Raw genomic sequence first — 57,671 nt, forward strand, 5'->3', positions numbered from 1 at the left:
AAATGAGTAAAGTAGTAACATTTGGTGAGATTATGTTGCGATTATCACCACAAGGATTTTTAAGATTTTCACAAGCGGACAATTTTGATGTTGTTTATGGAGGCGGAGAATCAAACGTAGCAGTTTCTTTAGCCAACTATGGTGTTTCAGTAGATTTTGTAACACGTTTACCAAAAAATGACATTGGAGAATGTGCGATGATGGAAATGCGTAAAAGAGGCGTTGGAGTAGATAAGATTGTTTGGGGAGGAGATCGTTTAGGAATTTACTTTTTAGAGACAGGCGCAGTTAGTAGAGGTTCAAAAGTTGTGTATGATAGAGCACATTCATCTATGTCTGAAATTCAATTGGGCATGATAGATTGGGAGGAAGTTTTTGCTGGAGCCGAGTGGTTTCATTGGACAGGCATTACTCCAGCAATTTCACAAAGTTCAGCGGATGTTTGTTTAGAGGCAGTAAAAGCAGCCAGCAAATTAGGATTAACCATTTCCACAGATTTAAACTATAGAGCAAAACTTTGGAAATATGGTGGAGATAGAGAAGCAATTATGACCGAGTTAACATCGTATTGTGATGTTATTTTAGGCAATGAAGAAGATGCAGAAATGCACTTTGGCATTAAGCCAGAAGGAGCAGCAGTTCAAACACACGGACATGATGTAAAGGCAGAAGCGTTTTTATCGGTTTGTCAGCAAATGATGGCGAAATTCCCAAGAGCTAAAAAAGTAATTACTACGTTAAGAGGTTCAATTTCAGCATCTCATAACACTTGGGCCGGCGTTTTATATGATGGAAAACAACTATTGCAAACACGTCAGTATCAAATTACTGATATTGTAGATAGAGTTGGAGGTGGAGATAGTTTTATGGGCGGATTGATTTACGGATTATTAACGTATCCAGATGATGATCAAAACGCATTAGACTTTGCAGTAGCAGCCTCTTGTTTAAAACACACCATAAAAGGAGATGCCAACTTAGTAACTGTAGATGAAGTAACTAAATTAATGGGTGGTGATGCCTCAGGAAGAGTAGCACGATAACAAAGAAGTATTATAATTAAGTTTGGTTAAATCGGAAAGTTGAGTCGTAGAAAACACGACTCAACAATCCATTTTAAGAAAAGCTTCATTAAAAAAAGATAAATAAAAAATGGCACAATTTACAAGAATAGAAGTTGCAACAGCAATGAAAGAAACAGGGATGATTCCTTTATTTTTCAGTAATGATTTAGAAGTAAGTAAACAAGTATTAAAGGCATGTTATGATGGCGGAGCAAGATTGATGGAATTTACGGCACGAGGTGATTTTGCACACGAAGTTTTTGGAGAGTTAACCAAATATGCGATTAAAGAATTACCAGGAATGATTATGGGAGTTGGATCCGTAACCGATGCTGGCGCAGCTTCATTATATATGGCTTTAGGGGCAAACTTTATAGTAACACCTGTTTTAAGAGAAGATATCGCAGTAGTTTGTAATAGACGCAAAGTATTATGGTCACCAGGCTGTGGAACATTAACAGAAATTGCTAGAGCAGAAGAATTGGGCTGTGAAATTGTAAAATTATTCCCTGGAGATATTTACGGACCACAATTTGTAAAAGGAATAAAAGGACCACAACCTTGGACGAGTGTAATGCCAACAGGAGGTGTTTCACCTACAGAAGAAAACCTAAAAAGCTGGTTTAGTGCAGGAGTAACTTGTGTTGGAATGGGATCACAATTAATATCAAAAGAAATATTATCAAGTAAAAATTATACAAAGCTAACAGAAGATGTAAAAAGTGCTTTGGAAATTATTGAAAAAGTAAGAAAATAATATATCCATTCTATTGAAAATAAATATAAATAAACATTTAATTATGAATGAAACAACAACAACGACAAAAGCAACAAAGTATAGATGGACAATAACTGGTTTGCTATTCATGGCTACAACTATAAATTATTTAGATAGGCAAGTCCTTTCTTTAACATGGAAAGATTTTATTGCTCCTGAATTTCATTGGACCAACAATGATTACGGAAACATAACAGCTTTGTTCTCTATTTTTTATGCTGTTTCATTATTATTTGCAGGTCGTTTTGTAGATATTATGGATACCAAAAAAGGATTTCTTTGGGCTATTGGTGTATGGTCAGTTGGAGCTTGTTTACATGCTTTTGCAGGTATTGCAACTGCAGGTTATTTAACAGGAGAATGGTTTTTAGGTTTCGAAGGTTCAAAAGAAATTATTAGTACAGTTAACGATACAGGTTTAGTAATTTCTATAAGTGTTACTTTATTTATTTTTGCTCGGTTTGTTTTAGCTTTAGGAGAAGCTGGTAATTTTCCAGCAGCAATAAAAACTACTGCAGAATATTTTCCAAAAAAAGACCGAGCTTTTTCTACAAGTATTTTTAATGCAGGAGCAACTGTTGGAGCATTAGCTGCACCAATTTCAATTCCTTTTATTGCAAAAGCCTACGGTTGGGAAATGTCTTTTATTATTATTGGAGCATTAGGTTTTATTTGGATGGGTTTTTGGGTATTTATGTATGAAAAACCTGAAAAACACTCAAAAGTAAATGCAGCAGAATTAGAATACATTCAGCAAGATATCATTGCAGATAGTAAAATAGAAGGATATGTTCCAGAAAGCACAAAAAAAATCTCTTTATTAGATTGTTTCAAGTACAAACAAACGTGGGCTTTTGTATTTGGTAAATTTATGACTGATGGGGTTTGGTGGTTTTTCTTATTCTGGACACCAGCTTATTTAAGTTCAGTTTACGGAATGGATTCTGCACAAGCAGCGTTACCATTATTTGTTTTATATGCAATAACATTGCTTTCAATTATCGGCGGATGGTTACCAACTTATTTTGTAGATAAAAAAGGAATGAATCCGTATGAAGGGAGAATGAGAGCAATGTTGATTTTTGCATTTTTTCCATTATTAGCTCTAATTGCTCAACCTTTAGGACATTATACCTATTGGATTCCTGTAATAATTATTGGAATTGCAGGAGCAGCACACCAAGCTTGGTCGGCAAATATTTTTACAACAGTGGGAGATATGTTTCCTAAAAAAGCAATTGCAACTGTTACAGGTATCGGAGGTTTGGCTGGAGGATTAGGTTCAACGGTTATTAATAAAGGTTCTGGAGTTTTATTTGATTTTAGCGAAAGTACAAATATGGCGTTTATGGGATTTAAAGGAATTGAAGCAGGGTATTTTATAATCTTTTCAATATGTGCTGTTTGTTACTTAATAGGTTGGGTGGTTATGAAAACTTTAGTCCCAAAATACAGACCAATTACAGATTTATAAAAAATAATTTATTATTTATTAAATATTGATGAAAAAATTAAATAGAAAAAATATAGGTTTAGAAAAAAAACTTCCAATTAAAATTGTACAATTTGGGGAAGGTAATTTTTTAAGAGCTTTTATAGATTATGCAATTCAGCAATTGAATAAGAAAGTTGATTTTAATGCAGGAGTAGCTGTTGTTCAGCCAATTGAAAGAGGTTTAATACACATGCTTAATGAACAGGATGGCTTATACACACTTTTTATGAAAGGTGTGAAAAAAGGTCAAGTAATTCAGGATGTAGAGCTGATTTCTAATATTGTAAAAGGTGTAGATCCGTATTCAAATTTTGCTGAATATGTAAGTTTGGCAAAAGAACCTTCGTTAGAATTTATTATTTCTAATACTACAGAGTCTGGTATTGCTTATGTTAGTTCTGATACTATAGAAATGCAACCACCAAGTTCATTTCCTGCAAAATTAACAGTTTTGTTATTTGAAAGATTTAAGCATTTTAATGGCGATTCAAAAAAAGGACTTACAATTATTCCTTGTGAACTTATCAATCATAATTCTGAAACATTAAAAGAAATAATTCTTCAATATATAGCCGATTGGAATTTAGGTGATGATTTTAAATCTTGGTTGCTTCAAAATAATTCATTTCATAGCACATTAGTTGATAGAATTGTACCTGGTTATCCAAAAGATGAAATTGAAAGTTATAATTCTCAATTAGATTATCAGGATAATTTAATTGTTGCTGCTGAAACATTTTTTTTATGGGTGATTGAAGGTGGAGAAGATTTAAAACAAAAATTACCATTTCATAAAACAGATTTAGATGTTAAAATTGTGAGCGATATGCAACCTTACAGAACTAGAAAGGTGCGTATTTTAAATGGTGCGCATACTGCAATGGTTCCTTTTTCACTTCTTTACGGAAATACCACTGTAAAAGAAACTGTAGACAATAGTTTTACAAGTAGTTTTATTAATACAGCAATTTTTAATGAAATTAATGAAACGCTAAAAATGGATAGAGATGAGTTAAATAGCTTTGCCGATGAAGTTTTAGACCGTTTCAGGAATCCATTTATCAAACATAAATTGTCGGATATTGCTTTAAATTCAATTTCAAAATTTAAAGTACGTGTATTGCCTAGTTTATTAGAATATACAGCAGTATATAACAAAATACCTACAAATTTAACGTTCTCTTTTGCTTGTTTAATCCGTTTTTACAAAGGTGTGTGGCAAGGAAAATCATTACCAATAAATGATAGTGAAGAAATTGTTGCAGCATTTAAAGAAATTTGGAGTTTAAATGATTACAATAAAATTACCCAAGCTGTTTTAGAAAATGAAAATTTTTGGGATCAAGATTTAACAAAAATAAATTCATTGTCAAAAGCAATTGAAATTGCCTTAAAGGAAATTGATGAAAACGGAATTGAAAATGGTTTCACTAATTTTAACAAACAATTTTAAAATACATAAAAGCAGTTATAATGCAAAAAAAGTTAATAAAAGTACATCCATCTGATAATGTTGCAGTTGCTTTAGTAAATTTAGCTGCAGGTGAAATAGTTTCTTTTGAAAATAATTCAATTACTATTGTATCTGATGTAAAAGCTAAGCACAAAATTTCATTAACTAAATTTAATGAAGGAGATAGAATTATTATGTACGGTGTTTTAGTTGGAAAAGCAAATTGCATTATAGAAAAAGGTGATGTGCTTACTATTAATAATGTAAAACACGAAAGCGAAAAAGTATATAAAAAAACCGGTAATATAGGTTGGAGCACTCCAAATGTTGAAAAGTGGAAAGAAAAAACTTTTTTAGGTTATCATAGAGAAGACGGACAAGTTGGTACAGAAAATGTTTGGTTATTTTTTCCATTGGTTTTTTGTGAAAATAGAAATATAGAAATATTAAAAGATATTTTCGAAAAAGAATTATTAAAACAAAAAGAAAATCCTCATCAATTATTGCTTCGATCTCTAATTAATAATGGGCAGGAAGAAGCAACAAAAAGTAATAATTCAGCCGACTTTTTCGATAATATTGATGTGAAATTTATCACACATCCAGGTGGTTGTGGAGGAATTAGACAAGATTCTGAAGCGCTTGCAAAACTTTTGGCAGGTTATGTAAATAATCCGAATGTAGCTGGAGCAACGGTTTTAAGCTTAGGATGTCAGAATTTGCAAATAGATATTTTTAAAAATGCATTAAACGCTATAAATCCAAATTCAACAAAACCCGTCCTAATTTTTGAACAACAACAAATGGGTACGGTTGACCAAATGTTAAGTGCCATTGTTAAAGATTCATTTGAAGCAATAAAAAAAGCCAATAATATTAAAAGACAACCAGCACCATTATCTAAATTAAATGTTGGTTTAGAGTGCGGTGGATCTGATGGATTTTCTGGAATTTCGGCAAATCCTACTTTGGGTTATACATCAGACTTATTGGTTGCATTAAAAGGGACAGCAATTTTATCTGAATTTCCAGAATTGTGTGGTGTAGAGCAAGAATTAGTTAATAGATGTGTAAATGAAGCATCTGCAAATAAATTTTTAGCTTTAATGAAAGCATTTGAAAAATCTGTTGTTGATGCAGGTTCAGGATTTGATATGAATCCTTCACCAGGAAATATTAAAGATGGACTAATTACTGATGCAATGAAATCTGCTGGAGCGGCTAAAAAAGGAGGAACTTCTCCAGTTGTTGATGTATTAGATTACGGAGAATATATTACAAAATCTGGATTAAATTTATTATGTACACCAGGAAATGATGTTGAAAGTACAACGGCCATGGTTGGTTCTGGAGCAACAATAGTTTTGTTTACTACAGGTTTAGGAACACCAACAGGTAACCCAATTACACCAGTTATTAAAGTTTCCTCAAACACTGAATTGGCAAATAAAATGAGCGACATTATTGATATTGATACAGGTGCTGTTATTAGAGGCGAAAAAACGATTGAAGAAATGGCTGAAGAGATGCTTAATTTTATAATAGATGTGGCTAGTGGTAAAATTCAAACAAAAGCAAAAAAATTAAATCAAAATGATTTTATTCCTTGGAAAAGAGGAGTATCATTATAATATTTATGTTTATTTTAGTTTTAAAGCCTTAAAAAATTAATTTTTTAAGGCTTTTTAATTATAGGGTTTAATTTTTTAAAGATGATTTTCTAACAAGTAATTTAGGCGGTAAAACAATTTTTTTGTGTATTTCTATGTTACTTGAATTATTTACTTGTTCTAAAAAAACACTTGCAGCAATTTTTCCCATTTCTACTGGCGATTGATCAACTGTAGTTATAGAAAGTTCCATAAATTTTGTAAATGGCTCGTTTGAAAAACCTACAATACTAATATCATTTGGAATATGTAAATTATGTTTTTTAATTTCTTGAATTGCCCCTAAAGCTACAAAGTCACTTGAAGAAAAAATGGAGTCTGGCGGATTTTTTAAGTTCAACAATTTTTTAGTACTATCTTCTCCTTGTTCAACTTTGCTAATTGTTTCAATTAAGTAATTTTCATTAAATTTAATTCCATTGTCAAGCAAAGCTTGTTTGTAACCATTGCATCTATCTTTGTAAATTTCAACCGATAAATCACCAGCAAGATGTGCAATTTTTTTGCATCCTTGATCAATTAGATGTTGTGTTGCTTGATAACCTCCATCAAAATCATTGATAGTTACACTGCTTACGCCATCAATATTTTTTTTCCTATCAAAAAAGATTAAAGGAACTTTTTTTTGAAGAATTTTATTTATGGCATCATTTTTTTCAGTTGTACCATTAATAGACATTAAAATACCATCAACCTGAGCATTTAATAACGCTTCAATATTTTGCATTTCTAAATTTTCATCATCATGTGTTTGGCAAATGATAACTTGATAACCTTCAGGGTACAAGCATTCTTCAATACCGCGAATTACAGATGAAAAGAAATTTCTATCAATTCTAGGAACAAGAACTCCAACATTATTACTTTTTCCACTTTTTAGAGCTAATGCAAGTCTATTTTGTGTGTAATTCATTTCATTAGCAGTGTCATTTACCAATTTTCTTGTTTTCTCACTAATTTTAGGATTATTATTTAACGCTCTTGATACTGTTGCTGCAGAAATGTTAAGTTTTTTAGCAATATCGTAAATAGTTGATTTCTGGTTCATTAAATAGGTGATAGTAATTTTTAAAAAGTATGTAAAAGTACTATAATTATTTTAAAAATATAGATACTGTTTTTATTTAAAACTATTCGTTTGAATTTTTAGAAGATGATTTTCTGATTAGTAATTTAGGTTTTAAAATTACCTTTTTTTCAATTTTAATAGTATCGTTATTTCTAACTTGTTCTAAAAATACTTTAGCAGTCATTTTACCCATTTCTAAAGGAGATTGGTCAACAGAAGTGATTGAAAGTTCCATAAATTTAGTAAAAGGTTCGTTTGCAAAACCCGCAACACAAATATCTTGCGGGATTTTAAGACCTTGTGCTTTAATTTCTTGAATTGCCCCCAGTGCAGTAAAATCACTTGATGAGAAAATAGCATCTGGAGGATTGTCCATATTTAGTAAAATTTTAGTAATTTTTCTACCTTCTTCAACCTTACTAATAGTTTCAATTACAATGCTTTCATCAAACTCAAGTCCGCTATCTAAAATGGCTTGTTTATAACCGAGATATCGATCTCTAAAAATTTCAATTAGTCTATTGTTTGATAAATGTGCAATACGCTTACAACCCTGATTAATTAAGTGTTTTGTTGCTTCATAAGCTCCATGAAAGTCATTTATTGTTACGGTACTTACTCCATTAATATTTGCTTTTCTATCGAAAAAAATTAGCGGTACATTTTTTTTAAGAATTCTTTTAAAACTTTCGTTTTGTTCAATAGAAACATTTGAAATAGACATTAAAATTCCATCAACTTGTGCATTTAATAAAGCATCAATATTTTCAATTTCTAAATTTTTATCATCTCTAGTTTGGCAAATGATGACATGAAAACCGTGCGGATACAATTCTTCTTCTATTCCTCTAATAACTGTTGCAAAAAAATTACTATCTAAACGAGGAACAATTACACCAATATTATTACTTTTTCCACTTTTAAGTGCTAAAGCAAGTTTGTTTTGCTTGTAATTCATTTGTGCTGCGGTTTCCATTACTAATTTCCTAGTAGCTTCACTAATTTTAGAGTTATTATTTAATGCTCTTGAAACTGTTGCAGCTGTTATGTTTAGTTTTTTAGCAATATCATAGATTGTTGTTTTACCGCTCATCCTAATTTTTTTTGTAAAAGTACAAATTAATATTATTTTTTTTACTGATGTTATCGATTACCTTAATTAAGTAAAAGTAGATTAATTTAGATATTTAAAGCAAGTTTTATTAAAAAAAATTGTTTTAATCACTTAAAAAATTAATTGAACTATCATTTTTGTCCTATATTGAGTTAATTTAACATTTATTTTAGAAATTGTTTGTTTATATGGATGTAAATATTTACTTTCGTGTAATCGATTACATTTATGAATGTATAAATTAAAATTATTGAAAATTCTTGTTTAATTAAATTGTAAAATAAGTAATAATGTCTGTTTTAAAACCTAAAATACTTTTCTCAATACTAATGTTAGCTATCATATTTTCTTGTAATAACAAAAGAGATGAAGTTAATGTTGTAAATCATTGGAGCAAAATGCAGCAAATAATTGATAGTATATCAGTTCCTGTTTTTTCAGATAAAGTGTTTTCTGTAATTGATTATGGGAGTGTTGCAGATGGAGTTTTTGATAATACAAAATCCTTTAAGGATGCTATAAAAGCTTGTTCGCAAAATGGCGGAGGCAAAGTTTTAATACCAAAAGGGAAATATTTTTCAGGGCCTATTCATTTGGAAGATAATGTAAATCTTCATTTAGAAGATGGTGCTGAAATTTTATTTAGTACCAATCCAAAAGATTATTATCCACTAGTTCATACGTCGTATGAAGGTACTGAACTTATGAACTATTCACCTTTAATATATGCTTACAAAAAAAAGAATATTGCTATAACTGGTAAAGGTATTTTAAATGGACAAGCTAGTAACGATAATTGGTGGCCTTGGTGCGGAAAAGATTTTTACGGTTGGAAAGAAGGTATGGGAAATCAAAAAGATAGTTTAAATCTGCCAGTTTTGATGGAAATGGGAGAAAACAATACACCTGTAAATGAGCGAGTTTTTGGAGAAAATCATTTTTTAAGACCAAGTTTTATTCAACCTTTTGAATGTGTTGATGTAATGATTAAGGATGTGAAAATTATAAATGCACCTTTTTGGGTAATGCACCCAATAAAATGTACCAATGTAATTATTGATGGCGTAACAGTAGAAAGTCATGGGCCAAATAATGATGGTTGTGATCCTGAATATTCTAAAAATGTTTGGATAAAGAATTGCACTTTTAATACAGGTGATGATTGTATTGCAATTAAATCAGGTAGAAATGGTGATGGTAGAAGAGTGGCTATAAAAAGCGAAAATATTGTTATTCAAAATTGTAAAATGATTGATGGTCACGGTGGAGTTGTAATTGGAAGTGAAATATCTGCAGGTGTTAGAAATGTATTTGCCGAAAATTGCACGATGGATAGCCCAAATTTAGATAGAGCTATTAGAATAAAAACAAACTCAAAAAGAGGTGGAGTAGTTGAAAATATTTATGTAAGAAATATAGAAATAGGACAGGTGAAAGAATGCGTTTTAAAAGTAAATATGTTTTACGGAATTTATGGAGTTCAATCGGGAGATTTTATTCCAGTAGTAAAAAATATTTATTTAGAAAATATTACAGTTAAAAATGGTGGTGAGTTTGGAATTTTAGCTAAAGGATATAAAGAATCTCCAATAAGTAATATCAATTTTAAAAACGTAAGTATTGAAAAAGTAGGACAACCTTACTCGTTAGAAAATGTTGAAAACATCAATTTTGAAAACACTTATATAAACGGAAATCTAATGACAAGTATAAAAAATTAATTTAAACACAATTATCAAATTAGAATATAAACCAAATTTAGTATCAAATTATGAATATCAAAGTTTTATTAAAAAGAGTCTTAAAATGGACTTGTGCTATTTTCCTTTTTTTGGGCGTGCTCATAGGGAATGATATTTTTGCACAAAATGGATCTGAAATAAGCGGGATAATTACAGATGAAGGAGGCCTGCCTTTACCAGGAGTTAATATTATAGAAAAAGGAACTAAAAATGGAGCTTCAACTGATTTTGATGGAAAATTTTCTATGAAAATCACAAGCCAAAACGCTAAGTTAGTTGTAAGCTATTTAGGTTTTCAGACTCAAGAAGTTAGCATTGATGGAAAAAAAGTGCTAAATATTGTACTTAAAACAAATTTAGAATCTTTAGATGAAGTAGTTGTTATTGGTTATGGAACAGCGCGTAAGTCAGATTTAACAGGTTCAGTTACAGCTATTTCTGGTGATGCTTTAAAAAAAGTAGCAATTTCAAATGTTGCTGAAGCATTAACAGGTAGAATGGCAGGGGTACAAGTTTTATCTACAGAAGGTTCGCCTGATGCTGAAATTAAAATTAGAATTCGTGGAGGAGGTTCTTTAACCCAAGATAGCTCTCCATTAGTAATTGTAGATGGATTCCCAGTAAATAGCATGAGTGATGTTTCACCATCTGATATTGAAAATATTACAGTTTTAAAAGACGCTTCCTCTACAGCTATTTATGGGTCTAGAGGTGCAAATGGTGTTATTATTATAACTACTAAAACAGGAAAAGACGGAAAAATAGTAGTGAGTCTTAATACATATTATGGGGCTAAAAAAATTGCAAAAACAATTGATGTTCAAAATCCTGAAGATTTTGTAAAATGGCAGTATGAATATGCATTACTTGAAGATGATTTAATTTCTTATGAAAAAATATTTGGTCAATGGCAAGATTATGACCAATACATTGGCATGAAAGGTAATAACTGGCAAAAACAGATTTACGGTGAAATGGGTGAAGTTAGAAGCCATGATTTAGGAATACGTGGTGGATCAGAAAAAGTTAATTACAACTTTAGTTATGCTAATTATGATGAAAAAACAATTATGTTAGGTTCTGACTATAAAAGAAATAACATATCATTTTCATTAAAAAATAAAGCTTCTGAAAAAGTAGATTTATCTTTAACTTTCCGTTATTCTGATACGGAAATAAATGGAGGTGGAGCGAATGAACAAAATGAAATTTCTTCAGCAGATGCGCGCCTTAGACACAGTGTTGGTTATTCACCAATTCCTTTACCTGGTTTAACAACCGATAATACAGATGAAGCGCTTTCAAGTTATTTAGTAAATCCATTTGTTGCTGTTGCTGATAATCAACGTAAACAACTTAGAAAAAACTTTAATGTACTTGGTAGTTTTTCTTGGGAAATTATAGAAAACCTTAAATTTAAAACCGATTTAGGTATAGATAATTATAATAATTTAGATTATCGTTTTTATGGACGTTCTACTTATTATGCAAACAATAGACCCGCAGCAGAAAATCAAGGACTACCTTCATTGGTATTTAGTGATAGAAAAAGAGATCGTTTTAGAAATGCTAACACGTTAAATTACGATTTTAAAAATATATTAGGTGATGATCATAGTTTAAAGCTTTTAGTGGGTGAAGAAATGCTTATTAACAAAAACAATGAAGTAACTACAGAAATTCAAGGTTTTCCAAAGTTTTTTGATTTTGCAACTGCAAGAAATTTAACAACACAAGGTATTCCTCAGGCAGTTGATAATTATTACAGTCCTGATGATAAATTATTATCGTTTTTTGGTCGTGTAAACTATGATTATAAAAACCGTTACCTTTTAACTGCAACGTATCGTGCAGATGGTTCAAGTAAATTTTTAGGAGACAACAGTTGGGGATATTTTCCGTCAGCAGCTGTGGCTTGGAAAATTACTGAAGAAGATTTTATGAAAGATATATCTTGGATAAACTCATTAAAATTAAGATTAAGTTATGGTCAGGCAGGAAACAACAATATTCCTTCTGGACAAACAGTTCAAAATTTTGAATCTAGAAACACAACATATCTTAACGGTATAACTAACTATTGGGCAGCATCAAATACTTTAGCTAACCCAGATTTAAAATGGGAAACAACAGTTACTCAAAACGTAGGGCTTGATTATGATCTTTTCAAAGGAAAAGTTACAGGTTCATTAGAAGCATATAAAAATGTTACTAAAGATTTATTAATCAATTTCCCAGTACCAGGAACAGGTTACACAAGTCAATATAGAAATATGGGGGAAACTCAAAATATGGGAGTTGAAGCTTCATTAAATTATGCAGCAATAGAAAAAGAAAATTACGGTTTAAATTTTTCTGTAAATATTGGTATAAACAAAAACAAAATCAATTCTTTAGGAGTTATGGATGATTTTGGACAAAATACCAATTGGGCTTCTTCTCAAATAGGAAATGATTATGTGATTAATGTTGGAGAACCTTTAGGATTAATGTACGGATATCAAAGTGATGGACGTTATGAAGTTTCTGATTTTAATTACGATCCAACAACTGGTAGCTACACTCTAAAAGATGGAGTTGTTGATAACACAGCAGTTGTAGGTACTGTTATGCCAGGTACCATGAAATTAAAAGATATTACTGATGATGGTAAAGTTACAGTAAGTGATAATACAATTATTGGAAATTCTAATCCAAAACATACAGGAGGTATGGTAATTAACGCTTATGCTTATGGTTTTGATCTTTCAGCAGGTTTTAACTGGAGTGTTGGAAATGATGTTTATAATGCAAATAAAATTGAGTTTACAACTTCTAATCCAAACGGACAATACAGAAATTTAAGTACAGAAATGGCGGATGGTATTAGATGGACAAATTTAGATCCAACATCTGGACAATTAGTAACAGATCCTACGCAATTAGCTGCGCTTAACGCAAATACTACAATGTGGTCTCCATATATGCAACGTTTTGTTTTTAGTGATTGGGCAGTTGAAGATGGCTCATTTTTAAGATTGAACACACTTACTTTAGGTTATACAGTTTCAGAATCATTAATATCACAAGTTGGTATTTCTAAACTAAGATTTTACCTTACAGCTAATAATGTTTTTATTCTTACAAACTATTCAGGTTTAGATCCTGAAGTTTCTACAAGAAGAAAAACACCACTAACGCCTGGAGTTGATTATTCACCATTTCCACGTAGTAGACAATTGGTTTTTGGTTTAAACCTTACTTTTTAATTAAAAAAATTTATTAGAAGATGAAACATAAAATAATAATTTTAGGAATAATAATAGCTGGAATTTTTGCTTCTTGCCAAGACTTGAGTGATGATTTTTTAGAAGCACCAGCACAATCAACCTTAGATGAATCCATAATTTTCTCAACACCAGGATTAGCAAAAGGTGCTGTTGATGGAATTAAAGAACCTTTTGGACAAACAAACTCTTATAGAGGTCGTTTTATTCCATTCTATGGATTTAATACTGATACTGAATGGAATCTTAATTCAGATAAATTAAACGATTCTCAAGCAGATTTGTGTGTGTATAATGCTATGCCAAACAATTCTCAAATGAATACAGAAAATAATGCTTGGGCAATGATGTATTTAGGTATAGAGCGCGCAAATATCTGTATTAGAGGTTTACGTACTTTTGGAAATCCAACACCTGGAACTGAACTTGGACAATTATTAGGTGAAGCATTAACATTACGTGCAATTTACTATGCAGATTTAACGAAAGCTTGGGGAGATGTTCCAGCTCGTTTTGAACCAATCAATTCTGAAACTATTTATTTAGAAAAATCTAGTAGAGATGTAATATATAAACAAATAATTCAAGATTTAGGTGAAGCTGCAACATTAGTTGCTTGGCCCAATGAAACTGCAGCTACTTCAAGTGTAGAAAGAATTAATAAAGCTTTTGTAAAAGGTTTTAGAGCGCGTTTAGCAATGGTAGCAAGTGGTTATCAACAATATCCTGATGGTGTTAGAAGAAGCAATGATCCAGAACTTACCGTTGATAAAATGTACAAATTAGCTTTAGATGAATGTCGTGATGTAATTGAAAGCGGATCAGCACGTTTAGAAACAACTTTTGAAACATTATGGAAAAAATATAATCAAGAAAATATAACAGCTGGTGGTGAATCACTTTGGGAAATTCCATTTTCTGATGGTAGAGGAAGAGTGTTATTCTCTTTTGCAGTAAGACACACTGCTGCAGATCAATTTACTGGGCAAGGTAGAGGAGGTTTAGCAGGACCACTTCCAACAGTTTTTTATGATTTTGATGAATCTGATACTCGTAGAGATATAACTTGTGTTCCTTATAGATTTGGTACTCCATCAAATGGAATAGCAAAACAAGAATTAGGAAGTTTAGATACTTGGTATTTTGGAAAATACCGTTACGAATGGATGAATCGTTATGTAACATCAACCAATGATGATGGTGTAAACAAAATTTACATGCGTTACGCTGAAGTTCTTTTTATAGCAGCGGAAGCAGCTAATGAGTTAGAGGGACCAGGAGCGGCAGCACCATATTTAAAAGAAATTCGTAGAAGAGCATTTAAATCTGCAGACCATGCTCAAAAAGTAGATGCGTATGTGAATGCTTTATCAAGTAAAGAAAGCATGTTTAATGCTTTAGTTCTAGAACATAAATATGAATTTACCGGAGAAATGGAGCGTAAACAATCGCTTATTCGTTGGAATTTGTTAAAAACAAAACTTGATGAAGCTAAAGCTAAAATGGTAAATTTAAAAAACCGTACTGGTGAATATGCAAATGTACCAACTACTTTATATTTCAAGTATGCAGAAGACAACGTAACATTAGATATTTATGGATTGAATAGAAATGAAAACCAAAACCCTGGAATTGAATATTCAGCGGTTACATGGGAAAATTTGGTTGATGATAAAATCAACTCTCTTTTCAAAACTGGAGTAAATCCTGATGACAGACAATTTTGGCCAATTTGGCAAGTATTTATTGATGGAAGTAATGGTAAATTGGTTAACGATTATAACTATTAAGTTTCAAAAGTTAATAATAAATAAAAGTTATTAAAATTATGAAAACAAAGAATATATTAAATAAATTATTAGTGATGCTATTCCTGACATTTACAGTCCTAAGTTGCGACTATGATGTTGATGTAATAGATCAACTATTAGTAGATAGAGAATTTGCTCCAGTTGATTTAACTGCTAGAGTAAGAAATCAAACAACTGTTGAATTAAACTGGATTGTAAAAAACGGAGTAGATTATTATGTAGTTGAATTTAGTGCAGATGATCCTACTTTTGCAACTATTTACAAATCTATTGAAGTTAGAGGAGATGAATTACCTGTTCAAGTAGCATTAGAAGGAGAAACAGTTTATTCTATAAGAGTAAAAGCAATTAGTGCTGTAGGATTAGAAGATTCTAAATGGGCAGTTGGAGAAGCAACTACTTTAACAGAGCAATTAATGTTGTCTCCTGAATTGGGTGATATAAAAGCACTAGAAGCTACTTTTAGATGGGTTCCAAATAGCAATGTAACTCAAATTGTTATTAATCCAGGTAATATTAAACATGATATTACAGCGCAAGAAAAAATAGACGGAATTGCTACTGTTACAGGATTAACTAGTGAAACTAATTATACAGCTTTATTATTAAACAACACAAAAACTAGAGGTACCGCATCTTTTACAACTGGAATTGACGTAGGAGATAATACGCTAGTAACTGTTGATGATGATTTATTTCAAATGATTGCGGATGCAGCTCCTGGAGATATCTTACTTTTAGAAGCTGGTGACTATACTGCACAAACAGGTACAATAAAGTTAAATAAATCAATTACAATTCAAGGATTAAGAAATTATAATAAGCCGCTTTTAAAAGTGAATTTTGAAATTAATACAGGTGCAGTTGATGTTAGTTTAGTTGACTTAGATTTATTAGGTGATGATGGCACAAGTTTATCTGATGTGATAAGATATACCGAAGTTGGAAATTATAATTCACTTTTAGTTAGTGGTTGTGTAGTTCATGATTTTGCGCGCTCATTTATTGCCGGTAATGTTACTGGAGCTATTGTTCAATCAGTAACTGTTGAAAATTGTGTTGTTACCAATGTGTTAACGAATGGAGGTGATTTTATTGATTTTAGAAATTCAGATGTTTTAAATCTTACTGTTAAAACAAGTACATTTAACAACTGTGCACCAGGACGTGACTTTTTCAGATTGGATGATGCAGGAACATCAACACAATCAGGTTTTACTTGTAACGTTCTGTTAGAAAGTTGTACGTTATTTGGTGTTTCTAATACGAATGATAGAATTTTATATGTTAGATTCCAAGCAAATAAAATAACAGTTAAAAACAATTTGTTTGCTGAAACATCAGCCTATTATTCAAACCAAAGTAGAACAGACCCAAGCCCTACATTTTTAAATAATAATTATTTTAATGCACCTGGATTTTTTGATTCTTCTCAATTAATTTATGATGGTTCAGGAACTCATACTGATTTAGATCCTGGTTTTGTAGATGCAACTATAGGTAATTTTAAAATAACAAATCAAACTTTATTAGATAATCAAGTTGGAGACCCACGTTGGCTTCAATAGAAAAATCTGATGCATAAGTTTATTAGAATTAAAGAGGTATGCATTTTAGCATACCTCTTTTTATTATCAACTTAAAATTAAATTTTTTTAAAAAAAAGTAACCATACATTAAAAATGAGATTATTATACCTATTTCTTTTAATTGGACTTATTGCGTGCTCAAAAGATGAGGACAATTCAGATACTGCTATATATGTTCAATCAATAGCTATTAGTGGTACTAATATTAATTTAGGTATTACTGGGCAAATGACAGCAATTGTTTTACCTCAAAATGCAACTGATAAATCTATTCTTTGGGAAGTTTCGGATAGTTCAATTGCTGAAATTTCAAATACTGGATTATTGACAGCTAAAAAAAATGGAACTGTAATTGTACAAGCAACAGCTAATGATAAAGGAACGGTGAAATCAACAAAAGAAATAACAATTTCAAGTTTTGCCTCTGGACCATCCTATAATTATGTGGTTTCTACTTCTTCTGAATTGTTATCAGCTTTAAATAATGTGAAGGCAGGGGAAATAATTTTTTTAAATGGTGGAAATTATATAATCAATGATAAAATAACATTAAGTAAATCAGGAACCTCGGGCAATGAAATTACTTTAATCGGTCAAACAGAAGGTACAAGAGCTAAACTTGATTTTTCAGCAATGTCAGAAAATTCAGCAAATAGAGGTGTAACCATAACTGGAAATTATTGGCATATTAAAGGAATAGACATATTTGCGGCGGGTGATAATGGAATGTTTATTAGCGGAAATAATAATTTAATTGAGTTTTGTACTTTTAGTGAGAATGCAGATACTGGGCTTCAAATTGGAAATGGTGCAGCAAATAACACTATTTTAAATTGTGATTCTTTTTTTAATGCAGATTCATCCATTGAAAATGCTGATGGATTTGCTTGTAAATTAGATGCAGGCACTGGAAATAAATTTATTGGTTGTAGAGCTTGGCAAAATTTAGATGACGGTTGGGATGGTTACTTAAGAGGGACAGATAATATTACAACTACCTATGAAAACTGTTGGGCTATAAAAAATGGTTATTTAAAAAATGGCACTAAAGGTTTAGGAGATGGAAACGGATTTAAAACTGGAGGAAGTGATGATAAGTTGTTAAGACACAATGCAATTTATAAAAACTGTTTAGCTGTTGGAAATGTGTATGATGGTTTTGATCATAATAGTAATAGAGGAAATGTTACAATGTACAACTGCTCGGCGTATGATAATGGAAAAAATTATTCATTTAGCAACACCAACCCTTTAGAAAAACTAACTATTAAAAATAGTAGTGTATTAGGAATTTTAGGAAGTGTAAGTGCTTCAAATATCGATATTACTAATAATAGTTGGCAAAATGGAATTGTTACTACTTCAGAAGATTTTATAAGCATTGATTACAGTGAATTAATAAGCGCAAGAAACGCAGACGGAAGTTTACCAAACATAACCTTTTTTCATTTAAAAGCAGGAAGTGATTTAATTGATAAAGGAATTGATGTGGGATTATCTTTTAATGGAAGTGCACCAGATTTGGGTCCTTTTGAAAGCAATTAATTATTTTAGCTACAGTTTATGAACTTTAAGAAAGTACATATTATTATATTCTTTTTAGTTTTTACACTTAACGTAAATTCTCAACAGATAAAAACTATAGATACCAGTTATACAGTTTATAGTTCTTATAAAAAATATGTGAAAAAATTCCCTCAAATTAGCATTGTAAAGCCTCAAAAATTTGAAAATATTGCTGAAAAAAGGAATATAGTTTATAAGAAAATTGGAAAGCGAAAATTACATTTAGATGCCTTTTATCATAAAAGGCAACAATTAAAACCAGCTGTTGTTTTAGTTCACGGTGGTGGTTGGAAATCTGGGAATAAATCACATATGGAGCCAATGGCTCAACATATAGCTTCAAAAGGTTATGCTTGTTTTTCTGTTGAATACAGATTATCGCCTGAAGCAATTTTTCCTGCTGGAATTTTTGATCTTAAAAATGCAATTCAGTTTATAAAGGCACAATCAAACCAATTTAATATTGATACAACAAAAGTAGCAATTATAGGTTGTTCATCAGGTGGACAAATGGCAGCTTTGGTTGGAACAACCAATAAAAATGTAAATTTTGAAGAAAAAAATAATACATTCACTCCGTCAGCTTCAGTGCAATCAATTATAGATATTGATGGTATTTTAGCATTTAAACATCCAGAATCAGAGGAAGGAGCAATGGCAAGTTTGTGGTTAGGAGGAAATTCTGAGGATAAACTTGAAACTTGGTTGGAAGCATCAGCTTTAACTCATACAGATAAAAATACACCACCAATTTTATTTATTGGAAGTCAATACCCACGTTTTTTAGCAGGTAAAGATGATATGATTGAAATTTTAAATAAATATGGTATTTATAATCAAACAGAAATAATACAAAATAGTCCACATTCTTTTTGGTTATTTCATCCTTGGTTTGAAATAACACTTAAAAAAGTAACAGACTTTTTAGATAAAACATTAAAAGAAAATTAGAATCGGTAAATAAAATTCAAACATAAAATGAAAACATTAAAATTTATAGCAATTTTATTTTTTATGAGTTTTGTAGCTTGTAAAAATCAGAATGGGGGAAAAATGGAAAATCAAGTTTTAAAACCTGACACAACATATACTATTGAAACTGCTAAAAACTACGCCGAGTTATCAATTAAAGAAGGAGGATATTGGGAAGGAAGAGAATATATAGGTGGAACTTTTAAAAATGTAACGGAGTTAAAAGTGCCTACTGAACATACAGATCATTCATGGTATATTAGATACGAAGGACCAGGATGGGAAAGTAATAAAGTTGCCTATAGATTGTATTTAGATTGGAGAAATTGTATTGATATTTTTGGAAAAGTTACAGATAGTATTATCCTACCAAAAGTAGGACAAGATGGTTTTGATTCATATCATGAAAAATCAGAATGGGGACAAGATATTTTAAAAGCTGGAAAAGGATTGGGAATTGGCGCTATTGGAAGGTATGTAAATAAAGAAGTTTTACATTTTAATGATGTGGATTCAACATTTGCAAAAGTTGAAAATAGCTTAAATAAATCAACCGTTTCAGTAAATTATTATGGATGGGAAACTTTAAATGATAAAACAGATTTTAATTCGGTTTTAACAATAACTCCAAATCAACGATATACAAAACATACTATTGAGGCTTCAAAACAAATTGAAGGTATTTGTACAGGTATTGTAAAGCATGGCGTTAACTATTTTACTAAAGAAAGCGAGAATAAAAAATGGGGATATATTGCTACTTATGGTATACAAACTTTAGCTGCTGAGCCTGATAATTTAGGAATGGCAATTTTTTATGAAATAGCAACTGTTTCAGAAGTAACTGAATGGGAACATGACCATTTAATAGTTTTTAAGCCATCAACCAAAGAAATTTCTTTTTACTTTTTAGGAGCTTGGGAACAAGAAAAAGATGGCATTAAAACAGAAGCTGATTTTCTAAGTTATTTAGATGAAAAATTGCAGGAATTAAATGATACAAACGTATTAAAATAGATAGTATGAAAACGTTTAAAATAAATTTTATTTTCTTTAGTCTATTATGCGGTTTTATGTTCCTATCATATCAATCAATTGTTGCTCAAGAAAATCAAAAACCAATTGATTCTGTAAAAGTTTATACTATCGAAAATTGTGTAAATCAATTTTCTACAAATAAAACAGTTGAAACTAAAGTTGGTTATCAATATTGGTTTGCTGACAAAGATTTTATTGATGGGCGAACTTTAAAAATGAGTGTTGTTGCACCACAACAATCTACGCACGCACCGCATAAACATATTGAAGATGAATTCTTTTTTGTTTTAGAAGGAACAGCAAAATTCTATTTAAATGGTGAAACACAAATTGTAAAGCCTTATACCAGTTTGTATTGTCCATCTATGCAAATGCACGGAATTAGTAATGTGGGTGATACTGAATTGAAATATCTAGTTATAAAAAAATATCAAAAAAAGTAAATAATAAAATTATAATAGTATGAATACGTACAAAAGTAACTCACTTATTTTATTAATGTTATTTCTTGGATTTGCAACTTTTGTAAGTTGTAAACAAGAAAAAAAAGAAGCTCAGCAAGTTGAAACAATTCAAGAAACTGGAATTTCAGATTCTTTAAAATGGTCGGAGCGAATGGCATTAACATTAATGAAACATCATCCTGAAGCTTATCAAATAGATGATAAAACAGAACCAAAATGGGATTATGTTCACGGCTTGGTATTAACTTCGTTTGAACAGTTGTACAAAAAAACAGGAAATGAACAATATTTTAATTATATCAAAGGTTATGCTGATGACTGTATTGATAGTACAGGAGCAATACCAAGTTATAAATTTAAAGATTATAATATTGATATGATTGAAGCTGGGAACATACTTTTTAATTTATACAACACTACCAAAGAGGAGAAATATTTAAAAGCTATGCAGCTGTTGCGTAAACAATTAGATGAGCATCCAAGAACTAGTGAAGGTGGATTTTGGCATAAAAAAAGATATCCAAGTCAAATGTGGTTAGATGGTTTATATATGGGAGAACCATTTTATGCAAGGTATACAGTTGAATATGAAAACGGTAAAAATTTAGATGATGTTGCCAAACAATTTGAATTAATTCAAAAGCATGCTTTAGATTCAAAAACAGGATTGTTATACCACGGTTGGGATGAAAGTAAAGCAATGGATTGGGCTGATAAACAAACGGGTTGTTCCCCTAATTTTTGGTCGCGTTCTTTAGGTTGGTATGCAATGGCTTTGGTAGATGTGTTAGACTATTTTCCACAAGAACATCCAAAACAGAAAGAATTGGTTCAGTATTTAAATCAGTTGGCAGTTGCACTTACAAAAGTGCAAGATACTTCAGGGCTTTGGTATCAGGTTACGGATAAGGGAGATAAAGGAGGAAATTATTTAGAGGCTTCTGGATCAGCAATGTTTGCCTATGCATTTGCAAAAGGTGCTAATAAAGGTTATTTACCAGCTGAATATAAAGACGTTGCAAATAAGGCTTTTGAAGGATTAACTAGAGATCTTATAAAAATTGGTGAAAACGGTGAAGTGATAATTACACAGGCTTGCGCTGTAGCTGGTTTAGGAGGAAACCCATACAGAGATGGTTCATTTGAATATTATGTAAATGAACGTAAAAAAGATAATGATCCAAAAGCAACTGGACCATTTATTTTAGCAGCTTTAGAGTTAAATAAATAATGAATTATACACCAATAAATACAGCCTTATGTTCTTTTGGAATGAGTGGATGGGTATTTCACGCACCATTTATTTCGGCAAATCCAAAATTTAATTTGTATGGTGTTTTAGAAAGAACTAAAAATCTAGCTCAAGAAAAATATCCGAATGTAAAAACATTTCGAACTTTAGAAGAAATGCTTGCCGATAAAAGCATTGAACTAATAGTTGTAAACACACCAAGTGTCACGCATTTTGAATTTGCTGAAAAGGTTATAAAAGCTGGAAAGCATATTATTGTTGAAAAACCTTTTACAGCAACTGTAAAACAGGCTGAAAAACTTATTGAATTAGCAAAAGAAAAAAATAGAATGCTATCTGTCTATCAAAACAGAAGATATGATAGTGATTTTAAAACGGTAAAAAAAGTTTTAGATGATAATTTACTTGGAGAGATTGTTGATGTTGAAATTCATTATGATCGTTATAATTCAAATTTAAGTTATAAAGCCCATAAAGAAACGCAAACGCCAGCAACAGGAAGTTTATATGATTTAGGAGCTCATTTAATTGATCAGGCGTTAGTTTTATTTGGTTTTCCAAATGCTATTTATGCTAGTTTAGATAATATTCGTCCAAATTCAAAAGTTATAGATTATTTTGATGTTAAATTGTATTACAATTCACATCGGGTAACTTTAAAGTCTAGTTATTTTGTTAGAGAAGCATTACCGGCTTTTATTTTCCATGGAAAAAAAGGTTCTTTCTTAAAATCCAGAGGAGATGTTCAAGAAGCGGATCTTCAAGCAGAAAAAAATCCCAAAACAAAACTTTGGGGAATAGAACCTGAAACAGAAAAAGGATTGTTGCATACAGATAAAGATGGTAAAATCATTAAAGAATATATAAATTCTCAAAATGGAAATTATATGGAGTATTATGATGAAATTTATGAAGCCATCAGAAATAAAAAATCTTTGCCAGTAACAGGAATAGAAGGTATGAATGTGATAAAAGTTATTGAAGAAGCTATAAAAAGTAATAAAGAAAAAAAGGTGATTTACTTATGAGAAAATGCAGTATCATATTATTTTTATTAAGTTTCATTTCAACTTTCGGACAGAAAAATACTGAAATTTCAAAAGTTTGGGTAGCCGATAATGGAGATGAAACCTATAAAAATCCAATTTTACATGCAGATTATTCGGATCCAGATGTGATAAGAGTTGGTGAAGATTATTACATGACAGCATCTTCTTTTAACTGCGTTCCTGGATTACCAATCCTACATTCAAAAGATATGGTAAACTGGGAATTGGTTAATTATGCACTTCAAAAACAACTTCCTTTAGATGTTTTTAATAAGCCACAACATGGAAATGGTGTTTGGGCACCTTGTATCAGATTTCATAACAACGAATTTTATATTTATTATCCTGATCCGGATTATGGAATTTATATGGTGAAAGCGAAAGATCCAAAAGGAGTTTGGTCAAATCCAATTTTAGTAAAAGAAGGAAATGGCTTAATTGATCCTACTCCATTATGGGACAATGATGGGAAAGTGTATTTGGCTTATGCGTTTGCTGGTAGCAGAGCAGGAATTAAAAGTTTGTTGGTTGTTTGTACTATGAATAAAGAAGGCACCGTTGCAAATAATGACGAGGTATTAATTATTGATGGTCATTTTGATGAATCAACAATTGAAGGACCAAAGTTTTATAAACACAATGGTTATTATTACATTTTTGCACCGGCAGGAGGTGTTGCTACTGGTTGGCAAACAGTATTAAGGTCTAAAAATATTTACGGTCCGTATGAAAAGAAAAAAGTAATGGAACAAGGGAAAACCGCTATAAATGGTCCTCATCAAGGAGCTTGGGTGCAAACTCAAACTGGTGAAGATTGGTTTTTTCATTTTCAGGATAAAGGTGCTTATGGTAGAATTGTCCATTTACAACCAATGAAATGGATAAATGACTGGCCAATTATTGGAAATGATGATGTTGGAAATGGAATCGGTGAACCTGTTGCAACTTATAAAAAACCCAATGTAGGTAAAGAATATTCAATTGTTACACCTTTTGAAAGTGATGAATTTAACAAGCCAAAATTAGGTTTACAATGGCAATGGCATGCAAATAAACAAGTATATTGGGGATTTCCATCAACTTTAGGGCACTATACAATGTATTGTCGTCCAATGCCTGAAGGAAGCATAAATTTATATGATGTACCAAACTTATTACTTCAAAAATTTCCAGCAGAAGAATTTAAAGCAACAGCAAAAATAACTTTCAACGCACGTTTTAATGATGAAAAAACGGGACTTTTAATAATGGGTTTGGACTATAGTTATTTAAATGTAAAAATGAATAATGGCGAATTGTATCTTTCCCAAGTTATTTGTAAAAATGCCGATAAACTGGGAGAAGAAAAAGAAGGAAAATCGATTAAATTAAAAAATAATACAATTTACCTTCAAGTAACAACAAGAAAAGGTGGAATTTGTGATTTCTTTTATAGTGAAAATGGAGAGAAATTTAAACCTATTGGTTCCAGTTTTGTTGCTAAAGAAGGAAAATGGATTGGCGCTAAAATAGGATTTTTAGCATTAAGAAACGGAATTGTAAATGATGCTGGAAGTGTTGATATTGATTGGTTTAGAATAAATAAATTAAATATATAAAAATGAATTATTTAAATAAAATTATAACCATTGTATTGGTTACTTGCATAACAAGTATAACTGTTAAAGCACAAGTTTTAGATAAATCTTGGGATAAAATTACAGACTTGGATGAAGGAGCTTGGTTTGGAACTCAAGAGGCTAAAGATATTGCTGAAAATGTATTGTTATATCAAAGAGATATTGGCGGATGGCCAAAAAATATTCAAATGCAAAACCCTTTGACTAAAGAACAAATAAAAGAGCTAAAACTTTTAAAAAGTGATGATCATAATGTTACAACAGATAATGGTGCAACGTATAATGAGATGGTTTTTCTTTCTAAAATGTTCAGACAAGTGCCAGATGAACGCTATAAAACTGCGTTTTTAAAAGGCTTAAATTATATTTTAGAAGCACAATATGAAAGTGGAGGTTGGCCTCAATTTTATCCTTTAAAAAAAGGATATTATACACATATAACATTTAATGATGATTCTATGGTAAACATTTTAAATGTGCTGAAAGAAATTAAAGATAAAACTAATTTCTTTTCAATTCAGCCATCTGAAGATGTTATAGAAAAAGTAAAAGTAGCATTTAATAAGGGAATTGATTGTATAATAAAAACACAATACAAACAAAATGGTGTTTTAACAAGTTGGTGTGCGCAACACGATGAAAAAACATTTTTACCGGCGAAAGCTAGAGCTTATGAATTACCTTCATTAAGTGGTAAAGAATCTGCAAAAATTGTATTGTTATTAATGGAAATAGAAAATCCATCAAATGAAATTATTACAGCAGTTAACAGCGCTGTGGCTTGGTTTGAAAAAGTTAAAATTACAGGACTTAGAGAGGATAGAACGTATAATGATAAAGGAAAAGTTATTGATAAAAAAATGGTTGAAGATGAAAATGCACCTGCCATTTGGGCTCGTTTTATGGAGTTAGAGGACAATACTCCATTTTTTTGTGATAGAGATGGAGTAAAAAAACGAACCTTGGCCGAAATTGGTTCAGAAAGAAGAAATGGTTACGCTTGGTATACAGATCAACCAAAGGAAGTACTTAAAAAGTATCCAAAATGGATTAAAAAAAATAAAATTCTTTCAACTGTACAAACAGTAGTAAAAAAAAAACAATAAACGAATATAATGTTGTTGTATCAAAAGATGGAAATGGCGATTATAAAACAATTCAAGAGGCTATAAATGCTTCAAAAGCTTTTCCTTACAAAAGAGTTATTATAAATATTAAAAATGGTATTTATAATGAAAAAGTTCACATATATTCTTGGAATACAAAAGTTTCATTAATTGGTGAAAGTAAAGAAAATACAATTATTTCATTTGATGATTATTTCAAGAAAATTAATTTTGGTAGAAATAGTACTTTTCATACATCAACGGTTTTGGTTGAAGGCAATGATTTTATAGCGAAAAATTTAACAATTGAAAATTCGGCTGGTGAAGTTGGACAAGCTGTAGCTTTAACTGTAAATGCTAATAGAGCTTTATTTGAAAATTGTTCATTTTTAGGTTTTCAAGACACGCTTTATTTAACTGGTGAAGGGTTTAAACAATATTTTAAGAACTGTTATATTGAAGGAAGTACCGATTTTATTTTTGGAGAAGCAACTGTTTTATTTGAAAATTGTAAAATACACAGTAAAGCCAATTCGTATATAACTGCAGCTTCAACTCCAAATAATATTGAATTTGGTTTTGTGTTTAAAAATTGTGAATTAACTGCAAATAAAGATGTTACACAAGTTTATTTGGGACGACCTTGGCGAAAATATGCTAAAACTGTATTTATTAATTGTGAAATGGGCAAACATATAAAACCTGAAGGCTGGCATAATTGGTCTAATGTTGAAGCTGAAAAAACAACATTTTATGCTGAATATTTGTCAACTGGTGAAGGAGCAAATTCTGAAAATAGAGTTGTATGGTCTTATCAATTAAAAAAATCAAAAGCTAAAAAGTATACACATAAAAATATACTAGGATCTCAATTTAACGATTTAAATAAAAACTGGTATTCAATCACAAACTAATTTAAATTAGTGTAAATTCAAAAAACAACAATAAAATAACTTGCAGTAAATTAAAAATTTAAAAAATATGAGAATTAAAAGCATTTTTGTAGTTACAATATTACTTTTAGTTATAAGTAGTTCGGCAGCTCAACAAATTACAATTTATACCATTGGAGATTCTACAATGGCAAATAAACCAAACCCCGAAGAAAACCCAGAAAGAGGGTGGGCACAAATGTTGCCAAATTTTTTTAGTAAAAATGTTAAAATTATTAATAAAGCTGTAAATGGTAGAAGTACAAAGAGTTTTATAGAAGAAAACCGTTGGGAAAATGTATATGATTCTTTAAAAAAAGGCGATTATGTATTTATTCAATTTGGGCATAATGATCAAAAAGTGAATGATCCAAAACGATATACAAATCCGCATACTGCATATAGATATAATTTAAAAAAATTTGTTGAAGAAACATTAAAAAAAGGAGCCTACCCAGTGTTGTTTTCATCAATTGCAAGAAGAAATTTTAATGAAGAAGGAACTTTGGTTGATTCACATGGTGCTTATCCCATGGAAGCCAGATTGGTTGCTGATGAAATGAATATTCCTTTTATAGATTTGCAATATTTATCTGAAAAATTAGAAGAATCGTATGGAGTTGAAGAATCAAAAAAATTACATTTACATTATCTGCCAGGAGAATTGCCTTATTATAAAGATGGTAAAAATGATGATACACATCTTTCGGTAATTGGAGCTACAGAAATAGCTAAATTGGTGGTTAATCAAATTAAATTATTAAATCTTAAAATAAAAAATGAAATCAAATTTTAAAATAGTAGAATTTTTATGGTTAATTTTTAATTTAGGGAATATAGGTTTGTTTTATGCTCAAAATCAGACAATTCCACTTTGGTCAGGTGAAATTCCAAATGCTAAAATAGTAACAAATTACAATGAAATTAAAGTATTTAAAGATTCAATATTTTATAGTACAAGTAATGTAACTTTGCCAACAATATCAGTTTTTTTACCTAAAGAAGTAAAATCAAACGGAACATCAATAGTTATTTGTCCAGGAGGAGGTTATTCTCATTTAGCTATCGATAAAGAAGGTTTTAAAGTGGCTAAATGGTTAAATAAATTAGGTATTACAGCATTTGTTTTAAAATATAGATTACCAAATGATTTAATAATGAAAAACAAGATTGTTGGTCCTTTACAAGATGCACAAGAAGCAATTCGCTATGTGAGAAGAAATGCAATAAAATGGAATTTAAACAGTGAAAAAATTGGTATCATGGGTTTTTCGGCAGGTGGTCATTTAGCTTCAACACTTTCAACTCATTATATGGATAAGGTTTATGATGTTACTGATACGGTAAGTGCAAAACCTAATTTTTCAATTTTAATTTATCCGGTAATTTCAATGAACTCTAAAATTACTCACAAAGGTTCTAGAAACAATTTATTAGGTGAAAAACCTACGAATGCACTAATTGAAAAATACTCAAATGAATTACAAGTGAATTCAAATACGCCTAAAACTTTTTTAATTCATGCAACTGATGACAAGGTAGTTCCAGTTGAAAATAGTATAAATTATTACTTAGCACTTAAAAATAATCAGGTTTCGGCAGAATTACATTTATTTGAAAATGGAGGTCATGGCTTTGGCTTGGGTGTTGAAGAAACCTCAAAAGGTTGGACAACTTTATTACAAAATTGGCTTGTATTTAATAATTTGTAATCTATATAATATTAAAAAAAATAGTTTTTTACTAATTTTTGTTTTTGGTGAATAAAATTTGAATGCAATAAGCTAAGTTCAATGGTTTTTTAAATGTAAAGATAACGCTTTAAATAGTTGAATATAGCTTAGAAATAATTTACCTTCGAAAACTGATTTAATTCTTAAAAATTATACAATGAAATTATCCAGCGCTTTACTTTTTATATTTTTAATATTTGTTCAATATTCCTTTTCACAAAATAGAATAGTTAAAGAATTAGATTCAAATTGGAAATTTCAAAAAGGAGATTTTCAAAATGCTAATGCAATTAATTTTGATGATTCAAAATGGGAAACCGTCACAGTTCCTCATGATTGGGCTATAAAAGGACCTTTTAATAAAGAAATTGATAAACAAACTGTTGCAATTGTTCAAAATGGTGAAGAGGTGGCATCAGAAAAAACTGGTAGAACAGGTTCTTTACCTCATATTGGTACAGCGTGGTATCGTAATAAATTTACAGTTCCAACTTATAAAAAAGGCAAAAAAGTAATTTTGTTGTTTGAAGGCGCTATGAGTGAGCCTCAAATTTATGTAAACGGTAAAAAAGTAGGAGAGTGGGCTTATGGGTATAGTTATTTTTATTTTGATGTTTCAGATTTTGTAACTGAAGGTGAAAATACCCTAGCTGTTCAATTAACAAATAAAGCGTTTGCTTCGCGCTGGTATCCTGGTGCTGGATTGTACAGAAAAGTAAGTGTTATTGTTAAAAATAAAGAAAGTGTCAACCAATGGGGAACGTTTATAACCACTCCATTTATTTCTGATACTGAAGCTAAAGTGAATATTAAAACCAAAACTTCAGGAGAAAATACGCATTTAGTAACAACTATTTTTGATGCTGAAGGAAATCAATTGGAAACTAATAAAACAACTGAACAATTTGGTCATGAATTTGAGCAAAATATAAAAGTTGAAAATCCTAAATTGTGGAGTCCTGAATCGCCGTATTTGTATACTGCCAAAACGGAACTTTATGTGGGTAATGAATTAAAAGATGAAGTTTCAACCCGTTTTGGAATTAGAGAAATAAAATACGAGGCTGCAACTGGTTTTAGTTTAAACGGCAAAGTAACCAAATTTAAAGGTGTTTGTTTACATCACGATCTTGGTCCATTAGGTGCAGCGGTTAACAAAGCTGCATTAAGAAGACAGTTAACTATTTTAAAGGATATGGGTTGCAATGCTGTTAGAAGCTCACACAATATGCCATCTATAGAACAATTAGAATTGTGCGATGAAATGGGCTTTTTGTTTTTAGCTGAAAGTTTTGACGAATGGAAAAAACCAAAAGTTGAAAACGGATATCATCGTTTTTTTGATGAATATGCTGAAAAAGATATTGTAAATTTAGTACAAGCAACTAGAAATCATCCATCAATTGTAATGTGGAGTTCTGGAAATGAAGTGCCTGATCAATGGGGAGCTGAAGGTGTAAAACGCGCAAAATGGTTACAAGATATTTTTCACAGAGAAGATCCAACAAGGCCAGTAACGGTTGGTATGGATCAGGTTAAAGCAGTTATGGAATCAGGTTTTGGCGCATTGTTAGATGTTCCAGGATTAAATTATAGAGTGCATTTATATGAAGAAGCTTTTGAAAAATTTCCTCAAGGATTTATTTTAGGATCTGAAACTGCTTCAACAGTGAGTTCAAGAGGAATTTATAAATTTCCTGTTGTTCAAGAAAAAATGAAACAATATGATGATTTTCAAAGCTCATCCTACGATTTGGAAGCATGCAGCTGGTCTAACGTTCCAGATGAAGATTTTGTTTTACAAGATGATAAACCTTGGGTAATTGGAGAATTTGTTTGGACTGGATTTGATTATTTGGGTGAACCAACACCTTATGATGAAATGTGGCCATCACGTAGTTCTTATTTTGGAATTTCAGATTTAGCAGGTTTGCCAAAAGATCGTTTTTATTTGTATAGAAGTAGATGGAATACAAAAGATGAAACGTTACATATTTTACCACATTGGAATTGGGAAGGTAGAGAAGGAGAAGTAACGCCAGTTTTTGTGTACACAAATTATAATAGTGCAGAGCTTTTTGTAAATGGTAAAAGTATGGGTGTTCAAAAAAAGAATAATGCCACACCACAAAACAGATACAGATTAATGTGGATGGATGTAAAATATGAGCCAGGAACTTTAAAAGTTATTGCATTTGATGAAAATGGAAATCCTGCTGCAGAAAAAGAACTAAAAACTGCGGAAAAACCTTATAAAATTGTATTAAATCCAGATAAAAAAACTTTAAAAGCGGATGGAAAAGATTTATCATACGTTGAAGTTTCTGTTGTTGATAAATTTGGAAATTTTTGTCCAAAAGCCACCAATCAATTAAAATTTAAAGTAACAGGAAACGGATCATTTAAAGTAGCCTGTAATGGAGATGCTACATCTTTGGAGTTATTTCATTTACCAACAATGAAATTATTTAGCGGGAAATTGGTAGTCACTGTGGAATCAACAACTAAAGTAGGTGAAATACAACTTGAAGTAACAGGTAAAGGATTGAAAAAAGGAAAATTAAATTTAACCTCAGTAGATTAATTTTTAAGTATGAGTGAGAAGCCTTTTCAATTTAAACAGTTTATAATTCATCAAGATAAAACTGCTATGAAAGTTGGTACCGATGGTGTTTTATTAGGTGCTTGGGCAGAAATTAAATTAGATGTTTTTAGTATTTTAGATATTGGCGCTGGAACCGGTTTAATTGCTTTAATAATGGCGCAAAGAAGCAATGCTGAAGTTATTGATGCCGTAGAGCTAAATGATGATGCGTATGAGCAAACCGTTAATAATTTTGAATTGAGTGATTGGGGAGATCGATTATTTTGTTATCATGCATCTTTACAAGAATTTACTAATGAAATTGATGATACATACGATTTAATAATTTCTAATCCTCCATTTTATACATCAACATATAAAGATTTACCGGAAGATAGAGCCATGGCACGTCATTCAGAAAGTTTATCATATTCAGATTTATTAAGTGGCACAGCTAAATTATTATCTGAAATTGGAAGTTGCGCATTTATAATTCCATATACAGAAGAGGAAAATTTTATAGAGATAGCTAAATCAAATAAATTATTTATCAATAGAATTACCAGAGTGAAAGGAACTAATGAGGCTCTAATAAAAAGAAGTTTGTTGCAATTTTCATTTGTTGAAAAACCTATTTTAACAAATGAATTAGTTATTGAGATTGAACGTCATTTATATACAAATGACTATAAAAAACTAGTGCAAGATTTTTATATTAAAATGTAAACTTACCCATTTACATTTTCAGGATTATAACCTAAATACGCAACTTTTTTTTCAGTAAAAATAATACCATTTTCTTCAAGTTCTTTTAAAATTGGCTCATAAATTTCTTTTTTAATTGGTAACTGTACCCCTGGAGTATTAATTTCACCATTTAATATTTTTAAAGTTGCAATTGCAACAGGTAAACCAACAGTTTTAGCCATTGCAGTATAAATTTGGTTATCTCCTATGCAAACCATACTACTTACAATTTGATGTTTTTCATTATTTAGTTCATATCCAAAAAGATGTTGCATAACTATCATGTCTTTATCATCTTCCTTTAGAGTCCAACTATCGCTTAATATTTTTTCTAAAATTTGAGCAGGCGTAGCATTTTTTAATCCAACTTTTTTATTTTTATTGAAGATATCAAGTTCTACTAATTTTTCCCAAATAATATCATCTTGATCAATTTTTAAATAGTGGCGTAATTTTAATTCTACAGAATCATTAGGATTGTAGGCTAAAAAAGAGTTGGTGAAATCGCGATAACTCATGTGTTCAGAATTTTCCATTGTATAGCTGTCATCGGTCATTCCTAATTGTACAAAAACATTCCAAGCTCTTGAAAATCCTACACGTCTAATAGTACCTCTGTATAAAGTTAAAATAGTGTCTAAACCATAAACTTCCTTATATTTTAGTGAATCTCGGTTTGCGTATCCTTCAAATTTTCCATAGCCATCTATTTTTAAGATTTCGGTTCTTCTAAAGAGTTTGTGATAAGGAATATACTTGTAAGAACCTTCTTGTAAAAATTGTGCAGCACCACCTTGTCCAGCCAACACAACATTTCTTGGATTCCAAGTAAATTTATAATTCCATAAGTTATTATCACTTTCTGGAGCTACTAAACCACCTGTAAAAGATTCAAAAAGAATTATTTTTCCTCCTTTGGCTCTAATTGCATCTAAAACTTTCATGGCGCTCATATGATCAATACCCGGATCTAATCCAATTTCATTCATAAAAATTAGATTTTTTGTAATGGCTTCTTCATTTAAGGCTTTCATTTCATTTGAAATATAAGAAGCAGTTACCATGTTTTTTTTAAATTTAAGGCAGTCTTTAGCTATATTTAAATGTAAATGAGCAGGAAGCATAGAAACAACAATATCTGCGTTTTCAATTGCTATTGTTCTTTCATTGTCATTAAAAATATTTAAAGCAATTGCATTTCCATTCGCATGGTTTTTAATTTTATCTTTAGCTAATTTTAATGAAACATCTGCTACGGTAATTTTTAAATTTTCAGTAAATGATTTTTCAAGTAAATAGGTAATTAATGATGATGAAGATCTGCCGGCTCCAATAACCAAAATGTTTCTCATTTTAAATTTTTTTAAATGGGGTTTGATTAAATGAAAATAGATGTAAGTAACTTATTAATGTTAAAAAAATATTAATTATTTTCTTCATTTATATCATCTAAAATTTTTTTTGCTTTATCAAAATCTGCAGCATCCACTTTTAGTTTATACCCTTCAACAAAAGCAGTTCCAATTGTTGTAGCAATATTCTCATCAATAATATATGAGTCAATATCGTAATTGGCTAACAATGTTTTTGCAATATGAACTTCGTGAATTAAACTAGCAGTTAAAAGCGTAACTAAACTATCTGAATTATTTTCCATATTTTTGATTTTTTATTAAATATACAAAATAGATAATTATTTTTTCTTAATAAATTTATAATTTATGAATATGAATAAATATTTAGCAATTTCAGCATTTCTAGGAGCCATTACAATTGTTTTAGGCGCTTTTGGCGCACATGCTTTAAAAGATATTTTATCAGCAAATCAGCTAACAAGTTTTGAAACTGCTGTGCGCTACCAAATGTACCATGTAATTGTGTTGCTATTTGTAAATATATATAATGGTTTTAGCGAAAAACAAAAACATAGAATTAGCACCTTATTTATTATAGGAATTTTATTTTTTTCAGGATCAATATATGCAATTACTTTAGGTGTGAGTGCAAAAGCAATTTGGTTTATTACTCCATTTGGTGGTTTAATATTAATTTTAGGTTGGTTATTAATGGGAATGTATTTTTTTATTAATAATAAAAATGTTATTAAATAAGAAAAAAAGGAAAACGATTTCGCAAATAAATCACATTTAGTTTTTATAGTTAATATTTTGATATTTAGCGGTTTAAACTATGAAAACGTTTTAGTAAATAGTTGTTTTTTACTGATAAATGTCATAAACGTACGAAGCTATTAATGGTAAATTTGTTAAAGAAAATTAAATAAAAGATTACTAATACATAATTAAAACAGTGAATATGAAAAACATTAAAATTATTCAGGAATTACACAATCTAGGAATTACAGGATATCACGAAGTAGTTTATAATCCTTCTTATGAAGAATTGTATCAGGCAGAAACTTCTATACACAGAAAAGGTTTTGAAAAAGGTGCCGATACAGATACAGGTGCAGTTGCTGTTAAAACAGGTGTTTTTACAGGGCGTTCTCCTAAAGATAGATACATTGTAAAAGATGATATCACCAAAGATACTATTGATTGGAATTCTGTAAATGTAGCAACTACCAACGAAATTTATCAAGATTTGAAAGGATTGGTTTTAAAACAACTTTCTACTTCAAAAAAATTATATGTAGTTGATGCATTTTGTGGATCTAATGAAGATACTCGTTTAAAAGTACGTTTTGTTATGGAAGTAGCTTGGCAAGCACACTTTGTAACTAATATGTTTATCAGACCTTCTGTTCACGAATTAGAAAATTTTGGAGAACCAGATTTTGTTGTAATGAATGGTTCAAAAACTGTGAATCCAAACTGGAAAGCTCAAGGATTAAATTCTGAAAATTTTGTTGTATTTAATTTAACTGAAAAAATTCAAATTATTGGAGGTACTTGGTATGGTGGTGAAATGAAAAAAGGTATGTTTGCTATGATGAACTACTACTTACCATTAAAAGGAATGGCTTCTATGCACTGTTCTGCAAATGTAGGTGAAAAAGGTGATGTTGCAGTATTCTTTGGTTTATCAGGAACGGGAAAAACTACACTTTCTGCCGATCCAAAACGTTATTTAATTGGTGATGATGAGCACGGTTGGGATGATAACGGAGTATTTAACTTTGAAGGTGGATGTTATGCAAAAGTAATTGACTTAAGTGAAGAAAATGAGCCAGATATTTGGAGAGCAATTAAAAGAGATGCTTTATTAGAAAATGTTGTTGTTAATGAGTATGGAGAAGTAGATTACTACGATCATTCAATTACAGAAAACTCAAGAGTATCTTACCCAATTTATAACATTAATAAAATTGTATTGCCATCAAAAGCTGGTCATGCAAGTAAAATTATTTACTTATCAGCTGATGCATTTGGAGTATTGCCTCCAGTTTCAGTTTTAGATGATGCACAAGCACAATACCATTTCTTATGTGGATTTACATCTAAATTAGCTGGTACTGAAAGAGGAATTACAGAACCTCAACCATCATTCTCACCTGCATTTGGTGAAGCATTCTTAACTTTAAAACCAACAATGTACTCTTCTACATTAGTTGCTAAAATGAAAGAACACAATGCAAAAGCTTACTTAGTGAACACAGGATGGAACGGAACAGGAAAAAGAATTTCATTAAAAGATACACGCGCAATTATTGATGCAATTTTAGATGGATCTATTGAACAAGCTGAAACTGTTAAAATTCCTTACTTAAATTTAACAGCTCCAAAAGCTTTACCTCAAGTAAACGATATTTTAGACCCAAGAAACACTTATAGTGATGTGAAAGAATGGGAAGAGAAAGCTAAAAAATTAGCTGCATTATATATCAAAAACTTTGAACAATATTGCGATACTGAAGAAGGGAAAGCATTGGTCCCTGCTGGACCACAATTATAAGAAACAATTTTTATAAAAAGAAAAAGCCTCCAATTTGGGGGCTTTTTCTTTTTATAAAAATAAATAAAAATGTATCTTTCAAACCTAATAAAAAAAAGAATCAATGAAATTTATAAGTAATTCAATAAATAGGTTTATCAACCTAGAAACATCTTCTAGTATTATATTATTTGTAGTATCAATAGTAGCAGTTATTTGGGCAAATTCATCTTTTGGATACTTGTATGAAGAACTTTGGAACCGAGAGTTTACAATTGGATTTGCAAATACAAATTTTCATTTAGCGAAGCCTTTAATTTTATGGATTAATGATGGTTTAATGGCTATTTTCTTTTTTGTAATTGGTTTAGAGGTAAAACGTGAAATTTTAGAAGGTGAACTTACAACTATACGAAAAGCTTCGTTACCAATTTTTGCCGCAATAGGAGGTATGTTATTTCCAGTATTAATTTTTTCTGGTTTAAATTTTGGTAAAATTGGAGCTGAAGGTTGGGGTATACCAATGGCAACCGATATCGCCTTTACTTTAGGAATATTAAAATTATTAGGAAAAAGAGTCCCTATTGGATTAAAAATATTTTTAACTGCTTTTGCAATTGTTGATGATATTGGAGCGGTATTAGTAATTGCCATTTTTTACAGTACTAATATTCAGTGGGATTTAATTATGTATGCAATGTTATTGTTTGGAGTTGTTATATTTTTAAGTTATAAGCAAGTATATTCCAAGTATTTTTATTTTGTTATAGGTTTCATTGTTTGGTTACTATTTTTAAAATCGGGTGTGCATCCAACAATTGCTGGTATTTTAATGGCATTTACAATTCCAATTCAAAGAAAAGTAGATTGTATGTCTTACTTTAAATCTGTTACAAATGAACTTAATTTTTTTAAAGAAAATAGCACTCCATCAAATACGCTAATGAGTAAACAACAAATTGAGGCTGTTGGCAATATTGAAAACTTAACAGAAGAAGTTTATTCTCCACTACAACAATTAGAGCATAATTTACATGGATGGGTTTCATATATTATTATGCCAATTTTTGCACTAGCTAATGCTGGTGTTATTTTAAGTTTTGATGGTTTAGGAAACGCAAGTCATATTACTGCAAATATAGCTTTAGCTTTGGTTTTAGGGAATACTATTGGTATTATTACCATGTCTTTAATTGGAATTAAATTAAAATTAGCCGATTTACCTGATGGTGTAAATTATAAACAACTGATAGGTGTTAGTTTTCTGGGTGGATTAGGTTTTACAATGTCGTTATTCATTGCCAATCTTGCATATAATGATGTAGCATTAGTAACTGCTGCAAAAATGGGAGTTATTATCGGATCCTTAGTTGCCGGAATTTTGGGTTATTTAATATTAAAATTTAGTTTAAAAGAAAAAATAGTTATAAAATAGTAATTGAATTATTATAAATAAAAAAAGTAGTATCGGTTTATGATACTACTTTTTTTATGGTTATTTTTTAATAAAATTATCTTTTCAATTTCTTTTTAACTTCAACTTCTTGATAAGCTTCTATAATATCACCAACTTCAATATCATTATAGTTTTTAATTTGAAGTCCACAATCATAACCTTTAGCAACTTCTTTAGCATCATCTTTAAAACGTTTTAATGATGATAACTCTCCTGAGTGTACAACAACACTATCTCTAATAATTCTAATTTTAGAATTTCTATATATTTTTCCACTAGTTACCATACAACCAGCAATATTACCAACTTTAGAAATTTTATAAACTTCTCTAATTTCAACATTACCAGTAACTTCTTCTTTCAACTCTGGAGATAACATACCTTCCATTGCGTCTCTAAGGTCGTTAATTGCATCATAAATAATAGAGTAAGTTCTTACATCAATTTCTTCATTATCGGCTAAAATTCTAGCATTTCCTGAAGGTCTTACGTTAAATCCAACAATAATAGCATCAGATGCTGAAGCTAACAATACATCAGATTCTGTAATTGCACCAACTCCTTTGTGAATTATATTTACTTGAATTTCTCCAGTTGATAGTTTTTGGAACGAATCAGTTAATGCTTCAACAGAACCATCCACATCACCTTTTAAGATAATATTTAATTCTTTAAAGTCTCCTAATGCAATTCTTCGTCCAATTTCATCTAAAGTAATATGACGTTGTGTTCTAACAGATTGTTCACGTTGTAATTGAGATCTCTTTGAAGCAATTTGTTTTGCTTCTTTTTCATCTTCAAAAATATGGAATTTATCACCTGCCTGAGGAGCTCCATCTAAACCTAGTATTGATACTGGTGTTGATGGTCCTGCTTCTTTCATATTTTTACCTCTTTCATCAAACATAGCTTTTACTTTTCCGCTATGTTTACCAGCTAACATATAATCTCCAATTTTAAGAGTTCCTTCTTGTACTAAAATTGTTGAAACATATCCTCTACCTTTATCTAGCAAAGCTTCTACAACAGTACCAACGGCATGTTTATTAGGGTTTGCTTTTAAATCTAGCATTTCAGCTTCTAACAATACCTTTTCTAGTAATTCTTCAACACCTTGTCCTGTTTTTGCTGAAATTTCATGCGATTGTATTTTACCACCCCAATCTTCAACCAGCAAGTTCATTTGAGAAAGTTGTTCTTTAATTTTCTCAGGATTAGCAGCAGGTTTATCTACTTTGTTAATTGCAAATACAATTGGTACGCCAGCAGCTTGTGCGTGACTGATAGCTTCTTTTGTTTGAGGCATTACATCATCATCCGCAGCAATAACAATAATTACTAAATCGGTAACTTGAGCACCACGAGCACGCATTGCTGTAAATGCTTCGTGACCAGGAGTATCTAAAAATGCAATTTTTTGTCCGCTTTTTAATTCTACTCCATAAGCACCAATATGTTGTGTAATTCCTCCAGATTCACCGGCAATTACGTTTTCTTCTCTAATATAATCTAATAATGAAGTTTTACCGTGATCTACGTGACCCATTACTGTAATAATTGGAGCTCTTGGTTCTAATTCAGCTTCAGTATCAACATGTTCTTCAATAGATTCTTCTACTTCAGCACCTACAAAATCAACAGTATAATCAAATTCTTCTGCAACAATAGTTAATGTTTCAGCATCTAAACGTTGATTCATTGTAACCATCATTCCTAAAGACATACATGTAGAAATAATTTTAGTTACAGGAATGTCCATCATTGTTGCAATTTCACTTACAGTAACAAACTCTGTTACTTTTAAAATTTTGCTTTCTGCTTCTTGTTGTTCTAAATCTTTTTCAGATTGTTGACGGTGCATATCTCTTTTATCTCTACGATATTTAGCACCTTTTCCTTTTTTAGATTTTCCTTGAAGTTTTTCTAAAGTTTCGCGTACTTGTTTTTGTACATCTGCTTCAGATGGTTCTTCTTTTACAATAGGCTTTCTTCCACCACCACGTTGAGCGTTTCCACCTCTTGCACCAGCATTTCTGTTTTGGTCAGTTCCAGGGGTTCCTGGTTTTCTGTCATTTCCAAAAGGTGTTTTTTTAATTCTTCTACGTTTCTTTTTGTTAGCATCAGATGCAGCATCTCCTTCTTTTTTTGCAGCAGAATTTTGAGCTTGTGGTTCAGGTTTTTTCTTTTTAGGTCTTTCAAACTGTTTTAAATCGATAGTTTTTCCAGTAATTCTAGGACCTTCTAATTTTTTATATTTTGTCTCAATAGTTTGAGGCTCACTTGGTTCAATAACTTCTTCTACTTTCTTTTTGGTTTCTTGAACTTTTGGAGCAACATGTTGTTGCTTTTCTGGTTTTGTAAACTCTTTTTTAGGGAGAGAAGGAGTAGAAGCAACCGGAGTTTTTGGTTTTTCAGTTTCAGGAGCTTTACTAATTGTTTCGGTTTCTTTTTGTTTTTCCTCAACTATTGGAGCCTTCTCTTCAACTTTTTCAGGTTGAATTTTTACTTCCTCAATTTCTTTAGGTTTTGTTTCAGTAATTGGCTTTTCTTCTTCTTTTTCTTGAATTTTTTCTTGAATTGGTGGTGTTGAAATTATTTCCTTTTTAGGTTCAATATCAATTTTACCAACTGTTTTTAATTCAAGTTTATCAGCTTTTGCTTTAACAACAACTTTTTTAGCCTCTTCCTCAAGGCGTTGCTTTTCTTGCTTTTCTTCTAAAGCAATACGTAACGCTTCTTTTTCTTTTCGTTTTTCTTCACCTACTTCTTTAGAAGCAGCTTTTTTGCTTCTATCAGTTTGAAAACCATCCAATAATATTTCGTATTCTTCATTAGAAATTTTGGTTGTTGGTCTAGCTTCAATATCAAAGCCGTGACTTGTTAAATGCTCAACAGCCCTGTCTAATGAGATATTTAATTCTCGTAATACTTTGTTTAGTCTCAATGTTTTGTTGTCAGCCATATAGTTATTTTTTAGCCAATTATTTTGTGAAGTTTTAAAGGTTTTTAGTCTTCAAATTCTTCTCTTAATATTTTTTGAACCTCAATAATAGTTTCTTCTTCTAAATCGGTTCTACTTAAAAGTTCAGCTACATCTTTTTCAAGTACGCTACGCGCAGTATCTAAACCTATTTTTTTAAATTCTTGAATTACCCAAGCATCTATTTCATCAGAGAATTCTGTTAATTCAACATCATCTTCTGCTTCAACACCTTCTCTTTGAACATCTAGTTCATAACCTGTTAATTGAGAGGCTAATCGGATGTTTACACCATTCTTTCCAATTGCTTTTGAAACTTCTTCTGGTTGTAAAAATACATCAACTCTTCCTTTTTTGCCATCTTCTCTTCCTTCTTCTTCATGAATTTTCATTGAAGCTACTTTTGCAGGACTTAAAGCACGTGCAATATACAATTGGGTATTTTTTGTAAAATTAATTACATCAATATTTTCGTTTCCTAATTCACGAACAATTCCATGAATACGAGATCCTTTCATTCCAACACACGCTCCAACAGGATCAATTCTATCATCGTAAGAATCAACGGCTACTTTTGCTTTTTCACCAGGTATTCTTGCAACACCTTCAATAGTAATTAAACCATCAAATACTTCTGGAATTTCTTGTTCAAATAACTTTTCTAAAAATTGTGGTGATGTTCTTGAAAGAATTATAACAGGTTTGTTTCCTCGTAATTCAACAGTTTTTACAATTCCTCTTACTGAATCACCTTTTCTAAAATAGTCTGAACGTATTTGTTCGCTTTTTGGCAAAACTATTTCATTTCCATCATCATCCAACAAAATTACAGCATTATGACGAATATGATGTACTTCTGCGCTATAAAGATCGCCTTCTAAATCTTTAAAGTGTTTAAAAGTGTTTGTACTGTCATGTTCGTGAATTTTTGAAATTAGATTTTGACGTAAGGCTAAAATTGCTCTTCTCCCTAAGTCAATTAATTTAACTTCTTCCGAAACATCTTCACCAATTTCAAAATCTGGTTCAATTTTTCTAGCTTCGCTAAGCTCAATTTCTTCATTATCATCTTCCGACATACCATCAGCAACAACAACTCTGTTTCGCCAAATTTCTAAATCTCCTTTATCTGGATTTATAATAATATCAAAGTTATCATCTGATCCAAATTTTCTTTTTAAAGCTGCTCTAAAAACTTCTTCTAAAATTGCCATTAAGGTAACTCTATCAATATTTTTATCTCCTTTAAATTCTGAAAATGATTCAATTAATGCTAAATTTTCCATTCACTCTCTTTATTAAAATATTATTTTCACTTTTGCTTCTGCAATATCGTCAAATGATACTGTTGTTGTTTTTACTACGGTAATTTTTCCTTTACCAATAGGTTTTGGTTCTCGTGTTTTCCATTCTAACTCAATACCGCTAGGTAAAACTTTTTTAAGTATACCTTCAAGTTTTGAATTATCTTTTAACCTAATTGTTAATGTTCTGTTTATATTTTTTACAAACTGTCTGTTAACTTTAATAGGTTGTGCTACATCAGGTGTAGTTACTTCTAATGAGAAATCTTCTTCTTCTCTATCTAAATTATGTTCTACACCTCTACTAACTCTAATGCATTCATTTAGCGAAACTCCTTTATCACCATCAATTTCTACATAAATTTTATTTTCAGGTAAGAATTGAAGGTCAATTAAGAACAATTCACTATTTTCAGCAATAGCAATGTCTACTAAATTTTTAATTTTCTCTTTATCCATTTTTATAAAAAGAGGGGACTTATTGTCCCCTCCTTATCCTCTAAATCGTAATAATTCTGTGCAAATATAGTAACAATTTTTTAATTGATAAAAAATCATCCATATTATTAATTTAAAATTATTAACTTTACATTAAACGGAATAATATTAAATAGCTAATATGAAGAGTATTTTAGTCCCTGTAGATTTTTCAAAGCAAGCAGAATATGCTGCTAAAGTTGCATCGGTAATTGCCAAACAAACAAATGCAAAAATATTTTTATTGCATATGTTAGAGTTGCCTACTGGTATTATTGATCCAGCTAGTTTTGGATCAGCCAATAATTCTCCAACAGCTTTATTGTTTTTGAAAAGAGCTCATGAAAAATTTGAAGATTTTAAGAAATCATCTTTTTTAAAAGGTGTTAAAGTTGAAGATTCTGTACAATTTCATAAGGCATATGATGGAATTATTGACGAAAGTGTGAAACAAGGAGCTGATTTAATTGTTATGGGATCTAAAGGAGCTTCAGGTATTGAAGAAATGTTAGTTGGTTCTAATACTGAAAAAGTGGTTAGAAATTCTGAAATCCCTGTGTTAGTTGTTAAAGAAGATATTTCTAATTTTAAAATTGAAAATATTGTTTTTGCTTCAAACTTTAAATATGATAAAAGATCGGCATTTCAAAAAATATTGAATTTTGCGCAACTTTTTAATGCTAAATTACATTTATTAAAAATTAATACTATTCATAATTTTGAAACTACTAAAGATTCAAGTGATGCAATTCGTAATTTTATAAATGATTTTGATTTGGGTGATTTTTCACTAAACATATATAATGATGTTTCTATTGAGTTAGGAATTTTAAATTTCTCAAAGGTTATAGATGCAGATATTATTTTACTAAATACTCATGGAAGAAGAGGATTAGCTCATTTATTTAATGGAAGTATTGGTGAAGACTTAACAAATCATGCCAAGTTACCTGTGCTAACATTTAAATTATAAAAAGTAAAAAAAGGGAGATTTTAAAATCCCCTTTTTTTACTTTTTATAATTTATTGGATTTTATTTTAATTCTTTTGGAATCTCACACACTGGAATTGGATCCATTTTATGTTTGTTTGCTTTGTTGCGTTGTTTGTAAATTTTAAATACTTCTTTTTCTCTACTAGTAAAATCAGATTCTGTTTTGCCTAATTCATCTTGTATCATTGCCCATTCTAATTCGTCATAACTAGCACCAATTTGGTCTTCATCGGTTCTGCTATCACCAAATAATCCGTCGGTAGGTTGTGCAATTTGGATAGAGTTTGGAACATTTAAAAAGGCTGCAATTTTGTATACTTCAGACTTCATTAAATCGGCAATCGGACTTAAATCTACGCCGCCATCACCATATTTTGTGTAAAATCCAACACCAAAATCCTCTACTTTATTACCAGTTCCGGCAACTAAATAACCGTGTAAACCTGCCAAATAATACAATGTTGACATTCTTAAACGCGCACGTGTATTTGCTAAACTCATGGCAACAGTAGCTTCATTTTCAATTGTTGGAACAGCCTTTTTAAAATTATCAAAAGTTGTGGTTAAATTTATTTCAACAGATGCAACGTTATTAAAATTGTTTTTTAATTGAGTAATATGTTCTCTCCCTCTTGAAACCTGATTTTCGGCTTGGTGTATTGGCATTTCAACACATAATACAGGAAATCCAGTTTTTGCACAAAGTGTTGATGTTACTGCAGAATCAATTCCTCCAGAAATTCCAACAACAAATCCGTTTACTTTTGCATTTGTTGCATAATCTTTTAGCCAAGTAACAATATATTCAACAACTTTTTCAGTATTCATAATTAAACTTTTTTAGTAATTTTAGCGTTTTAAAAAAATAGAATGTAAATATAAAAATTAATGAATAAAATTTTTGGTATTATAGTTATAATATTCACAATTGTTTCTTGTAAAAATGATACAAAACCCTTTGTAGATGTATCTAATATTAATGTTGATGTGAAAATTGATAGGTTTGAACAGCAGTTTTATACAGAAAATGGCACTAATTTAGATAAGTTAAAAAATAAATATTCGTATTTATTTCCTGCTCAAAATCCAGATAGCATTTGGCTTCAAAAAATTAATGATAGTGAAGAGCAAATATTGTATAAAAAATCTCAAGAGGTTTTTAAAAATTTTGACGATGAAGAGGCTCAAATAGAAAACCTTTTTAAGCATATTACATATTATCATCCAACTTTTAAATCACCAAAAATAATTACGTTAATTACCAATTTAGATTATAATAATAAAATAATGTATGCAGATAGTTTATTGTTTATTTCATTAGATATGTATTTGGGTAAAAAGGATGAAGTTTACAAAGACTTTCCTGAATATTTATCTAAAAATTACGATAAATCTCAATTAATAGTAGACATTGCCAAAGCAATAAGCGAACGTTTTTTAATATCAAATAGAAATAGGCAATTTATTGATGAAATGATTAATGAAGGAAAAAAATTATATTTATTGGATAGTTATTTACCTGATGTTTCTGATGCTCAAAAAATTGGATATTCAAATGATGAAATAGAATGGGTTACTTTAAATGAAACCCAAATTTGGACCTATTTTATAGAAAATAATTTACTATATAGTGCTGATGATCAATTAAATAAACGCTTTATTGAAAATGCGCCATTCTCAAAATTTTATATAAATATTGATAAAGAATCGCCTGGAAGAGTAGGTGTTTGGCTTGGTTGGCAAATAGTGCGTTCTTATATGAATAATAATAATGTAACTTTGCAGCAACTTTTGCAAACAAATGCAAACGAAATTTTTAAAAAATCTAAATACAAACCAAAAAAGTAATGGCTGTAAAACAAACTTCAAAAATTGAATTTATTGTAGGATTAGATGAAAATAAAGTTCCAGAAAAATTAAATTGGACAGCCAATGATGGAGCTATTAAAAATGAAGAAGCAAAGGCTTTATTAATTGCTGTTTGGGATCATAAAGCTAAGGAAACTTTGCGTATGGATTTATGGACAAAAGATATGCCTGTTGATGAAATGAAACAATTTTTTCATCAAACTTTAGTCACTATGGCCGATACTTTTGAAACAGCTACCAATGATGCAAAAATGAGTGCAACTATGCGTGATTTTTGTGATTATTTTGCAGAAAAATTAGAACTTAAAAAAAACTAATTAGCAGTTTTAATTAAATCAATAATTTCTTTGTAATCAGTTGGGTTTGCAAGAAAATCTTTATCAGAAACATCAATAATTAATGTGTTTAAATTTTCTTCGGTATTTATAAAAGTGGCATATCCTTTATGAATTTTATCTAAATATTCTGGAGCAATATTTTGTTCATAATCACGACCTCTTTTTTTAATGTTCTCAATTAAACGTGGTGTGTTTTGGTATAAATAAATGTATAAATCTGGTTTAGAAATTTCTTTATACATAATATCAAACATTTTTCTGTATAAAAAATATTCTTCTTTTTGCAACGTAACTTGCGCAAAAATTAAGGATTTAAATATGTAATAATCAGATACGATAAAGTTTTTAAATAAATCAAATTGTGCCAAATCATCCGATAATTGTTGATATCTATCAGCCAAAAAACTCATTTCTAGCGGAAAAGCGTAACGTTCATTATCTTCATAAAATTTTGGTAAAAACGGATTGTCTGCAAAACGTTCTAAAACTATTTTAGCATTAAAATCTTCAGCAATCTTAGTAGCCAACGTAGTTTTTCCCGCGCCAATATTTCCTTCAATAGCTATGTAGTTATATTTTTCCGATAAACAAATTGGTCGGGTAAGTTTTAAGTCTAATTTTTCAATTGCACTTTCATCATCGCAATTGCTTAAGCAAACCTGAATGCGTTGTTTTTCAATAGGATGAATAAAATTTGGAGCTATTTCAGAAAGCGGAACCATCACAAATTTTCTTTTTAACATTTCTTTATGAGGTACCATTAATTCTTGAGAAATAATTATTTCAGTATCAAAAAGTAAAACATCAATATCTATAGTTCTAGCTTGGTAACCAGCTTCCGTTTTTCTATTTCTTCCTAACTCTAATTCAATTTTTTGAATAGCAATTAGTAAATTTTCTGGATTTAAACCAGTAGCAACTTGTATACATATATTATAAAATTCATCACTATTAAAACCCCAGGCAGCAGTTTTATAAACCGATGAAATTTTAACAACATTTCCAATTTTTTCAGCTACTAAATTAACTGCAAGCTGTAAATTTTCAGCTTTATTACCAAGGTTACTTCCCAGAGATAAATATGTAGTTCTAACTATTTGCATAAAGTGAGTACAAAGAAAAGAAAAGTATTATTTAAAAATATATCTTTGCCTCTCAACTTATAAACATTTGTGTTTTTTTACACAAGAAAATTAATTTACTATGAATTTTTTAAGAAATTTAATCGCATCAATATTTGGAACCCTTATTGCATTAGGAATTATCTTTATATTAATTGTTTTACTTGCCTCAGCAATTGGCGAAACAGATAAAATTAGCGTTAAAGAAAATACTGTTTTAGAAATTAAATTAGAAAAAACAGTGAAAGATTTTGCACCTAAAAGTGACAATCCTATTGATGAAATTTTAGGTTTAAATGATGATAAAATAGCATTAAACGAAATAATTAATGCTATAGAAAATGCTAAAGATGATGCTAATATTAAAGGAATTAGCATTAATACAATGGGGGTTGGAGCTGGAATTGCGCAGACACAAACCATTAGAAATAAATTAGAAGAATTTAAAGCATCTGGTAAGTTTATAAATGCGTATGCAGATGTTTACGATCAAAAATCATATTATTTAAGTTCGGTTGCTGATTCTATTTTTTTAAATCCTGCAGGTTCAGTTGATTTTAAAGGATTATCTTCAGAAGTACTTTTTTATAAAGATTTGGAAGATAAATCTGGAGTTACCATGGAAGTCATTCGTCATGGAAAATATAAAAGTGCAGTTGAACCTTTTTTATATAACGAAATGAGTGATGCTAATAGAGAACAAATAGCATCATTTTTAAATGCAATTTGGGGTGAAATTTTAGACGATGTAGCTAAAAGTAGAAATATAATTGTTGACGAATTAAATAATATTGCTGATAATTTATTAGGAAGAAATGCAGATTTAGCAGTGCAAAACAATTTAATTGATGCAGCCATTTATGCCGATGAATATGAAAGTAAATTAAAACAAGCTATTGGAGTTGCAACTGATGATAATTTAAATAAAATTTCTATTGAAGATTATATTTCTACAGGTAAAGGGAGAATATATTCGTCAGCTTCAAATAAAATTGCGGTTATTTATGCACAAGGAGAAATAATGTATGGCAAAGGCGATGAAACTTATATTGGACAAGATATGATAATTAAAGCTTTAAAAGCTGTAAGAAAATCTAAAGATATAAAAGCCATTGTTTTACGAATTAATTCGCCAGGAGGAAGCGCATTAGCATCTGAATTAATTTGGAGAGAAATTGAAATTACAAAAAAAACGCTACCAATTGTTGTGTCTATGGGTGATGTTGCGGCTTCCGGAGGTTATTATTTAGCTTGTAATGCAGACAAAATTATTGCTGAACCAACTACAATTACTGGGTCTATTGGTGTTTTTGGTGTTATTCCTAACATTAGTAAATTAGCGAGTAATATTGGTATTAATGCTGAGCAGGTAAGTACAAATAAAGGAGCTAATTATAGTATTTTTGAACCAATGAGTGAGGATTTTAGAGCGGTTACAACAGATGGAGTTGAACAAGTTTATAACACATTTTTAGATAGAGTTTCTAATGGTAGAAATATGAGTTTTAGCGCTGTTGATAGTATTGCGCAAGGTAGAGTTTGGAGTGGTGTTGAAGCTAAAAAAATTGGATTGGTTGATGATCTTGGAAATTTAGAAGATGCTATTGCAGCAGCAGCCGAATTAGCAGAAATTACTGATTATAAAATTAGAAACTACCCAGATTATAAATTGGACTTAGAAGATAGATTTAACGGATTTCCTTTTATGAAAACAAAAGAAAAACTATTAATTGAAGAATTTGGAGAAGAAAACTATAAAATATATAAAACTGTTAAAAGCTTTTCAAATTTAAAAGGAATTCAGGCAAGAATGCCGTATGTAATTGATATTCATTAATTAAAGAAATAAATTTCAATTTAGTTATAATTAACTTTAAAATAACACAATTTATATATTAAATTAACCTAAAACGTTTTCGTAAAAAGGTTATGTGTTAAAATAATACATAAACTAGAAAAATTTGATGTGTTTTAAACTCATAATCCGTCATATATTTGCAGTATAATAATTAAGGTTTAGAAAAAACGTATACATAATTATTACTATTATATATTTGGTTAACGTTAAAATGAGGCTCTCATAAGGCCTCATTTTATTTTTTATAACGTTTTTTAAACCAAAAAGCACTCATTAAAAATTATTTTTGAACCACTAATTGTTTCATTTCATTTCTATACTTCAGCGGGCTTTTTCCAGTAAACTTTTTAAATAGTTTATTAAAGTGAGAGAAGTTATTAAAGCCGCTTTCAAAACAAATGTCAGTAATGCTTGTTGGATTTTCAGCTAATAGTTTTGTGGCGTGTACAATTCTAAACTCATTTACAAATTGGGTAAAAGTTTTACCAGTAACTTTTTTAAAGTATCTGCAAAATGCCGGAACTGTCATACTTACTTTTTCAGCAATTTCATCTAAAGGAATAGATTGTTTAAAATTTTTGCTTACATGACCAAAAACAATATCAATCTTTTTATTGTCTTGTGGTTCAACTTCAAAAGCAAAACCATCAACATTTAATAATGAGTAATTATTTGTGGTTGCTAAATCTTTTAAAACATCTAAAAATTTAATAATTCTATCAATACCATCATATTGTAATAGTGCTTCAATTTTTGGTCCTATAACTTTTTTAGCTTCTATATTATAAATAATTCCTTTTTTAGCTCTGGCAAATAATGCTTTTACTTGTTGCATTTCTGGTATTTCTAAAAAGCTTTCTCCTAAAAAATCTTCTTTAAATTGAACAATAACTTCGGTTCCGTTTGTTGAAAAACGATCTGTAAAGCCACTGTGTGGTAAATTTGCACCAATTAAAATAAGTTGACTATTGTTGAAATATGAAAGATGACTACCTATATGTCTTTTTCCTTTAGCTTTATTAACATATACAAGCTCTAATTCAGGGTGAAAATGCCAAAAGGGTAAGTTTATTTCAATTTTTTCATTATGTTCCCTAACATTAAGTGAGCTTCCAAATGATGGATTAATTTTTCTAAATGCTGGTTTCGTTTTGTTCATATTTTTTTTGGTAAAAATAATAAATTGGTTTCAATCAACATATATAAAATTTACTCAAAAGTATATAAAATTAACCTAAAACGTTTTCGTAACTAATATTTATGTTAAAAAAGAACATAAAGATGAAAAATTTGAAGTGTAATTTTATCACTATTCACTTTACATTTGCAGTGTACTAATTAATAAAAATCAAAAATTATGAAAAATCTAATTAAAAAAAGTGTGTTAGGGTTACTGTTAGTTACTGCAACTTTAGCAAATGCAAATGTGAATTTTGAAAATATCAGAATCTTTACTGGAAATACAAAATCATTAAATCTTGAATTAAAAAATAATGATGGTGGTTTAGAAATATTTATTAAAGATATTTATGGAGTTGAACTTTATAAAGAGGAATTTAATGGAACTAAATTTTCTAAAAAGTTTGATTTAAACTTATTACCAGATGGTAATTATGTTGTTGAAATTGAAGGGCAAACAAAAATTAATTTATTACCATTTAAAGTTACAGGTTCAAAAGTTGAAGTTTTGGAAATGAAAAAGGAGATAATTTATAAACCAATTATTAGAATAGAAAATGATTTGGTTTTTGTATCAAAATTTTCTTTGAATAAAGAACAATTAAAAATTGCATTTTATGATGCCAATGATAATATTTTATTGGAAGAAAAATTAAGCAATGATATTATGCAAGGAAAAATAATTAATATTTCACAACTTTCTAAAGGTGAGTATAGGTTAGTAGCAAAAGACAGTAACAGAAGATATGTTCATCAAATTGTAAAATAAACATTTTATATTAATTCAATTAAGTTTAGTTTAGTTTAAAAAAGGCGCTATTTCTAGTGCCTTTTTTTATGATTTTATATAAGTAACAAAACTGTAATTGTAGTGGTTATTTTCATCTGCAGTAAAGTGTTCTCTAGCTACTTCTTTCCAAATATTTAAATCAATTTTTGGAAAAAAAGCATCAGCATCAAATGTTTGGTGCACAATTGTAAGATCTAATTTATCAGCAATATCAAGTGCTTGTTTATATATTTCTGCACCACCTAAAATATATGGATTTTCATCAACTTTAGCAGCTTCAATAGCTTCTTTTAATGAATGAACTACAATACAGCCTTCAACTTTGTAATTTTTGTTGCGTGTAATAATTATAGATGTTCTGTTTGGTAAGGGTTTTCCTAACGATTCAAAAGTTTTACGTCCCATAATTATATGGTGATTTAGTGTTATTTTTTTGAAACGTTTTAAATCGGCAGGTAAGTGCCAAATTAATTGATTGTCTTTTCCTAATGCGTTGTTTTCTGCAATGGCGGCAATAATTGTAATCATTCTTTGTTTAAACTGTTTTGTTGGTTCTCCTTTTTTTTTGATTCTATTAATTTTTGTTCTTCTTCAATTTTTTTAAGACTTTCTTTTTCTAGTTCGGCAATTTTTAATTTTTGTTTTTTCACTAATTTTTCTATTTGTTCTCGTTCCCAATTTCTATCCATAAATTTTTTTGTAACAAAAACATTTATAACGTGTAGTATAAATAAGAAAAACCATAAAATTATAGCCCAAACAAACCAATTTTCAATTAAGGTTTCTCCAACTTTAAAAATTTTATTTAAAATAATTAAAAAAACAGATCCTACTAAAAAGACGATAAAATGAAAATATAAACGTTTTTTTTGTTTTATTCGGTAGCGTGCATTTTCATACAATTCGTGTTGTTCAATATTTTGGCTCATAATTACATGTTTTTAACCCATTCTTTAATATAATCAGTAAAATCTTCGGTTTCTTTAAGCTGATCTTCTTGTGCTTTTTCAAATACAAAATTTAAAAATTTGGCAATATTTTTATCAGAAGTATTAAAAAGAATTTCAATAGATTTTAACATATTAATGTCATCTATTTCAAGAATTCTTTCAATTATTTTATTCTTTAGTTCAGGTGAATTCATAATTACTTTTTCTTTATAAATTTTAAAGTTATTAAATGTTTATCAAAAAAATTGATTCTAGAACTAATAATTTTTAAATTGAATTTAAACTGAAACGATTCCTTTAATATGTGGATGAGGATTATAGTTTTTTAATGTGAAATCTTCAAATTTAAAATCAAAAATATTTTTTACTGAAGGGTTAATTTCCATAATAGGTAATTCTCTTGGCTCACGTGAAAGTTGCAATTTAATTTGCTCACTGTGGTTGCTATAAATGTGTGCATCTCCAAAAGTATGAATAAAATCTCCAGGTTTTAAATCGCAAACTTGTGCCATCATCATTGTTAATAATGCGTAAGATGCAATGTTAAATGGTACACCTAAAAAAATATCAGCACTTCTTTGGTATAATTGACAAGACAATTTTCCGTCTGAAACATAAAATTGAAAAAAAGCGTGGCAAGGTGGTAAAGCAGCTTTACCGTTGGCAACATTTTCTGAAAATGAAACAGAAGTGTCTGGTAATACACTTGGATTCCAGGCGCTTACTAACATTCTTCTACTATCTGGATTGGTTTTAATAATGTTTATTACTTCAGTAATTTGGTCAATACCTTCACTGTTCCAGTTTCTCCATTGATGACCATAAACTGGACCTAAATCTCCATTTTCATTAGCCCAAGCATCCCAAATTTTAACACCATTTTCTGTTAAATATTTAATATTTGTATCGCCGTTTAAAAACCACAAGAGTTCGTAAATAATAGACTTTAAATGTAGTTTTTTTGTTGTTAACATTGGAAAACCTTCACTTAAATCAAAACGCATTTGATAGCCAAAAACACTTTTTGTTCCTGTTCCTGTTCTGTCTTCTTTCAAAGTTCCTTTTTCTTGTACGTGTTTAATTAAGTCTAAATATTGTTTCATGTTTAGTTTTAAGTTGAGATTAAACTATTAATTATTTGTTGGATAGTAGTTTAGCCAATAATCATTCCAGCAATTGTTGCTGATAAAAGCGATGCAATTGATCCTCCAATAAGTGCTTTCATTCCAAATTCTGATAGCGTTTTTCTTTGACTTGGAGCTAATGATCCAATTCCGCCAATTTGAATTCCAATAGAAGCAAAATTTGCAAAACCACACAACATATATGTTGCCATAATTACAGATTTATTGTAGGTAAAATGTGTAGCACTTGCAACGTTTTTTAATTCAGCTAATTGAATATAACCAACAAATTCACTGGCTGCTAATTTTACACCTAATAATTGACCCATTAGCATAATATCTTCTGTAGCTACACCAATTAACCACATTAATGGAGCGAAAATTGTTCCTAAAATAGATTCCAGCGTAAATTTTTGGTACGGTGTATTTGCGGCCATCCAATCGTTTAAATTGGTAACATCTCCAAACCAACCTAAAATTCCATTTAACATAGCAATTAAGGCTACAAAAACCAATAGCATTGCAGCTACATTTGCAGCTAATTTTAATCCTTCAGTTGTTCCGTTTGCAATGGCATCTAAAATATTAGATCCAATTTTATCTTGTGATACATTTACGTCAGTATTAATAGATTCTGTTTGAGGATATAGAATTTTTGAAATTACAATTGCGCCAGGCGCAGCCATAACAGAAGCAGCTAATAAATGTTTGGCAAATTGTAAACGTAAAACTGGATCGTTTCCACCTAAAAATCCTATGTATGCAGCTAAAACTCCACCAGCAACAGTTGCCATTCCGCCAATCATTACCAATAATATTTCGGAACGATTCATGCGTTCTAAATAAGCTTTAATCATTAAAGGCGCTTCCGTTTGTCCTAAAAATATATTACCTGCGACTGATAAACTTTCAGCACCTGATATATGTAGTAATTTTGTAAGTACCAAGGCCAAACCTTTTACAATAATTTGAATGATACCTAAATAAAATAATAAGGATGTTAATGCGGAAAAGAAAATAATGGTTGGTAGTATTTGAAAAACAAATATAAAACCAAATGAATCTCCGTTCATTAAATCTCCAAATAAAAAGATACTGCCAGCCGCAGTATAATCTAAAATATTTGTAAAAATACCACCAATAAATTCAAAAATAGCCTGTATAAAAGGGACTTTTAAGACCCCAATTCCAATTAATAATTGAGCCGATAAACCTGCGCCAACAGTTTTCCAGTTGATAGCTTTTCGGTTACTGCTAAAAATGTATGCAATTAGTAATAATGAAACCATTCCTAAAGCACCACGTAATAAAGAATTTAAAGAAAAACCTTGATTATCTATAATTGGTGTTTGTATTGTTTCTTTTGCATTAACGGTAATTATGGTGAAAAGGAATAGGGCAGATAAAGTAATCTTTTTTATCATATGTGAAACTTGTTATTTTGAAGTTCGTTTATTTATTTCGTCTCTGATTTTTGCAGCTAATTCATAATCTTCATTTAATACAGCTTGTTCTAATTTTTCGTTTAACTGTTTTAAAGTATCTTTTGAATAAGTTGCTTCTTTTTTAGGTTTTTCAATTAAATTTTCAATGGTTTTATCTTCTTTTTCAGGAGATAATTCATCTTTAATTTTTAAATAAATTCCTGCTTTGTCTAGAATGTTTTCATACGTAAAAATAGGTGCATTAAATCTTGTAGCTAAAGCTATGGCATCAGATGTTCTGGTATCAATAATTTCTTCAATATTATCGCGTTCACAAATTAGACTAGAGTAAAAAACACCGTCAACTAATTTATGAATGATAACTTGTTTAATAATGATATGAAATCTATCAGCAAAACTTTTAAAAAGATCGTGAGTTAGTGGTCTTGGAGGTTTTATTTCTTTTTCTAAAGCTATTGCAATTGATTGTGCTTCAAAAGCTCCAATAACAATTGGTAAGGTTCTGTTTCCTTCAACTTCACTTAAAACAAGTGCATATGCACCACTTTGCGTTTGACTATAAGATATACCTTTTATATTTAAACGAACTAAACTCATAAGTTAAATTTAACAAAAAAGGCTGTCTAATCAAAGGACTTGATGCCCAATTATTAGACAGCCTTTTTTAAGAGGCACAATTTAGTAAAATTTATGCGTTATTTGCTTTAAATTCTTTTAACTTTTCAACTAATTTAGGAACAACTTCAAAAGCATCACCTACAATTCCATAGTCTGCTGCTTTAAAAAATGGTGCTTCAGGATCAGTATTAATAACAACTTTTACTTTTGAAGAGTTGATACCTGCTAAATGCTGTATTGCTCCTGAAATTCCAATGGCAATATATAAATTTGCTGCAACTGGTTTTCCTGTTTGTCCAACATGTTCACTATGAGGTCTCCAGCCTAAATCTGAAACTGGTTTAGAGCAGGCAGTTGCCGCTCCTAAAACGCTTGCTAATTCTTCTATCATTCCCCAATTTTCAGGACCCTTTAAACCTCTTCCACCAGAAACTACAATATCTGCATCGGCAATAGTAACTTTTCCTGAAGTTTGTTCTACAGAAACGGATGTTAAATTGCTCTCAACAATTGCAGGAGAAAATTCTTCAACAACACCAGAAACTTCATTTTCAACTAATCCAAAAGAGTTTTTAGATAATGAAAGTACTTTTACATCAGTACTAATTTGGGTAAAATTAAATGCTTTGCTTGAAAATGCTTTTCTTTTTACTGTAAATGGTGAAACTGAACTTGGCGCTGCAACAACATTACTGGCGTAACCCGCATTTAAATTAATAGCTGCTATTGGTGCAACGTATAATCCGTTGGCGTTAGAATCAATAATCACTACTTTAGAATTTTCTTTTTCAACCGCTTGTTTTATAATGTTTGCAACAATTTTTGCATTAAACTTTAAACTTGCATTGTTAACATTTAGTACTTTTTCTGCACCATATTTATATAATAAAGTAGGTTCACTAGCATTGATAGCTAATACAACTACATTTGTTCCTAATTGTTCTGCAACTTTTTTTCCGTAAGATGTTACTTCAAAAGCTGATTTCTTAAATTTTCCTTCCGATGTTTCGGCAAAAACTAAAACTGACATATTTTTTTGATGTTTTGTATTAGACTTAAATTAAATTACTTTGGCTTCGTTGTGTAATAAACTAATTAGTTCATCTACATTATCAACAATTTTACAAGCAGATTTTGCTGCAGGTTTTTCAAAAGAAACACTAGAAGTTGAAGTTTCTTTTACAAAAGACTCCACAACGGTTAATTTTTTCTGACGTGCCATCATAATACCACGCATATTAGGGATTTTTAAATCTTTTTCTTCAACCAACCCTTTTTGTCCAGCAATTACTAAAGGTAGGTTTGCTGATAAAATTTCTTTACCTCCATCAATTTCTCTTTGAATAGTAGCTTTATCGCCCTCAATTTCTAATCCTACGCAAGCATTTACAAAACTATAGTCTAAAAGTCCAGCTAACATTCCAGGAACCATACCGCCATTATAATCTATAGATTCTTTTCCAGCTAAAATTAAATCATAAGCATTAGTTTTTACAACTTCAGCCAATTCTTTTGCTACAGCAAATCCATCGGTAGCTTCGGTATTAACTCTTATTGCATCATCAGCTCCAATCGCTAAGGCTTTTCTTAAAGTTGGTTCTGTAGTTGCATTTCCTACAGTAACAACTGTTACTGTTGCTCCTTGTTTTTCTTTAAACCACATTGCTCTTGTTAAAGCAAATTCATCGTACGGATTTATAACAAATTGCACGCCGTTGCTATCAAATTTTGAATCATTTTCTGTAAAATTAATTTTTGATGTAGTGTCTGGCACGTGACTAATACAAACTAATATTTTCATTTTATTATATTTTTGAGTATTTAATTTAAAATTAGTAGTTATTTATTGATATTTTTACGAATGTACTACTTTTTTTTAAAAATATTATGCACGCATAGTAAAATTTTATAAAACGTAATTTTTTTGATAGTAAAATAAGAATTGTTTACTTTTGCAAACTGTAAATATTTATATAAAATGAAGACTATACAATTTAGAGAAGCCATTTGCGAAGCAATGAGCGAAGAAATGAGAAGAGATGAATCTATCTTTTTAATTGGTGAAGAAGTTGCTGAATATAATGGTGCATATAAAGCATCTAAAGGAATGCTTGATGAATTTGGGCCAAAACGTGTTATTGATTCTCCAATTGCAGAGCTAGGCTTTACAGGTATTGCTGTAGGATCTGCAATGAATGGTAACCGACCAATTGTTGAATTTATGACGTTCAACTTCTCTTTGGTAGGGATTGATCAAATTATAAATAATGCAGCTAAAATCAGACAAATGTCTGGTGGGCAATTAAATTGTCCTATTGTTTTTAGAGGGCCAACTGGTTCTGCAGGTCAATTAGGGGCAACGCACTCTCAAGCTTTTGAAAACTGGTTTGCAAATACACCAGGCTTAAAAGTTATTGTGCCATCAAACCCATATGATGCAAAAGGATTATTAAAAGCAGCCATTAGAGATGATGATCCAGTAATTTTTATGGAATCTGAACAAATGTATGGAGATAAAGGTGAAGTGCCAGAAGGAGAATATATTGTGCCAATTGGTGTGGCAGATGTTAAAAGAGTTGGTACAGATGTAACAATTGTATCCTTTGGTAAAATTATAAAAGAAGCCTATGCTGCTGCTGAAATTTTAGAAAAAGAAGGAATTTCTGTTGAAATTTTAGATATGCGTACTGTTAGACCAATGGATTTTGAAGCTATTTTTACATCAGTAAAAAAAACAAACAGATTGGTTATTTTAGAAGAAGCTTGGCCGTTTGCTAGTGTTTCTTCAGAAATCACATTCCAAGTTCAAGAAAATGTATTTGATTATTTAGATGCTCCAATAAGAAGAATTACAACTGCAGATACACCTGCACCATATTCTCCAGTTTTATTGGAAGAGTGGTTACCAAACTTTAACGATGTTGTTAAAGCGGTTAAAGATGTGATGTACATAAAATAATTGGTATAAAATTTGCGTTATAAATTCCTTTCAGGTTTTTCCTGAAAGGTTTTTTTATTATGAGAAATAAGTTAAAAAGTATTTTTATTTTAATTGTACTGTTTTGTATAAACAGTTACGGTCAAGTAAAAATTAGCGGAGTAGTAGTTGATGAACAAAATCAGTCAATCCCTTTTGCAAACATTGTGTTTGGGGGTTCAAC

50 protein-coding genes (1 of these 50 running past the window's edge) are annotated in these 57,671 nt (G+C 30.1%); 32 read left to right on the forward strand and 18 right to left on the reverse strand.

Annotated features, from left to right (window positions below; genetic code table 11):
- Nucleotides 1–2: 2 nt before the first annotated feature.
- The 5 genes from BM335_RS08815 (at nt 3) to BM335_RS08835 (ending at nt 6,421) form a co-directional block, all read left to right on the forward strand.
- Nucleotides 3–1,043 carry a sugar kinase gene (locus BM335_RS08815; RefSeq protein ID WP_090221646.1) on the forward strand — a complete coding sequence of 347 codons (1,041 nt, stop codon included), beginning with the start codon at nt 3–5 and terminating at the stop codon, nt 1,041–1,043.
- Between the two features lie 109 nt (nt 1,044–1,152).
- Nucleotides 1,153–1,821, forward strand: a complete 669-nt coding sequence (locus BM335_RS08820) for a bifunctional 4-hydroxy-2-oxoglutarate aldolase/2-dehydro-3-deoxy-phosphogluconate aldolase (RefSeq protein WP_090225626.1) — start codon at nt 1,153–1,155, stop codon at nt 1,819–1,821.
- Between the two features lie 43 nt (nt 1,822–1,864).
- Nucleotides 1,865–3,316, forward strand: a complete 1,452-nt coding sequence (locus BM335_RS08825) for an MFS transporter (RefSeq protein WP_090225628.1) — start codon at nt 1,865–1,867, stop codon at nt 3,314–3,316.
- A gap of 28 nt (nt 3,317–3,344) precedes the next feature.
- Nucleotides 3,345–4,790: a tagaturonate reductase gene (locus BM335_RS08830; protein WP_090225631.1), complete on the forward strand. Its 1,446-nt coding sequence runs from the start codon at nt 3,345–3,347 to the stop codon at nt 4,788–4,790.
- Between the two features lie 20 nt (nt 4,791–4,810).
- Nucleotides 4,811–6,421, forward strand: coding sequence for a UxaA family hydrolase (locus BM335_RS08835; RefSeq protein ID WP_090225634.1), 1,611 nt, complete (start codon nt 4,811–4,813; stop codon nt 6,419–6,421).
- Between the two features lie 67 nt (nt 6,422–6,488).
- Here the strand turns inward: BM335_RS08835 and BM335_RS08840 are convergent, their stop codons facing one another.
- Both BM335_RS08840 and BM335_RS08845 read right to left on the reverse strand, forming a co-directional pair.
- Nucleotides 6,489–7,508 (reverse strand): LacI family DNA-binding transcriptional regulator, encoded by a 1,020-nt coding sequence (locus tag BM335_RS08840; RefSeq protein WP_090225637.1) that lies wholly within the window; start codon nt 7,506–7,508, stop codon nt 6,489–6,491.
- 82 nt (nt 7,509–7,590) lie between these two features.
- The gene (locus BM335_RS08845) at nt 7,591–8,622 is read right to left on the reverse strand and encodes a LacI family DNA-binding transcriptional regulator (protein ID WP_090225640.1); all 1,032 of its coding nucleotides are present in this window, start codon (nt 8,620–8,622) and stop codon (nt 7,591–7,593) included.
- 311 nt (nt 8,623–8,933) lie between these two features.
- On the opposite strand from BM335_RS08845, the gene BM335_RS08850 reads away from it, so the two are divergent.
- The 17 genes from BM335_RS08850 to BM335_RS08925 all read left to right on the forward strand — a co-directional run bounded on the left by BM335_RS08850 (nt 8,934) and on the right by BM335_RS08925 (nt 32,092).
- Nucleotides 8,934–10,364, forward strand: a complete 1,431-nt coding sequence (locus BM335_RS08850) for a glycoside hydrolase family 28 protein (protein ID WP_090225643.1) — start codon at nt 8,934–8,936, stop codon at nt 10,362–10,364.
- Nucleotides 10,365–10,414: 50 nt separating this feature from the next.
- Complete coding sequence (locus BM335_RS08855) at nt 10,415–13,633, forward strand: SusC/RagA family TonB-linked outer membrane protein (protein WP_090225644.1); 3,219 nt, start codon at nt 10,415–10,417, stop codon at nt 13,631–13,633.
- Nucleotides 13,634–13,653: 20 nt separating this feature from the next.
- Nucleotides 13,654–15,441, forward strand: a complete 1,788-nt coding sequence (locus BM335_RS08860) for a RagB/SusD family nutrient uptake outer membrane protein (RefSeq protein WP_090225647.1) — start codon at nt 13,654–13,656, stop codon at nt 15,439–15,441.
- A 38-nt stretch (nt 15,442–15,479) separates the two neighbouring features.
- The gene (locus BM335_RS08865) at nt 15,480–17,030 is read left to right on the forward strand and encodes a DUF5123 domain-containing protein (RefSeq protein WP_090225650.1); all 1,551 of its coding nucleotides are present in this window, start codon (nt 15,480–15,482) and stop codon (nt 17,028–17,030) included.
- A gap of 114 nt (nt 17,031–17,144) precedes the next feature.
- Nucleotides 17,145–18,596, forward strand: a complete 1,452-nt coding sequence (locus BM335_RS08870; protein ID WP_090225653.1) for a right-handed parallel beta-helix repeat-containing protein — start codon at nt 17,145–17,147, stop codon at nt 18,594–18,596.
- 18 nt (nt 18,597–18,614) lie between these two features.
- Nucleotides 18,615–19,568: an alpha/beta hydrolase gene (locus BM335_RS08875; protein ID WP_090225656.1), complete on the forward strand. Its 954-nt coding sequence runs from the start codon at nt 18,615–18,617 to the stop codon at nt 19,566–19,568.
- Nucleotides 19,569–19,595: 27 nt separating this feature from the next.
- Complete coding sequence (locus tag BM335_RS08880; RefSeq protein ID WP_090225659.1) at nt 19,596–20,606, forward strand: DUF4861 family protein; 1,011 nt, start codon at nt 19,596–19,598, stop codon at nt 20,604–20,606.
- Between the two features lie 5 nt (nt 20,607–20,611).
- Nucleotides 20,612–21,070 carry a cupin domain-containing protein gene (locus BM335_RS08885; RefSeq protein ID WP_245780648.1) on the forward strand — a complete coding sequence of 153 codons (459 nt, stop codon included), beginning with the start codon at nt 20,612–20,614 and terminating at the stop codon, nt 21,068–21,070.
- Between the two features lie 19 nt (nt 21,071–21,089).
- Entirely contained in the window at nt 21,090–22,322 is a 1,233-nt protein-coding gene (locus tag BM335_RS08890; RefSeq protein ID WP_245780649.1) for a glycoside hydrolase family 88/105 protein, read from the forward strand.
- On the forward strand, nt 22,322–23,371 hold the full coding sequence (locus tag BM335_RS08895; protein ID WP_090225669.1) for a Gfo/Idh/MocA family oxidoreductase: 1,050 nt from the start codon (nt 22,322–22,324) through the stop codon (nt 23,369–23,371). The genes BM335_RS08890 and BM335_RS08895 overlap by 1 nt, the downstream gene beginning before the upstream one ends.
- On the forward strand, nt 23,368–24,990 hold the full coding sequence (locus tag BM335_RS08900; protein ID WP_090225672.1) for a glycoside hydrolase family 43 protein: 1,623 nt from the start codon (nt 23,368–23,370) through the stop codon (nt 24,988–24,990). Before BM335_RS08895 ends, BM335_RS08900 begins: the two co-directional genes overlap by 4 nt.
- 2 nt (nt 24,991–24,992) lie before the next feature.
- Nucleotides 24,993–26,117: a pectate lyase gene (pelA, locus tag BM335_RS15905; RefSeq protein WP_245780650.1), complete on the forward strand. Its 1,125-nt coding sequence runs from the start codon at nt 24,993–24,995 to the stop codon at nt 26,115–26,117.
- Between the two features lie 62 nt (nt 26,118–26,179).
- Nucleotides 26,180–27,031 (forward strand): pectinesterase family protein, encoded by an 852-nt coding sequence (locus BM335_RS15910; protein WP_245780657.1) that lies wholly within the window; start codon nt 26,180–26,182, stop codon nt 27,029–27,031.
- Between the two features lie 67 nt (nt 27,032–27,098).
- Nucleotides 27,099–27,845: a rhamnogalacturonan acetylesterase gene (locus BM335_RS08910; RefSeq protein ID WP_090225674.1), complete on the forward strand. Its 747-nt coding sequence runs from the start codon at nt 27,099–27,101 to the stop codon at nt 27,843–27,845.
- Entirely contained in the window at nt 27,829–28,761 is a 933-nt protein-coding gene (locus tag BM335_RS08915; protein WP_090225676.1) for an alpha/beta hydrolase, read from the forward strand. Before BM335_RS08910 ends, BM335_RS08915 begins: the two co-directional genes overlap by 17 nt.
- 178 nt (nt 28,762–28,939) lie before the next feature.
- Nucleotides 28,940–31,366 (forward strand): glycoside hydrolase family 2 TIM barrel-domain containing protein, encoded by a 2,427-nt coding sequence (locus BM335_RS08920; protein WP_090225678.1) that lies wholly within the window; start codon nt 28,940–28,942, stop codon nt 31,364–31,366.
- 9 nt (nt 31,367–31,375) lie between these two features.
- Nucleotides 31,376–32,092 (forward strand): tRNA1(Val) (adenine(37)-N6)-methyltransferase, encoded by a 717-nt coding sequence (locus BM335_RS08925; protein WP_090225680.1) that lies wholly within the window; start codon nt 31,376–31,378, stop codon nt 32,090–32,092.
- 2 nt (nt 32,093–32,094) lie between these two features.
- Here the strand turns inward: BM335_RS08925 and BM335_RS08930 are convergent, their stop codons facing one another.
- The gene (locus tag BM335_RS08930; protein WP_090225683.1) at nt 32,095–33,465 is read right to left on the reverse strand and encodes a saccharopine dehydrogenase family protein; all 1,371 of its coding nucleotides are present in this window, start codon (nt 33,463–33,465) and stop codon (nt 32,095–32,097) included.
- Between the two features lie 71 nt (nt 33,466–33,536).
- A complete protein-coding gene (locus BM335_RS08935) occupies nt 33,537–33,770 on the reverse strand; it encodes a putative signal transducing protein (RefSeq protein WP_090225686.1) in 234 nt (77 codons plus the stop codon).
- Between the two features lie 70 nt (nt 33,771–33,840).
- Here BM335_RS08935 and BM335_RS08940 point away from each other — a divergent pair, with 70 nt between their 5' ends.
- The 3 genes from BM335_RS08940 to nhaA all read left to right on the forward strand — a co-directional run bounded on the left by BM335_RS08940 (nt 33,841) and on the right by nhaA (nt 37,442).
- A complete protein-coding gene (locus BM335_RS08940; RefSeq protein ID WP_090225688.1) occupies nt 33,841–34,224 on the forward strand; it encodes a DUF423 domain-containing protein in 384 nt (127 codons plus the stop codon).
- A 205-nt stretch (nt 34,225–34,429) separates the two neighbouring features.
- A complete protein-coding gene (gene pckA, locus BM335_RS08945) occupies nt 34,430–36,028 on the forward strand; it encodes a phosphoenolpyruvate carboxykinase (ATP) (RefSeq protein ID WP_090225690.1) in 1,599 nt (532 codons plus the stop codon).
- A gap of 103 nt (nt 36,029–36,131) precedes the next feature.
- Nucleotides 36,132–37,442 carry a Na+/H+ antiporter NhaA gene (nhaA, locus tag BM335_RS08950; RefSeq protein ID WP_090225692.1) on the forward strand — a complete coding sequence of 437 codons (1,311 nt, stop codon included), beginning with the start codon at nt 36,132–36,134 and terminating at the stop codon, nt 37,440–37,442.
- 76 nt (nt 37,443–37,518) lie between these two features.
- On the opposite strand, the gene infB is transcribed toward nhaA, so the two are convergent.
- The 3 genes from infB to rimP are packed head-to-tail and all read right to left on the reverse strand — an operon-like array spanning nt 37,519 to nt 42,206.
- A complete protein-coding gene (gene infB / locus BM335_RS08955; RefSeq protein ID WP_090225695.1) occupies nt 37,519–40,425 on the reverse strand; it encodes a translation initiation factor IF-2 in 2,907 nt (968 codons plus the stop codon).
- Between the two features lie 44 nt (nt 40,426–40,469).
- The gene (gene nusA / locus BM335_RS08960; protein WP_090225697.1) at nt 40,470–41,729 is read right to left on the reverse strand and encodes a transcription termination factor NusA; all 1,260 of its coding nucleotides are present in this window, start codon (nt 41,727–41,729) and stop codon (nt 40,470–40,472) included.
- Between the two features lie 12 nt (nt 41,730–41,741).
- Complete coding sequence (gene rimP, locus BM335_RS08965) at nt 41,742–42,206, reverse strand: ribosome assembly cofactor RimP (RefSeq protein WP_090225699.1); 465 nt, start codon at nt 42,204–42,206, stop codon at nt 41,742–41,744.
- A 160-nt stretch (nt 42,207–42,366) separates the two neighbouring features.
- On the opposite strand from rimP, the gene BM335_RS08970 reads away from it, so the two are divergent.
- Nucleotides 42,367–43,197, forward strand: a complete 831-nt coding sequence (locus BM335_RS08970) for a universal stress protein (RefSeq protein WP_090225702.1) — start codon at nt 42,367–42,369, stop codon at nt 43,195–43,197.
- Nucleotides 43,198–43,257: 60 nt separating this feature from the next.
- Here the strand turns inward: BM335_RS08970 and nadE are convergent, their stop codons facing one another.
- Nucleotides 43,258–44,046 (reverse strand): NAD(+) synthase, encoded by a 789-nt coding sequence (nadE, locus tag BM335_RS08975; RefSeq protein ID WP_090225703.1) that lies wholly within the window; start codon nt 44,044–44,046, stop codon nt 43,258–43,260.
- A 60-nt stretch (nt 44,047–44,106) separates the two neighbouring features.
- On the opposite strand from nadE, the gene gldB reads away from it, so the two are divergent.
- Nucleotides 44,107–45,066: a gliding motility lipoprotein GldB gene (gene gldB / locus BM335_RS08980; RefSeq protein WP_090225704.1), complete on the forward strand. Its 960-nt coding sequence runs from the start codon at nt 44,107–44,109 to the stop codon at nt 45,064–45,066.
- A complete protein-coding gene (gene gldC / locus BM335_RS08985; protein ID WP_090225705.1) occupies nt 45,066–45,404 on the forward strand; it encodes a gliding motility protein GldC in 339 nt (112 codons plus the stop codon). The genes gldB and gldC overlap by 1 nt, the downstream gene beginning before the upstream one ends.
- Here gldC and folK read toward each other — a convergent pair.
- Nucleotides 45,401–46,528 (reverse strand): 2-amino-4-hydroxy-6-hydroxymethyldihydropteridine diphosphokinase, encoded by a 1,128-nt coding sequence (gene folK / locus BM335_RS08990; RefSeq protein ID WP_090225706.1) that lies wholly within the window; start codon nt 46,526–46,528, stop codon nt 45,401–45,403. The two genes, gldC and folK, sit on opposite strands and share 4 nt — an antisense overlap.
- 100 nt (nt 46,529–46,628) lie before the next feature.
- On the opposite strand from folK, the gene sppA reads away from it, so the two are divergent.
- Nucleotides 46,629–48,383, forward strand: a complete 1,755-nt coding sequence (gene sppA / locus BM335_RS08995; protein WP_090225707.1) for a signal peptide peptidase SppA — start codon at nt 46,629–46,631, stop codon at nt 48,381–48,383.
- A gap of 301 nt (nt 48,384–48,684) precedes the next feature.
- Here the strand turns inward: sppA and BM335_RS09000 are convergent, their stop codons facing one another.
- Complete coding sequence (locus BM335_RS09000) at nt 48,685–49,563, reverse strand: AraC family transcriptional regulator (protein WP_090225710.1); 879 nt, start codon at nt 49,561–49,563, stop codon at nt 48,685–48,687.
- Nucleotides 49,564–49,761: 198 nt separating this feature from the next.
- On the opposite strand from BM335_RS09000, the gene BM335_RS09005 reads away from it, so the two are divergent.
- Nucleotides 49,762–50,352: a hypothetical protein gene (locus BM335_RS09005; RefSeq protein WP_090225712.1), complete on the forward strand. Its 591-nt coding sequence runs from the start codon at nt 49,762–49,764 to the stop codon at nt 50,350–50,352.
- A 66-nt stretch (nt 50,353–50,418) separates the two neighbouring features.
- Here the strand turns inward: BM335_RS09005 and BM335_RS09010 are convergent, their stop codons facing one another.
- From BM335_RS09010 to BM335_RS09045, 8 genes are all read right to left on the reverse strand, one after another.
- A complete protein-coding gene (locus BM335_RS09010; protein ID WP_090225715.1) occupies nt 50,419–50,901 on the reverse strand; it encodes a dihydrofolate reductase in 483 nt (160 codons plus the stop codon).
- Nucleotides 50,898–51,302: a 2TM domain-containing protein gene (locus tag BM335_RS09015; protein ID WP_090225717.1), complete on the reverse strand. Its 405-nt coding sequence runs from the start codon at nt 51,300–51,302 to the stop codon at nt 50,898–50,900. Before BM335_RS09015 ends, BM335_RS09010 begins: the two co-directional genes overlap by 4 nt.
- Nucleotides 51,303–51,304: 2 nt before the next feature.
- The gene (locus BM335_RS09020) at nt 51,305–51,517 is read right to left on the reverse strand and encodes a hypothetical protein (protein ID WP_090225719.1); all 213 of its coding nucleotides are present in this window, start codon (nt 51,515–51,517) and stop codon (nt 51,305–51,307) included.
- An 84-nt stretch (nt 51,518–51,601) separates the two neighbouring features.
- Nucleotides 51,602–52,426: a thymidylate synthase gene (locus BM335_RS09025; protein ID WP_090225721.1), complete on the reverse strand. Its 825-nt coding sequence runs from the start codon at nt 52,424–52,426 to the stop codon at nt 51,602–51,604.
- 50 nt (nt 52,427–52,476) lie between these two features.
- On the reverse strand, nt 52,477–53,871 hold the full coding sequence (locus tag BM335_RS09030) for a NupC/NupG family nucleoside CNT transporter (RefSeq protein ID WP_090225724.1): 1,395 nt from the start codon (nt 53,869–53,871) through the stop codon (nt 52,477–52,479).
- Nucleotides 53,872–53,883: 12 nt separating this feature from the next.
- The gene (locus BM335_RS09035; protein WP_090225728.1) at nt 53,884–54,489 is read right to left on the reverse strand and encodes a bifunctional nuclease family protein; all 606 of its coding nucleotides are present in this window, start codon (nt 54,487–54,489) and stop codon (nt 53,884–53,886) included.
- A 91-nt stretch (nt 54,490–54,580) separates the two neighbouring features.
- Nucleotides 54,581–55,540, reverse strand: a complete 960-nt coding sequence (locus BM335_RS09040) for an electron transfer flavoprotein subunit alpha/FixB family protein (RefSeq protein ID WP_090225732.1) — start codon at nt 55,538–55,540, stop codon at nt 54,581–54,583.
- A 30-nt stretch (nt 55,541–55,570) separates the two neighbouring features.
- Nucleotides 55,571–56,311 (reverse strand): electron transfer flavoprotein subunit beta/FixA family protein, encoded by a 741-nt coding sequence (locus BM335_RS09045; RefSeq protein ID WP_090225734.1) that lies wholly within the window; start codon nt 56,309–56,311, stop codon nt 55,571–55,573.
- Between the two features lie 177 nt (nt 56,312–56,488).
- Here BM335_RS09045 and BM335_RS09050 point away from each other — a divergent pair, with 177 nt between their 5' ends.
- Nucleotides 56,489–57,469: a pyruvate dehydrogenase complex E1 component subunit beta gene (locus tag BM335_RS09050; protein ID WP_090225737.1), complete on the forward strand. Its 981-nt coding sequence runs from the start codon at nt 56,489–56,491 to the stop codon at nt 57,467–57,469.
- Between the two features lie 59 nt (nt 57,470–57,528).
- On the forward strand, nt 57,529–57,671 hold the beginning of the coding sequence (locus BM335_RS09055; protein ID WP_090225739.1) for a DUF5686 family protein. 2,353 nt of this gene lie beyond the right edge of the window; the window shows 143 of its 2,496 coding nt (coding positions 1–143); its start codon is at nt 57,529–57,531; the stop codon falls past the right edge of the window.

The organism is Lutibacter maritimus, assembly GCF_900116115.1.
Taxonomy (GTDB): domain Bacteria; phylum Bacteroidota; class Bacteroidia; order Flavobacteriales; family Flavobacteriaceae; genus Lutibacter; species Lutibacter maritimus.

Bases quoted from the DNA above. Each gene is read 5' to 3' on its own strand.
- BM335_RS08820 (WP_090225626.1), top strand. From the start codon at position 1,153: ATGGCACAATTTACAAGAATAGAAGTTGCAACAGCAATGAAAGAAACA.
- BM335_RS09030 (WP_090225724.1), bottom strand. From the start codon at position 53,871: ATGATAAAAAAGATTACTTTATCTGCCCTATTCCTTTTCACCATAATT.
- nhaA (WP_090225692.1), top strand. From the start codon at position 36,132: ATGAAATTTATAAGTAATTCAATAAATAGGTTTATCAACCTAGAAACA.
- BM335_RS08870 (WP_090225653.1), top strand. From the start codon at position 17,145: ATGAGATTATTATACCTATTTCTTTTAATTGGACTTATTGCGTGCTCA.
- BM335_RS09035 (WP_090225728.1), bottom strand. From the start codon at position 54,489: ATGAGTTTAGTTCGTTTAAATATAAAAGGTATATCTTATAGTCAAACG.
- gldC (WP_090225705.1), top strand. From the start codon at position 45,066: ATGGCTGTAAAACAAACTTCAAAAATTGAATTTATTGTAGGATTAGAT.
- BM335_RS08920 (WP_090225678.1), top strand. From the start codon at position 28,940: ATGAAATTATCCAGCGCTTTACTTTTTATATTTTTAATATTTGTTCAA.
- BM335_RS08895 (WP_090225669.1), top strand. From the start codon at position 22,322: ATGAATTATACACCAATAAATACAGCCTTATGTTCTTTTGGAATGAGT.
- BM335_RS09020 (WP_090225719.1), bottom strand. From the start codon at position 51,517: ATGAATTCACCTGAACTAAAGAATAAAATAATTGAAAGAATTCTTGAA.
- nadE (WP_090225703.1), bottom strand. From the start codon at position 44,046: ATGAATACTGAAAAAGTTGTTGAATATATTGTTACTTGGCTAAAAGAT.
- BM335_RS08840 (WP_090225637.1), bottom strand. From the start codon at position 7,508: ATGAACCAGAAATCAACTATTTACGATATTGCTAAAAAACTTAACATT.
- BM335_RS08880 (WP_090225659.1), top strand. From the start codon at position 19,596: ATGAAAACATTAAAATTTATAGCAATTTTATTTTTTATGAGTTTTGTA.
- BM335_RS08900 (WP_090225672.1), top strand. From the start codon at position 23,368: ATGAGAAAATGCAGTATCATATTATTTTTATTAAGTTTCATTTCAACT.
- BM335_RS08930 (WP_090225683.1), bottom strand. From the start codon at position 33,465: ATGAGAAACATTTTGGTTATTGGAGCCGGCAGATCTTCATCATCATTA.
- BM335_RS08915 (WP_090225676.1), top strand. From the start codon at position 27,829: ATGAAATCAAATTTTAAAATAGTAGAATTTTTATGGTTAATTTTTAAT.
- BM335_RS08940 (WP_090225688.1), top strand. From the start codon at position 33,841: ATGAATAAATATTTAGCAATTTCAGCATTTCTAGGAGCCATTACAATT.
- BM335_RS08855 (WP_090225644.1), top strand. From the start codon at position 10,415: ATGAATATCAAAGTTTTATTAAAAAGAGTCTTAAAATGGACTTGTGCT.
- nusA (WP_090225697.1), bottom strand. From the start codon at position 41,729: ATGGAAAATTTAGCATTAATTGAATCATTTTCAGAATTTAAAGGAGAT.
- BM335_RS08835 (WP_090225634.1), top strand. From the start codon at position 4,811: ATGCAAAAAAAGTTAATAAAAGTACATCCATCTGATAATGTTGCAGTT.
- pckA (WP_090225690.1), top strand. From the start codon at position 34,430: ATGAAAAACATTAAAATTATTCAGGAATTACACAATCTAGGAATTACA.
- BM335_RS09040 (WP_090225732.1), bottom strand. From the start codon at position 55,540: ATGTCAGTTTTAGTTTTTGCCGAAACATCGGAAGGAAAATTTAAGAAA.
- BM335_RS08830 (WP_090225631.1), top strand. From the start codon at position 3,345: ATGAAAAAATTAAATAGAAAAAATATAGGTTTAGAAAAAAAACTTCCA.
- BM335_RS08860 (WP_090225647.1), top strand. From the start codon at position 13,654: ATGAAACATAAAATAATAATTTTAGGAATAATAATAGCTGGAATTTTT.
- infB (WP_090225695.1), bottom strand. From the start codon at position 40,425: ATGGCTGACAACAAAACATTGAGACTAAACAAAGTATTACGAGAATTA.
- folK (WP_090225706.1), bottom strand. From the start codon at position 46,528: ATGCAAATAGTTAGAACTACATATTTATCTCTGGGAAGTAACCTTGGT.
- BM335_RS08865 (WP_090225650.1), top strand. From the start codon at position 15,480: ATGAAAACAAAGAATATATTAAATAAATTATTAGTGATGCTATTCCTG.
- BM335_RS08910 (WP_090225674.1), top strand. From the start codon at position 27,099: ATGAGAATTAAAAGCATTTTTGTAGTTACAATATTACTTTTAGTTATA.
- BM335_RS08875 (WP_090225656.1), top strand. From the start codon at position 18,615: ATGAACTTTAAGAAAGTACATATTATTATATTCTTTTTAGTTTTTACA.
- rimP (WP_090225699.1), bottom strand. From the start codon at position 42,206: ATGGATAAAGAGAAAATTAAAAATTTAGTAGACATTGCTATTGCTGAA.
- BM335_RS08935 (WP_090225686.1), bottom strand. From the start codon at position 33,770: ATGGAAAATAATTCAGATAGTTTAGTTACGCTTTTAACTGCTAGTTTA.
- BM335_RS08850 (WP_090225643.1), top strand. From the start codon at position 8,934: ATGTCTGTTTTAAAACCTAAAATACTTTTCTCAATACTAATGTTAGCT.
- sppA (WP_090225707.1), top strand. From the start codon at position 46,629: ATGAATTTTTTAAGAAATTTAATCGCATCAATATTTGGAACCCTTATT.
- gldB (WP_090225704.1), top strand. From the start codon at position 44,107: ATGAATAAAATTTTTGGTATTATAGTTATAATATTCACAATTGTTTCT.
- BM335_RS08925 (WP_090225680.1), top strand. From the start codon at position 31,376: ATGAGTGAGAAGCCTTTTCAATTTAAACAGTTTATAATTCATCAAGAT.
- BM335_RS09045 (WP_090225734.1), bottom strand. From the start codon at position 56,311: ATGAAAATATTAGTTTGTATTAGTCACGTGCCAGACACTACATCAAAA.
- BM335_RS08845 (WP_090225640.1), bottom strand. From the start codon at position 8,622: ATGAGCGGTAAAACAACAATCTATGATATTGCTAAAAAACTAAACATA.
- BM335_RS08970 (WP_090225702.1), top strand. From the start codon at position 42,367: ATGAAGAGTATTTTAGTCCCTGTAGATTTTTCAAAGCAAGCAGAATAT.
- BM335_RS09025 (WP_090225721.1), bottom strand. From the start codon at position 52,426: ATGAAACAATATTTAGACTTAATTAAACACGTACAAGAAAAAGGAACT.
- pelA (WP_245780650.1), top strand. From the start codon at position 24,993: ATGAATTATTTAAATAAAATTATAACCATTGTATTGGTTACTTGCATA.
- BM335_RS09000 (WP_090225710.1), bottom strand. From the start codon at position 49,563: ATGAACAAAACGAAACCAGCATTTAGAAAAATTAATCCATCATTTGGA.
- BM335_RS09005 (WP_090225712.1), top strand. From the start codon at position 49,762: ATGAAAAATCTAATTAAAAAAAGTGTGTTAGGGTTACTGTTAGTTACT.
- BM335_RS09050 (WP_090225737.1), top strand. From the start codon at position 56,489: ATGAAGACTATACAATTTAGAGAAGCCATTTGCGAAGCAATGAGCGAA.
- BM335_RS08815 (WP_090221646.1), top strand. From the start codon at position 3: ATGAGTAAAGTAGTAACATTTGGTGAGATTATGTTGCGATTATCACCA.
- BM335_RS09015 (WP_090225717.1), bottom strand. From the start codon at position 51,302: ATGAGCCAAAATATTGAACAACACGAATTGTATGAAAATGCACGCTAC.
- BM335_RS08825 (WP_090225628.1), top strand. From the start codon at position 1,865: ATGAATGAAACAACAACAACGACAAAAGCAACAAAGTATAGATGGACA.
- BM335_RS08885 (WP_245780648.1), top strand. From the start codon at position 20,612: ATGAAAACGTTTAAAATAAATTTTATTTTCTTTAGTCTATTATGCGGT.
- BM335_RS08890 (WP_245780649.1), top strand. From the start codon at position 21,090: ATGAATACGTACAAAAGTAACTCACTTATTTTATTAATGTTATTTCTT.
- BM335_RS09010 (WP_090225715.1), bottom strand. From the start codon at position 50,901: ATGATTACAATTATTGCCGCCATTGCAGAAAACAACGCATTAGGAAAA.